This window comes from Curtobacterium sp. MCBD17_035 (assembly GCF_003234815.2).
Lineage (GTDB): Bacteria > Actinomycetota > Actinomycetes > Actinomycetales > Microbacteriaceae > Curtobacterium.
On the sequence record NZ_CP126279.1, the window covers coordinates 3362610 to 3404808 of the forward strand.

47 protein-coding genes and 1 pseudogene (1 of these 48 running past the window's edge) are annotated in these 42199 nt (G+C 67.2%); 17 read left to right on the forward strand and 31 right to left on the reverse strand.

Features of this window, described 5'->3' with window-relative positions; genetic code table 11:
- Nucleotides 1-549: the 5' portion of an SDR family oxidoreductase gene (locus DEI93_RS15925; RefSeq protein ID WP_284158485.1), read on the reverse strand. It extends 285 nt beyond the left edge of the window; 549 of the gene's 834 nt are visible here — the first part of the coding sequence; the start codon lies at nt 547-549; its stop codon lies beyond the left edge, outside the window.
- Between the two features lie 60 nt (nt 550-609).
- Between DEI93_RS15925 and DEI93_RS15930 the strand changes: the two genes are divergently transcribed.
- Nucleotides 610-1083, forward strand: a complete 474-nt coding sequence (locus tag DEI93_RS15930) for a MarR family winged helix-turn-helix transcriptional regulator (protein WP_220037872.1) — start codon at nt 610-612, stop codon at nt 1081-1083.
- A gap of 444 nt (nt 1084-1527) precedes the next feature.
- Here DEI93_RS15930 and DEI93_RS15935 read toward each other — a convergent pair whose 3' ends face one another.
- The gene (locus DEI93_RS15935) at nt 1528-2319 is read right to left on the reverse strand and encodes an SDR family NAD(P)-dependent oxidoreductase (protein ID WP_111011910.1); all 792 of its coding nucleotides are present in this window, start codon (nt 2317-2319) and stop codon (nt 1528-1530) included.
- A 107-nt stretch (nt 2320-2426) separates the two neighbouring features.
- Here DEI93_RS15935 and DEI93_RS15940 point away from each other — a divergent pair, with 107 nt between their 5' ends.
- Complete coding sequence (locus DEI93_RS15940) at nt 2427-2915, forward strand: MarR family winged helix-turn-helix transcriptional regulator (RefSeq protein ID WP_111027276.1); 489 nt, start codon at nt 2427-2429, stop codon at nt 2913-2915.
- Between the two features lie 414 nt (nt 2916-3329).
- On the opposite strand, the gene DEI93_RS15945 is transcribed toward DEI93_RS15940, so the two are convergent.
- Nucleotides 3330-3587, reverse strand: a complete 258-nt coding sequence (locus DEI93_RS15945) for a hypothetical protein (RefSeq protein WP_111119629.1) — start codon at nt 3585-3587, stop codon at nt 3330-3332.
- Between the two features lie 463 nt (nt 3588-4050).
- Between DEI93_RS15945 and DEI93_RS15950 the strand changes: the two genes are divergently transcribed.
- From DEI93_RS15950 to DEI93_RS15970, 5 genes are all read left to right on the forward strand, one after another.
- Complete coding sequence (locus DEI93_RS15950; protein WP_181436023.1) at nt 4051-4191, forward strand: hypothetical protein; 141 nt, start codon at nt 4051-4053, stop codon at nt 4189-4191.
- Between the two features lie 28 nt (nt 4192-4219).
- A complete protein-coding gene (locus DEI93_RS15955; protein WP_146244390.1) occupies nt 4220-5494 on the forward strand; it encodes a hypothetical protein in 1275 nt (424 codons plus the stop codon).
- A gap of 40 nt (nt 5495-5534) precedes the next feature.
- Complete coding sequence (locus tag DEI93_RS15960; RefSeq protein WP_146244389.1) at nt 5535-6389, forward strand: hypothetical protein; 855 nt, start codon at nt 5535-5537, stop codon at nt 6387-6389.
- Nucleotides 6386-6631: a hypothetical protein gene (locus DEI93_RS15965; RefSeq protein WP_146244388.1), complete on the forward strand. Its 246-nt coding sequence runs from the start codon at nt 6386-6388 to the stop codon at nt 6629-6631. Before DEI93_RS15960 ends, DEI93_RS15965 begins: the two co-directional genes overlap by 4 nt.
- A 427-nt stretch (nt 6632-7058) precedes the next feature.
- A complete protein-coding gene (locus DEI93_RS15970; protein ID WP_146244387.1) occupies nt 7059-8675 on the forward strand; it encodes an ORC-CDC6 family AAA ATPase in 1617 nt (538 codons plus the stop codon).
- A 334-nt stretch (nt 8676-9009) separates the two neighbouring features.
- Here the strand turns inward: DEI93_RS15970 and DEI93_RS16545 are convergent, their stop codons facing one another.
- Both DEI93_RS16545 and DEI93_RS16550 read right to left on the reverse strand, forming a co-directional pair.
- Nucleotides 9010-9138 carry an Lsr2 family DNA-binding protein gene (locus DEI93_RS16545; RefSeq protein WP_502868532.1) on the reverse strand — a complete coding sequence of 43 codons (129 nt, stop codon included), beginning with the start codon at nt 9136-9138 and terminating at the stop codon, nt 9010-9012.
- Between the two features lie 42 nt (nt 9139-9180).
- Nucleotides 9181-9351 (reverse strand): annotated as a pseudogene (locus DEI93_RS16550) (Lsr2 dimerization domain-containing protein); the annotation flags it as partial.
- On the opposite strand from DEI93_RS16550, the gene DEI93_RS15980 reads away from it, so the two are divergent.
- A complete protein-coding gene (locus tag DEI93_RS15980; RefSeq protein ID WP_111119622.1) occupies nt 9288-10004 on the forward strand; it encodes an acyl-CoA-like ligand-binding transcription factor in 717 nt (238 codons plus the stop codon). The pseudogene DEI93_RS16550 and the gene DEI93_RS15980 overlap by 64 nt on opposite strands.
- Before the next feature lie 209 nt (nt 10005-10213).
- Here the strand turns inward: DEI93_RS15980 and DEI93_RS15985 are convergent, their stop codons facing one another.
- Nucleotides 10214-10372 carry a hypothetical protein gene (locus tag DEI93_RS15985; RefSeq protein ID WP_181436022.1) on the reverse strand — a complete coding sequence of 53 codons (159 nt, stop codon included), beginning with the start codon at nt 10370-10372 and terminating at the stop codon, nt 10214-10216.
- Between the two features lie 807 nt (nt 10373-11179).
- Here DEI93_RS15985 and DEI93_RS15990 point away from each other — a divergent pair.
- Nucleotides 11180-12091: a hypothetical protein gene (locus DEI93_RS15990; protein WP_111119621.1), complete on the forward strand. Its 912-nt coding sequence runs from the start codon at nt 11180-11182 to the stop codon at nt 12089-12091.
- Nucleotides 12092-12169: 78 nt separating this feature from the next.
- Here DEI93_RS15990 and DEI93_RS15995 read toward each other — a convergent pair whose 3' ends face one another.
- A complete protein-coding gene (locus DEI93_RS15995) occupies nt 12170-12712 on the reverse strand; it encodes a hypothetical protein (protein WP_111119620.1) in 543 nt (180 codons plus the stop codon).
- A 451-nt stretch (nt 12713-13163) separates the two neighbouring features.
- Here DEI93_RS15995 and DEI93_RS16505 point away from each other — a divergent pair, with 451 nt between their 5' ends.
- A complete protein-coding gene (locus tag DEI93_RS16505) occupies nt 13164-13574 on the forward strand; it encodes a 6-pyruvoyl trahydropterin synthase family protein (RefSeq protein ID WP_111119619.1) in 411 nt (136 codons plus the stop codon).
- Nucleotides 13571-14281: a 7-carboxy-7-deazaguanine synthase QueE gene (locus DEI93_RS16000; RefSeq protein ID WP_111119652.1), complete on the forward strand. Its 711-nt coding sequence runs from the start codon at nt 13571-13573 to the stop codon at nt 14279-14281. The genes DEI93_RS16505 and DEI93_RS16000 overlap by 4 nt, the downstream gene beginning before the upstream one ends.
- An 11-nt stretch (nt 14282-14292) precedes the next feature.
- Here the strand turns inward: DEI93_RS16000 and DEI93_RS16005 are convergent, their stop codons facing one another.
- From DEI93_RS16005 to DEI93_RS16510, 8 genes are all read right to left on the reverse strand, one after another.
- Nucleotides 14293-14691: a hypothetical protein gene (locus DEI93_RS16005; RefSeq protein WP_111119618.1), complete on the reverse strand. Its 399-nt coding sequence runs from the start codon at nt 14689-14691 to the stop codon at nt 14293-14295.
- On the reverse strand, nt 14688-15173 hold the full coding sequence (locus DEI93_RS16010) for a hypothetical protein (protein ID WP_146244386.1): 486 nt from the start codon (nt 15171-15173) through the stop codon (nt 14688-14690). The genes DEI93_RS16005 and DEI93_RS16010 overlap by 4 nt, the downstream gene beginning before the upstream one ends.
- Nucleotides 15160-15483, reverse strand: coding sequence for a hypothetical protein (locus tag DEI93_RS16015; RefSeq protein ID WP_111119616.1), 324 nt, complete (start codon nt 15481-15483; stop codon nt 15160-15162). Before DEI93_RS16015 ends, DEI93_RS16010 begins: the two co-directional genes overlap by 14 nt.
- A 440-nt stretch (nt 15484-15923) precedes the next feature.
- A complete protein-coding gene (locus tag DEI93_RS16020) occupies nt 15924-16553 on the reverse strand; it encodes a 7-cyano-7-deazaguanine synthase (RefSeq protein WP_111119615.1) in 630 nt (209 codons plus the stop codon).
- Nucleotides 16550-17788 carry a PfkB family carbohydrate kinase gene (locus DEI93_RS16025; protein ID WP_181436021.1) on the reverse strand — a complete coding sequence of 413 codons (1239 nt, stop codon included), beginning with the start codon at nt 17786-17788 and terminating at the stop codon, nt 16550-16552. The genes DEI93_RS16020 and DEI93_RS16025 overlap by 4 nt, the downstream gene beginning before the upstream one ends.
- Nucleotides 17785-18108 carry a hypothetical protein gene (locus DEI93_RS16030; protein WP_146244385.1) on the reverse strand — a complete coding sequence of 108 codons (324 nt, stop codon included), beginning with the start codon at nt 18106-18108 and terminating at the stop codon, nt 17785-17787. Before DEI93_RS16030 ends, DEI93_RS16025 begins: the two co-directional genes overlap by 4 nt.
- Nucleotides 18109-18166: 58 nt before the next feature.
- The gene (locus DEI93_RS16035; protein WP_146244384.1) at nt 18167-18985 is read right to left on the reverse strand and encodes an 8-oxoguanine DNA glycosylase; all 819 of its coding nucleotides are present in this window, start codon (nt 18983-18985) and stop codon (nt 18167-18169) included.
- Nucleotides 18982-19266, reverse strand: a complete 285-nt coding sequence (locus DEI93_RS16510) for a helix-turn-helix domain-containing protein (protein ID WP_111119613.1) — start codon at nt 19264-19266, stop codon at nt 18982-18984. The genes DEI93_RS16035 and DEI93_RS16510 overlap by 4 nt, the downstream gene beginning before the upstream one ends.
- A 73-nt stretch (nt 19267-19339) precedes the next feature.
- On the opposite strand from DEI93_RS16510, the gene DEI93_RS16040 reads away from it, so the two are divergent.
- Nucleotides 19340-19555 carry a carboxymuconolactone decarboxylase family protein gene (locus tag DEI93_RS16040; protein ID WP_111119612.1) on the forward strand — a complete coding sequence of 72 codons (216 nt, stop codon included), beginning with the start codon at nt 19340-19342 and terminating at the stop codon, nt 19553-19555.
- Nucleotides 19556-20243: 688 nt separating this feature from the next.
- Here the strand turns inward: DEI93_RS16040 and DEI93_RS16045 are convergent.
- The 8 genes from DEI93_RS16045 to DEI93_RS16080 all read right to left on the reverse strand — a co-directional run bounded on the left by DEI93_RS16045 (nt 20244) and on the right by DEI93_RS16080 (nt 26798).
- Complete coding sequence (locus tag DEI93_RS16045; RefSeq protein WP_349815069.1) at nt 20244-20522, reverse strand: helix-turn-helix domain-containing protein; 279 nt, start codon at nt 20520-20522, stop codon at nt 20244-20246.
- A 40-nt stretch (nt 20523-20562) separates the two neighbouring features.
- Nucleotides 20563-20865, reverse strand: coding sequence for a hypothetical protein (locus DEI93_RS16050; RefSeq protein WP_146244383.1), 303 nt, complete (start codon nt 20863-20865; stop codon nt 20563-20565).
- Between the two features lie 399 nt (nt 20866-21264).
- Complete coding sequence (gene dnaB, locus DEI93_RS16055) at nt 21265-22626, reverse strand: replicative DNA helicase (protein ID WP_375334608.1); 1362 nt, start codon at nt 22624-22626, stop codon at nt 21265-21267.
- A gap of 862 nt (nt 22627-23488) precedes the next feature.
- Complete coding sequence (gene rplI, locus DEI93_RS16060; protein ID WP_111010767.1) at nt 23489-23941, reverse strand: 50S ribosomal protein L9; 453 nt, start codon at nt 23939-23941, stop codon at nt 23489-23491.
- 14 nt (nt 23942-23955) lie between these two features.
- Nucleotides 23956-24216, reverse strand: coding sequence for a 30S ribosomal protein S18 (rpsR, locus tag DEI93_RS16065; RefSeq protein ID WP_066517360.1), 261 nt, complete (start codon nt 24214-24216; stop codon nt 23956-23958).
- A gap of 50 nt (nt 24217-24266) precedes the next feature.
- Nucleotides 24267-24815: a single-stranded DNA-binding protein gene (locus DEI93_RS16070; protein ID WP_111010768.1), complete on the reverse strand. Its 549-nt coding sequence runs from the start codon at nt 24813-24815 to the stop codon at nt 24267-24269.
- Nucleotides 24816-24818: 3 nt separating this feature from the next.
- The gene (gene rpsF, locus DEI93_RS16075) at nt 24819-25190 is read right to left on the reverse strand and encodes a 30S ribosomal protein S6 (protein ID WP_111010769.1); all 372 of its coding nucleotides are present in this window, start codon (nt 25188-25190) and stop codon (nt 24819-24821) included.
- Nucleotides 25191-25370: 180 nt separating this feature from the next.
- Nucleotides 25371-26798: a CCA tRNA nucleotidyltransferase gene (locus DEI93_RS16080; protein ID WP_111026520.1), complete on the reverse strand. Its 1428-nt coding sequence runs from the start codon at nt 26796-26798 to the stop codon at nt 25371-25373.
- Between the two features lie 108 nt (nt 26799-26906).
- On the opposite strand from DEI93_RS16080, the gene murJ reads away from it, so the two are divergent.
- From murJ to DEI93_RS16105, 5 genes are all read left to right on the forward strand, one after another.
- Entirely contained in the window at nt 26907-31343 is a 4437-nt protein-coding gene (gene murJ / locus DEI93_RS16085) for a murein biosynthesis integral membrane protein MurJ (protein ID WP_220037870.1), read from the forward strand.
- Between the two features lie 108 nt (nt 31344-31451).
- Nucleotides 31452-32459: a thioredoxin-disulfide reductase gene (gene trxB, locus DEI93_RS16090; protein ID WP_111011922.1), complete on the forward strand. Its 1008-nt coding sequence runs from the start codon at nt 31452-31454 to the stop codon at nt 32457-32459.
- A gap of 96 nt (nt 32460-32555) precedes the next feature.
- Nucleotides 32556-32882, forward strand: coding sequence for a thioredoxin (gene trxA / locus DEI93_RS16095; RefSeq protein WP_111010772.1), 327 nt, complete (start codon nt 32556-32558; stop codon nt 32880-32882).
- A 203-nt stretch (nt 32883-33085) separates the two neighbouring features.
- A complete protein-coding gene (locus tag DEI93_RS16100) occupies nt 33086-34393 on the forward strand; it encodes an aminotransferase-like domain-containing protein (RefSeq protein ID WP_111119610.1) in 1308 nt (435 codons plus the stop codon).
- A gap of 82 nt (nt 34394-34475) precedes the next feature.
- Entirely contained in the window at nt 34476-35438 is a 963-nt protein-coding gene (locus DEI93_RS16105; protein ID WP_111119609.1) for a D-alanine--D-alanine ligase family protein, read from the forward strand.
- Between the two features lie 1142 nt (nt 35439-36580).
- On the opposite strand, the gene DEI93_RS16110 is transcribed toward DEI93_RS16105, so the two are convergent.
- From DEI93_RS16110 to rpmH, 8 genes are all read right to left on the reverse strand, one after another.
- Nucleotides 36581-37630, reverse strand: a complete 1050-nt coding sequence (locus tag DEI93_RS16110; RefSeq protein WP_111119608.1) for a ParB/RepB/Spo0J family partition protein — start codon at nt 37628-37630, stop codon at nt 36581-36583.
- Entirely contained in the window at nt 37630-38523 is an 894-nt protein-coding gene (locus DEI93_RS16115; protein WP_111119607.1) for a ParA family protein, read from the reverse strand. Before DEI93_RS16115 ends, DEI93_RS16110 begins: the two co-directional genes overlap by 1 nt.
- A gap of 96 nt (nt 38524-38619) precedes the next feature.
- Nucleotides 38620-39258: a 16S rRNA (guanine(527)-N(7))-methyltransferase RsmG gene (gene rsmG, locus DEI93_RS16120; RefSeq protein ID WP_111119650.1), complete on the reverse strand. Its 639-nt coding sequence runs from the start codon at nt 39256-39258 to the stop codon at nt 38620-38622.
- Nucleotides 39259-39316: 58 nt separating this feature from the next.
- Nucleotides 39317-39856 carry a Jag family protein gene (locus DEI93_RS16125; RefSeq protein WP_375334607.1) on the reverse strand — a complete coding sequence of 180 codons (540 nt, stop codon included), beginning with the start codon at nt 39854-39856 and terminating at the stop codon, nt 39317-39319.
- Nucleotides 39853-40827 (reverse strand): membrane protein insertase YidC, encoded by a 975-nt coding sequence (gene yidC, locus DEI93_RS16130; RefSeq protein WP_111010778.1) that lies wholly within the window; start codon nt 40825-40827, stop codon nt 39853-39855. Before yidC ends, DEI93_RS16125 begins: the two co-directional genes overlap by 4 nt.
- Nucleotides 40828-40836: 9 nt before the next feature.
- Nucleotides 40837-41280: a membrane protein insertion efficiency factor YidD gene (gene yidD / locus DEI93_RS16515; RefSeq protein ID WP_111119606.1), complete on the reverse strand. Its 444-nt coding sequence runs from the start codon at nt 41278-41280 to the stop codon at nt 40837-40839.
- Nucleotides 41277-41636: a ribonuclease P protein component gene (rnpA, locus tag DEI93_RS16140; protein WP_111011926.1), complete on the reverse strand. Its 360-nt coding sequence runs from the start codon at nt 41634-41636 to the stop codon at nt 41277-41279. Before rnpA ends, yidD begins: the two co-directional genes overlap by 4 nt.
- 9 nt (nt 41637-41645) lie before the next feature.
- A complete protein-coding gene (gene rpmH, locus DEI93_RS16145; protein WP_053546712.1) occupies nt 41646-41783 on the reverse strand; it encodes a 50S ribosomal protein L34 in 138 nt (45 codons plus the stop codon).
- Nucleotides 41784-42199 lie beyond the last annotated feature (416 nt).

The following is a 42199-nucleotide window of genomic DNA, read 5'->3' on the forward strand; positions in this document are numbered from 1 at the left end:
GGCCTTGCCGCGCTGGGTGTCGTCGAGCAGGGACGCGGCCGCGACCTCGGCGATGTCTCGTTCGTGCACGGGAGAGGACACCGCGTTGGGGAACGCCGTGCGCAGCTCTCTGCGCGTGCGGATGCTCTGCCAGCGCAGCATGTTCGACGCGTAGTAGCCGGGTCGTACGAACGTCCAGTCCAAGCCCGACTCCTGCACGGCTTTCTCGACTACGCGGTGCTGCTCGGCGATGGGGTCGGATCCCGTGCTCGCGGAGATCACCGAGGCAGAGGAGAGCACCACCACGTGCTCCACCCCGGCGTCCCGAGCGGCGGCAGCGAAGTCGGCCGCGGTCTCCGGGCGGGCGTAGAGAAAGACCTTGTCGACGCCGTCGAGGGCATGCGGGAAGGTCTCCGGCGCATCGAGATCGAGGGAGACAACCTCTCCCTCGTCCGAGAACTGGCCGGGACGCGGGGAGCGGCTTGACGCCCGCACCGCCGCACCTGCGGCGATCAGGGTCGTGAGCACCGCACCTCCGACGTTTCCGCTGGCACCGGTCACGAGGATCACCAACGTTCCTGCCCCTTTCGGTACTGTTGCTGTGTCAACAGTATTCAAGGAGATGTTGAAGTGTCAACAGACAATCCGAGTGAGCTGTGGCAGCTGTGGAAGCGGAGCCACGAGGCGGTCCGATCCGCGATCGTTGCGGACGTCATCGCTCACTCCGAGCTCACCGAGCCTGAGTTCTCGGTGCTGATCCACCTCCACGACGCGGGCGGCAGCCTGCGGCAGAACGCCTTGGGGCAGGCGCTCGCGTGGGACCGGACCCGGCTGTCCCACTTGGTCTCCCGCATGGAAACCAGGGGGACTGTGGCACGCCGGAAGCTCACCAATGGCGTCGACATCGAGCTCACCCCGACAGGGCGCAGACACTACGAGGAGGCCCGCCCCCATCTCGACACTGCAGTCCAAGAGCACCTCCTCGACCGGCTCGACGAAGAAGACACTGCCGCCCTCACTCGCGTCCTGCGGCACCTCAGCGGAGCACGGAGACCGCCCCTCGGCCCGAAACGGCGCGTCCCGGACACTCGCACAGTTCCTTGACCTCGCCACCCCCGCCAACAAGGCTGTCAGTCAATGCCTGACCGCGCCGCCCCGACCTCCTGAGTACAGCGACGTACCTGTTCTCGAGGCGGCAGGGACACTGGGACGCGTTGCACACGCCCGCACGCTACCCCCATTCAGAGGCCGCTATGCGGCATCAAGTGCGAGACGCTGACACTCCATCGACGTCGACCGCGTCGACTCGCCCCCGACCGACGTGCGGCCGCCCGAACCGAGTGAACAGCTCCGCCACTGAGGTCGGTGACCTCGGGCGCTCGACGTCGGATCCCCTACGAGCCAGCCGGCTGGCCGTGAGCGACGGCGCCGCATGCGGCGCGAAGCCGGGGTCGCGGCATCGAGCCACTCGTGGGGCACGGCGGTATCGCCAGAGGGGAGACCAGTTCTGGCGAGCGACCCTTCGTCGATGCTCTTGGGGTCGGGTGGCTAGAGAAGGCTCGTGAGCACGCCACCGTCGGCCCGGACGGCGGCGCCGTTCGTCGCGGACGCCATGGGGCTCGCGAGGTACGTCACGAGCGCCGCGATCTCGGCCGGCGCGATGAACCGTTCGAGGAGGGTGGTCCGGTTCTCGCCGATGATCGCCCGTTGCACCGTCTCGACGGGGAGTGACCGGGCCGCCGCGATCGCGTCGACCGTGGACGCGACGCCGTCCGAGTACGTGGGCCCGCCGAGCACGGTGTTGACCGTGACGGCGGTGCCGCGCGTCCGCTTGGCGAGGCCGTTGCCGAGGGCGATCATCGCCGCTTTCGTCACGCCGTAGTGCACCATGTCCGCCGGCACGTTGACGCCGGACTCGCTGCCGATGAAGACGATGCGGCCCCAGCCCCGTTCCAGCATCCCGCCCAGGAGGTGTCGCGACAGTCGGACACCGCTCATCACGTTGACAGCGAAGTACCGATCCCAGTCCTCGTCGGTGACGGACTCGAAGTCGGCGAGGCCGAACAGCCCGACGTTGTTGACCAGGACGTCCACGCGGTCGAGCGCCTCGAGTAGTCGAGCGATGTCGCCGGGATCGGCGAAGTCGGCGGCGATCCCGGAGAGGTCGGAGCTGGGGCGCTCTCGCCTCAGGCGTTCGACGGCGTCGGCGACGTGGGCACGGTCTCGGCCGTTCAGGATCACCCGTGCGCCTTCGGCGGCGAGTGCGGAGGCGATCGCGTACCCGATGCCCTGCGTCGATCCACTGATGAACGCCGTCTTGTCCTGGAGTTGCAGGTCCACGATTCCTCCTCGATCCTCTCGCGCCGCACGACGCATTGACTTGCTCAGGCAAGCACCGTAGGACGGATCACTTGCCTGAGCAAGTCAATGCACGCTACGCTGGCGGCATGGCGCGGCCGAGGATCACCGGCGAGCAACTCGAGGTCTGGGCGGCCGTGGCGACGCTGCTCGAACGGCTGCCGGCTGCCCTCGACGCGCAGCTGCAGCGGGACAGCGGGCTCACCCACTTCGAGCACGGAGTGCTCACCGCACTCGACACCGCTCCAGACCAGACGCTGCGGATGAGCACGCTCGCCGGGTACGCGAGTTCGACACTCTCACGGCTGTCCCGAGCGGTCACTCGACTCGAGCGGAAGGGATGGGTTCGCCGTGTCGTCGACCCGACGGACGGTCGGTTCACGCTCGCGGTGTTGACCGGCGACGGACGCGAGAAGGTCGCGGAATCGACCCCCGCACACCAGGCCCTGGTCCGACGGTTGGTTCTCGACACGATCAGCCCCGAGCAGGCGCACCAGCTCGGCGTCATCGCGCGGAGCATCGCCGACGCGATCGACACCGCGCCGGCGTGGCGGCCTCCGCAGGCGAGCGACACATGAACCCGCATTCCCCGCTGACGCTCGAACTGCTGACCTACGCCGCGGACGGGTCGAATCGCATCATGCACCGCGTCCGCTGAGCGTCCACCGGTCGCGATCCGCGGACTCGATCCGCAGCCGTACGTGGCTGCTGTCGGGCAGCGCGCGGCCCCAACGCAAAGAGCACTCATGCAGCCACGGCGGCGAGCAGCGGAGGCCAAGACGTGAAGACCGTGACAGCTGCGAGGACGGTCACGACGAACAACGCAACGGTCACCGGTCCGAGTATCCAGCCAACCCGGAGCCGATGTGTCCGCACACTCCTTGTCCTCGCCGGAGATTCCGGCAGGGGATCGGTTAACGGACGCCGGGAGCCAGGCGGCAACGAACCCGGTCGGGTAGAAACTCACGTTCGCGTACGGGCTGCCGAGACGATTACGGGCCGGGGTAGACGAATCCAGACGAGGTTTCTCGGGAAACAACCTGACCGGTCGAGGCATCGACCACGCTGATGTTTCTCACGCCGAGCTCGCGCAGCTGCTGGATGCCCTGAGTGACCGCGGACGGGGAGTGCTCCGCCTGTTCCGCAGCCGAAGCAGCGGGCGCGGTCGTCATCGCACTGCCCGCGATGCCGGCGATCGCTGCGACGCCGCTGATCGACAGCGCGAGCATCGTTCGCTGGATGGTGGTCATGGCGGCTCCTCTCGGTCCCTGCGTGGAGGCTATGGCTTGCGCCTGACGGCCACCCGAATCCTCGGAGGTAGGCCCTGGTCATCGTCTCGGGCGAGGCGTCCGCTGCGTGCAGCTGGCCCGCTCGGACGGCCGCCGCGTGCGCGTGGTACCCCGCACTTGCCGACATCGCGGCAACGCAAGCCGAGATGACTGCAATGGTGATGATGTTCCGCTGACGCACCCTGCACAGCATGCCCTCGCATGGGATCCCCGCCAATACCCTCTCTTGGGGCTCAGCGGACGAGGCGGATGCCGCCGATGAGGCAGGCACGTCGAGACGAAGTTGTGACCGCATTGTCCGCTGCACCGCGTTCGTATGACGTGCCATCACTGCGACACACTGCGGACTACCTATGTCACGAACTCCACCGGGCCGAAGATCCTGCAACGGACGGTCAACGTCCGCACTAGCGAGGACGGGTGGGTGTTCACGCTCCTCAACGGGGCGCCGCGGACGGACCCTGCTGACCCGCTGCTGGAAGCAGCGACTCAGGTGCTCGCGGTGCTTTCCGAGCTGCGCGCCGCGGGTCGTGGTCCGGAAGCGGTGGGGCCGGCTGATGTCTGACCGGCAGTGGGTGCAGGACATTCGCCACGTGCAGTCAGTCTTGTCGTTGCCGTTCGGGCTCGGCTACACGATCGACATCACCCAGACCCTCACCGCCCTCGCTGCTGCCGGGATGCCGGCACGGGTGGAGGCGTTCGACCGGCTCCAGTTCGACGACGGCCGCACCGCGTTCCTCGCCACCCCGGACCCGACCACGACCGTCATTGACGGCGACGCGGCTGGGGGCCGCTCGGACGATGTGATCCTGCTTCCTGGCGGGTCCGAGGGTGGGGTGCTGTCCCTGGTGCGCCGATACCCGGACTTGGTGGTGGTGAACGGCAAACGGGGGCGGGTGTGGGCGGACGGTCGGCAGGTGCATGGCACGTCGATGCAGCGGGAGGCGACCTCAGGGTGGCGGACCGTGTTCGCGATTGCTCGCAGCATCGTCATGCACGGTGGCGGCACGCACGCGATCGCGGACCGCACCGGCATCCCCTTCGATGACGTGCGTGCCGCGATGCCGGCTCTCGGTTCGCACGTGTTCCACACGCCCATCGGGTGGGAAGCCACGGACCGGCCTGCCCTGGTCGACTGGGCCCTCGCGGCGTATCCGGGTTACGGCGGGGTCCGAACCTGCTGGCGGCGTGACGCCACCATCGACGTGCAAGCCGACCAGCTCATCAGTCTCGGTGCGGTCATGTCCGACCGGTGGGCGGCGCAGCAGTCCGGCGTCTTCGTCCCGCCAGACCGGTTGACCGCGTTCTTCGCCGAGCATCCCGACGTGCAGGCGCTCGGCTACGAGCCTGCGTCGGCGGATCACGCGACGGTAAAGGTCGTCATCCCGCAGGACGCCACCACCCTCACCAGCGCGGAAGGGTGCTCCACGGACGACTTCATCACCGCGCATGTCATCTACGAAGACAGTTGGGTTACAGCGAACACGGACGCAGTGAACGGGCTCCGGCAGCTGCTCCACTTCCGGTCCGACCTCGCCCATGATCTCCGCTGGCACCCCAACAAGGGCAGCGGTGAGGGGCGGGGTGGGCTGATGCTGCAGTTGCTGTCACTGACCCTGGCTTACGACGACACCCGGTTCTTCGGGTCGGTCATGTTCACCGAACCTGATCACCCCGACGATCCACCGCCGACGATCCTCATCGACCACGCCGACGAACCGCCGTGGTTCCGCCTCACCAACGTCGACGCCACTGAGCAGGACCCGTCGGTCCCGGCGATGGTCGAAGCGGACCGCATCATGCGGTTCCTGCTCCGCTACACGCCCGAACGCATCGGCCGCACCCCGGCTGACTTCCCCCAGCCCTAGCCCACTCTGCTCAGGCCCAATGCCTTGGAGGTAGTTGCTGATGATGCGTTTGGTGTCCATGCACCTGTCAAACGACCGGATCCTCTGGGGGCATGTCCTCCTCGAGGACACCGACAACCCGGACGCGCACCTGGCGCAGATCCTCGTCCGCCCCACCGATGTCGAGCCCGGGTACGAGCTCTACGACAGGACCAACACGGTGTTGTCGGATCTGAGCGTGCCGGCGGTGCGGGAGGCGAACCGGATCGTGCAGACCCTCCTCATCCCTGTTGCGAAGCGGGAGAACGCGGTCCGGGCGGTGATCCGCTCCGGCTACTTGGAAGGGTTCCCGGACGACATGCCGTGGCAGTCGCAGCTGTGGATGTACGCACGCGGGGAAGTCACCCGCGAGCAACTGTCCGCGTACGCCGATGAAGGCCGACAGATCCCCCGCCAACCCGAACACAGTGCCGTCGGTCCTGCGGACGTTCCCGAGGACTGGTGGCAGACCGCTCAAGCGCGCATCCGCCGGAACCTGCTCAACACCACTCTCACCGAACCAGAAGTCGCCGCCGCCCTCCAGGTGAGCATCGAAGAGGTCGGTGCGCTGTTCGAAGCGAACCGGCTAATCAGCTTCGACCTCGACGGCGAGGAACGCATCCCCGACTGGCAACTCGTCAAGCCCGCCCTCCCCGAGTTCGGCGACCCGGCGTCACTGCTGCCCGGCCTCGACGTCCTCTACGCGGCGGCACCGCAGCCGCTGCTCGACGCGGCGGCGATGACCGAGTTCATGAACACACCCCGCCGCTTCCTCACCATCGAGGATGAGCCGCTCACCCCGTTGACCTGGCTGCTGCAGGGCCGGCCCCTCGCGACGATCATCGCCCTGTTCCGCAGACGACGGTGGCGGCCATGACCAACCGGCCGGACCTGTTCCTCCTGAACGTCGCGTTCGACGTCACCGGCGTGCACGGGCACGTGTTCTTCCGCGACCCACCCAGCACCACGCTGCGGCAGGTCATCATCCGCAGCACCGCCAGCGGCAACATCTGCGAACCAGCACACGGTGATACCCGCGGCGGGTGGGAACCGTTCCTCGAGGAAACCCGCTGGCTCATCGCCCTCACCCGGGCCGACACCTCGGAAGAGCGCAGCTGATGGGCCCGAGGTTGAATGGGTGGCCGCCGCGTACGCCGGCAGGCCGCAGATCACGATGCCGTACGGGCTTGGCGACACCACCGACCTCACCATCACTCTCTCGGTCCTGAAGCTCGCTGGGCTTCGCGCGGTCGTGTAGGCGCACGACACGATCCGCCTCGCCGACGGCCGCCGCGCACGCTTCCCGACCGGCTACCGGACACCGACAGCAGCGATCGTGTAGCCGCCGAAGGAGACATTCGCCCCGCGGTCGGGAGCTGCTACAGCCCTGTCTCGTAACCGAACACCACGACGCAAGGGCCACCGAGTCCTTGCGAGACATGGCTGCGAGGCGGTCGCCCCTGGACCTCCTCCGGGTGAAGCGGGTCGCGCTGCGGGACGTCCTACAGCGTCAAGGAACCGAGACGCCACCCGAGACGATCGAGTTGTGAAAGACTGTATCCAGCTTGATGAGGGGAAAACTGTGTCTTTGGTCAACGACGAGCAATTCAAGTCAGCCGTTAGCAAAATTCAACCTCGTGCAGATCGAGAGACTGACGACGATATTCTCTCTCGCACATTTGTCGACACGGGGATACTCCCCCAGCTTGCCAATTCGAACAACCAGATTCTCTATGGTCGACGAGGAACTGGTAAGTCTCACGTGCTCCGGGTCCTCGGCCTTCAAATCGAGAAGACAGCCCCGGGAACTACGCTTTACATCGATCTTCGGGTCCTCGGTAGCGCCAGCCTCATGATTCAACTGGACCGGCCTCTCGCAGACCGCGCTGTAGCCGTGTTCAAGGACCTACTCTCCCTCCTGCAGGGTCAACTGATGGACCTGGCGACGGCGCCGAAAGCAAGCGGATCAGGCCTGCAAGAGGTTTCCGAGTTCGAGGACGTGATTCGAGCCAAGAGTGTGTCGATTGCAGAACGCGACATCAGCCAGCGATCAAAGGTCATCGGGGGGTCAAGCGTCAAAATCGGTTTCACCGGGAGTGGGCTACCCAACGCCGAGGTCAATGCGACTGACGGCAACGAAGACGAAAAAACGGTAAGTCACACCGAGGCGCTTCGCGACACAATCGTATTTGCAGAGGTCGCACTCCAGCTCGACACAGCCCTTGAAGCTCTAGGCATTACCAATCTATACATTCTCATTGATGAGTGGACCGCCATCCCGTCAGACCTCCAACCCTACATTGCAGAGTTTCTGCGTCGCACCTTCATTCCCGTGAAGCGGGTCACACTGAAAATCGCTGCGCTGGAGTATCGGTCACGGTTTTCAATCCCTGCTGAGGGAGGTGGGGTCGTCGGTTTCGAACTGGGCCCCGACGTCTCTGCCAATCTGGATCTCGACGACTACTACGTCTACGACAGAAATCCGGCTCACGTTGTCGACCTGTTCCTAGAAGTGCTCCTGAAGCACCTGGAGTCGGAGCTGCCCGACGGTTATCTGGATTCTACTGGCATCAAGTCCGCAGGTGCATTCAGAAGAGACCTTTTCACCGAACAGGCAACGTTCACGGAGCTAGTCCGCGCCGGGGAAGGAGTTGTCCGCGATTTCATTGGGGTTTTCACGGCCGCGTACTTCAGGGCCGTGCGGGAAGGCAAGTTAAAAATCGATCTTAACTCCGTTGAAGAGGCTGCCCGTGCTTGGTACGAAACAGACAAGTCGACTAACCTATCGCACGAGCAATCTGAGGCGCTGCACCTAATCATCAATGAGGTGATTGGGTCTCGACAGGCGAAGATGTTCATGCTGGCACGGGAGCATAACGACGACCCTATGGTCCAATCCCTCTTCGACCTGAGGCTCCTACATTTGGTCTCCCGCGGTTATAGCGACAAGGAGAATCCTGGTCTACGATACAATATCTACGCCTTGGACTATGGCACATACGTCGACTTGAAGCGGACAAAAAGTGAGCCAGAAGGTGTCGTTGATTCCGAAGTTGCGATTGACGCAACTCCGGATCGGATAGTTCCCTTTGCTGACAAACGAAGCATTCGGCGTATCATTTTGAACCCGGCGGTTTTCGATAAGATCCAGCCTGGCCCGTGATGCAAGCTGCAGTCACCGATCCAACCATCTCATATGAAGCCCGAAATACCGGACCTGGACTCTGACCTGGTGGCTACGCGCTGTTGGCCGCTGCACCCGATCTGAATTGCCGAGCTCTTCGATGTTGCCCGCTTGGCCGTTCACCGCAAGATCGAGCGCGACGCCGTGCCGGAGTACGTAACGAACGCCTGCGGCGAGCTGCTTGGGCCGGTTTCTCATCCGACGCAACTGGGCGGTGCGGCTGGTGCGAGCTGACAAAGAGCGGCTTACTGTCGGAGAGGGTTACGGTCGGCACCGCAGGGGAGGTGCCGGCCGTAACCGCGGTTGGACAGGGTCAGTGCGCGGCGTCGTACGCGTCGCGCACGGCCTGGCTGATGCGTCCTCGGCTCGAGACCTCGTGCCCATTGGCGTGCGCCCACTCGCGAATTGCCGCGAGCTCGTCCGAGTTCCCGCGCTTCGTCACACTGCCGCCAGCGCGGCGTCCCTGGCCACTGATCTTGCGGGCAGCGGCGACGTAGTCGGAGAACGCTGCGCGGAACGCGTCGGCGTTGTCGTCGGAGAGGTCGATCTTGTAGTGGTTCCCGTCGAACGAGAACTGGAGCGTCTTTCCTGGTGATCGGCAAGTACGACCTGTTCGGCGACCGGATGGCGGACGCCCTCGATGCGCGCCCCACAGACGAGTCCGTGTGGACGTCCCTCCGGCGGGTGTTCGATATCACCCTCGACCACGTCCGCGACGACCACCAGCGGGCCCGGAACGATGCAATGGATCGCATTGTGCAGACCACCCCGCAGCTCACCGCCCGTTACCTCGAGAAGATGCAGCGACTCCAGGCCCTGCTCATTGGGCGCGTGGCCGCGCGTCTCGGGCTCGCCGACGCACCGGACGACCCGCGTCCGGCGGCGATCGTCGGCGCCGCGTTCGCGTGCATGCAAGCTGCCCGACTCGCATGGCTCGACTCAAACCAGACCGAACCGTACGAGGCGTACCTCGACCGGGCGATGGGCGCACTCCGGATCACGGTGGTGTTGCAACGACCGGCTGAACCCAAGATCGCCCATCGAGACAGGTCAGTAGCCGATGAGGGCGGCCCTGATGCGGTTGACCCACCATCCGATCGTGACCCAGTAGACGCCTCGTGCAACGAACGTCACGGCGACCCAGAGGGCGGCGGCGGCCTTGGTCGCTACAAGAGCGGTGAACGCGACGGCCACCGCGGCGGCGAGGGCACCGAGCCCGGTATGCACGAGTTCCATGGCCGGACGGTATCGGTGACTCCCGACATTTCGATGGAGAGCGGCGCACCTGCCGGGTTGCGGCGGTGGTGATCCAAGCACTGTGGACCCAATCGTGTCTGCGTCACGTCGACTGCGTTCTGCGAAGAAGTCGGCGTAGCGGGGCTCCGCGGGCAAGGACTGGAGCCGAGTTGTGATCATCGCTTCAAGCTCGTGCGGTGGGGTAAGCCCGTGGCGGCGCCACTGCTGGGGGTCTCGGCGGGCGAGGGCAGGGTGGGGCGTTGCATGGTCTGTGCGCTCGTCTAGGTGTCGGTGGGGTCGCAGCGGCACCCGCGTTCCTGGGGGTGGTGCTGGATGACGAGGTGCTCCGCGAGCACGGTGTACTCGTGCGGAGGCGTCTGGCCGGCATGCCGCCAGGTCGACGGCGGCCGGCTGAGGTGTCGGACCTCCTGACAGGTCATGGTCACCGTCCTCGTCATGCGCTCGGTCCCTTTCCGATCTGCCACGGCGTCAGCAGATGGGTGATGTCGATCGGTTGCGTTGGAGGCAGGCACAGGTCTGGAGGGTCGATCCCGGCGGCGGTCGGAAGCGGGGCGTTCATTGCAGCGTCCTTTTCGTCGTGGCGGTCAAGCGGTGAGGTATGGAACATGCGGATGCGCGTTTGGAGGTGGCGGTCTCGGCGCTGCGCCCGGGCGGCGTCGGAGACTCTGGCCGTTACCACTGCGGCCGTCGCCGACCGCCCCTTCGTCGCGGGCGACGGGTCAGAGCTCCTTGCGGTAGACGCTGCTGCGGGCGCGATCACCGGCAGCGCGGTAGCGACGGCCATGGTGCCAATGCGGCCCCGGCCCGCCAGGACCCGACTACGAGATGTCGCCACGCCAGCCACCTCCACGCATCCGTTGCGAGCAAAGTTCCATGCTGCTGCTGACGGCGTTGACATCAACTGGATAGCAGTACGCGAGTCGGCGGCGGCGCTAACGGGACTCTGACGCATCGACAGCCGTCAATGCACGTCTGAGAGCCGACCCACGACTGACGTGGTGCCCTGCCGGTGGCGGCCGCAGAGAGAAGCAGTTCAACCATCCGTATGACCTGCTTGAGGGCGGAATCGTTTCGGGTGTCAGCTTCATGCTGGATCGCGAACGGACGTAGCCTTGCCCTGTGGCGAACCAACGGGACGGCCGAGCTAAGCGAGTGCAGGGCGCGGTGCCACGCGTCACCCTGGTCGCGGCTGACGCATTCTTCTCACGAGTTTGCAGCGGCTAACGATGGAGTCTGTCAGCTCTTCCCCCGGCTTGCTCCTCGATGCGTGGACGCCGAGCTTCCCCGCGTCGACCGCGTTCCACTACACCGGCGCAACTGGCCTTCTTGGCATGCTTCAGTCCCACCAGATCTGGGCGGGCTCACCTGCTGCGCTCAACGACACCGCTGAAGTTGCCTACGGCAGGCGCCGGGTCTGGAACCGATGGCACGAAATCAAAGAGCACCACTCAGATGCAGATCGCTCCCATGTTGAGACTGCCCTTCATGGGTACCTCGCTCAGTTTGGCGATGGCGGGGTGTACATGTTTTCGGCGTCGCAGACGGCTGACCTGGCGAATCAGTGGCTGAACTATACGACCGGCGACTCCTACTGCGTGTCGTTCGACATGTCACAGCTCCTGGTGGCAGAGCCGACCGGTAATCTTAGTGAGCGACGCACTCCGATGGATCGACTGGCACCGGCGATCCCTGGTTGGTTCGAGGTTCACTACGGCCGGGAAAAACAGAACGAACTCATCGATGAACTCATAGCGCTCATAGTGGCGTCTGAGGGAGGACTCTCCTTCATCACAGAGATGCGACAGCTGTACACCCTGGTCTGCACGCTGAAGGACGAGCGTTTTGCGGCGGAGAATGAGGTGCGGTATCTCTGGTCGCGCGGGAGCGACGAGATCGAGCGGTTCCGCGTGAGTGGTGGAAAGATCGTTGCATACGCAGCCCTCACCGCGGGAGCCGTCCGGCGTGCACCGAGTGGTTCGGGCGTGTTTTCATCGACGGGTGGCCGACTGCCGATCACCTCAGTGATGGTCGGGCCAAGGGCCTCTCCGAGCGCCATAGTGGTGACCCGTCGGGCTCTCGACACTTATGGCTACGGAGATGTCGAGCTCACACAGTCGGATATCGCACTGCGTGGCTGAGTGCGGCGTTGGATTGCTGTACCCTCTGCCGCCGAGAGTCGAGTGGTGAGAAAACGCCGCGTGAGCGACCGGTGCGCACTAGCTCAAGCGTTGGTCGGCCAGTACGAAGGGCTTGATCGTCTTGTTGATCAGTACCCAGATCTTTTGACGCTCTTTCGTGTTGGGTTCGCTGCGACTGTTGAACCAGTCGAGGAGGAATTGGTAGTCGCGCTCACCGTTGCCGCGGTTGTAGTCGTTGTCGGGGAAGGCGCCGTGCTCCCACAAGTCCGCTAGGAGCGCACGAGAGAAGTAGTCGGTCGTGAGTGTCACGGTCCTTCGATCGATGAACGCGGCGCGCAGATCGAACAGCCTCCGAAGGGCGGACACACTCTCCGTCAACTCAACGACCTCGAAGTACTCAACGCACACGCTTCCAATCGGGGACAGCTCCTGACCTGTCATGGAGTTCCGGATTGTGTAGAGGTAGCGCAGTCCGGTGTTGCCGCATACGCACATGCCCGTCGCGGTTGGGTCTTCCTCTAGGCCGATCACTTCCCACTCCTCGACCGCTGCTGCCCAGGTGTTCGCGCGCGACTCAGCGATGACCGAACCCCGCAGGGTCTGAAAGTTGTGACTTGTCATCTCGCCCTCCCTCGAGGAGGTTACTGCTGATGATCGCTCAAACACGAGGGGTAATCACGACACCGGACAACCCATCGGGTGGCCAGTAGCCGCACGGAGTCCCTGTCGGTTGGCTGCTCCGTGCACATCCCACTTCACCTCGGGCCCGATCGATTCCGAGCCCGAGAGCTTCGTGGCCTATCCGGCCGGCCACTCGGCCTGAACCTCGGCGCTCTGCGCTTCGCACTCAGCCCGGCTCAGTCGCTTGCCTGACGGAAGATCGGGGCTGCTGCAATCGACGCGGCGTTTCGACAAGCGGCCGCCTCTGTCTAGCCCGCTGGCGTCGGCTAGTCACTCAATGGCAGCGTCGGGAGTGCCGCTCAACGCGCGCTGGTCTCGAAAGCTGACCGGCCGACGCAAGAGTCGGGCGACAGGCTCCCTGACCCTTCGTTCCCTGTGTCAAGATTTGCCCATGGAAACACCGGCTCGGACCGACGGCTGGACGCACAGGATCTCCACGTCCTACTCATTCTCCGCTTCGCACCGTCTCGAGCGACTACCGCAAGACCACAAGTGTTCTCGTCTTCACGGTCATACCTACACCGCCGAGATCACAATCGAGGGTTCCCTAGACGGAGTTGGCTTCGTCCTTGATTTTGGCGACCTGGCGTGGGTCGGCGAACTGATTCAGTCGGAACTAGACCACCGTCACCTGAATGATGTACTCCCTACGAACCCAACGTCGGAAAACATCGCGTCGTGGCTTGGAAGGCGTGTGGCTGATTGGTTGAACGCTCGGTCCGATTCGGCCCGTTTCACCGGCTTCGGGGTGACAGTGTCGGAGTCGCCACGGACTCAAGCGGCATTGTGGGTCCGGCGATGACGGCGGCTGCCCTCCCGGTCGTAGAAACCTTCGGACCCACTATCCAAGGTGAGGGTCCGTACGCGGGCCGACTCGCGGACTTCATTCGATTTGGCGGATGCAATCTTTCCTGTAGTTGGTGCGACACCCCGTATTCCTGGGACGCTTCGCGGTTCGACCTTAGCGAGGAGATTCGCCCGCAGACCGTCGATGTGCTTCTCTCGACCTTGAGCCCGGCACCAGGTATTGTGGTTTTGACCGGCGGAGAGCCGTTGCTCCAGGTGCGGAAGCCAGCATTCATTGAGCTGCTTGAAGGCCTGCGCACGCGCGGTCGTAGCGTGCATGTCGAAACAAATGGCACGATCGTTCCCCCTGACCGTGCCGCAGCGCTTATCGATGTGTTCGTCGTGTCGCCGAAACTGCCGAACGCGAGATTGCGCGCCGAAGCGAACGGCAGCAACTTCCCCGCCGGATGGAGCCGGGTCGCGTCGTGTGCGGAGGTTCATTTGAAGTACGTGTGCAACAGCGCGGAGGATGTTGAGGAAGCTGCACTGCGCGCGAAAACTGCGAGCGTGCCTTCCCATCGCACCTGGGTGATGCCGGAAGCGACCGACGTCGAGACCTTCTTGCGGCGTTGGCCGCGCATCGCTGACGCAGCGGTCCGCGCCGGTGTGAACGCCTCCCCGCGTCTGCATCTCCTCGCGTGGGGCGACGAACGCGGCCGCTGAGCGGGAGGGGCTCAAGTCGTGCGATGCGGCCTCAGTAGCACTTGTTCCTTCCGTGCATCGACCTGGACGACGAACTGATCGAAAAAGCCCCGAAAACCCAGTAACTGAAAGCTGTGCCCCCAGCCGTGCACGAAAGACACCTCTGCGTCCCAGCTGTAGCCGCGGGTGCCGATCCGGAGTGGGACATTGGCAAGGCGTTCGACGTAGTGCTGACCGCCCGCACTGAAGGAGTGCTGCTCGAGTTGAGACAAATCCACTCCGAGCGGTTCCGCAAACTGCGCATCCAGCCGAACCCCTAGCGACCCGCTGTCGACCAGTCCGAGCAGCGTGACTCGGGGGAGGTCAGCGAATGAGAACGGGACGATCGGCCGGTTCGGTCCAGAGACTGGGCGCACGAAGGGGAACTTCATTGGTCGCCTGGTAGCGCGTCAGTGACTCCATTGGCTGGCACGTACAGCACGGTAGCGACCTCCGACCCTGTTACGCGGAGAACTCCAGCGAGGTCTACGTCGTCGGCGATGACCCGGCCGCTTTGAATCGCGACCCAGCGGCCTCGCAGTCGGTGCAGCTCGCGCCCGAAAACCTGCCGAAGGTCAGCGATAGTTTCATCCTCACTAGTCGCCGGGTGCGAGTCGCTTCCTGCCTCTTCGGTCGGGAGATCAAGCTCCTGCAGAGCCGCGAGCGCTTGCGTTGGACGAAGTTCCTCCACTTCGACCCCTAACGCTTCCGCTACAAGGCGCAGCGCCTCGACACGACCCTCATCGTTGGTCGTGAACGTGAAGTTCCTGCCGCGGTCGGACATCTGCTCCAAAGCGCGCTTCAGCGCTTCCCGGGTCAGCGAAACGTCCCGGTCGTCACGGAGTCGAACGTTCACCGTTTCAGTCTTGACCATGGCCATTCCCTCCGCTCGCGAGCACGACGGCACCGACGGCATATGCCGGGATACGGCGGCCGGCGTCGCCGAGCTCGGCCGTGATGCCAAGGATGCGCGACTGCATCCCATACCCGAGAGCGAGAAACTGCGTCGTCGCTAGGAACGCGCCAGCATCGCGCCAGAGCAAGCTTTCCCCGTTCGGGTATCGAGCAGCGATGACGTCTGGTTCGGCAACTGCAAAGACGCAGGCGGCGATGGCGTCCTGTCGGAGCGCGGCCTCGACGTTGTCGATCAGTGGCTTGCTTGCCGCAACCTGGATCTGTTGCACGCTCTGACCGTCGCTTCGCCACCAGGAAGGTGCACCGTCCGACCCAGCGAGCATTAGCAGCGGCTGAATGGAATGGGTGCCGCCCGCCGAGGGCGTCACACGAGACGTCCAACGCCGGCCCGCGTCGTCGACGCCTCGGGCCCGGTCTGTTCGCAGATCGGCGAGAACGGCGAGACAAGACACGTCATCCGCGGCTTCGGAGACCATCGAGGTGCGGGCTGCTATCTGCACCGGCGCAGCTGTCACGGATGGACGTCTACGACGGGGCCCGAGCGGCAGCAGCTGATCCACCCAATGCTCCCGTGGTTCACCGGCGTCGTCCGCTGCAGTCGGCGCGAGGTCTGCGGCGTCGACGGGACGCACCGCAGTGGCTCGGCGCAGCGCATCCGAGAACGCCTGGGCAGCTGTCTCCGGCTCGCCCGCGGATCGCACCGCTGCCATCAGCCGAGCCGTCCCGCTTCCTGAAGAACTGCTTCTCGCTTGTAGCAGCCGGGGCATTCGAGGCAGGGCAGGTTCGCGCGATGGCAGGAGTGGGTCCAACCGAGCACCGCGTCCTCGATACCACTGTCAGCAAGAAGGGTTGTCGTCTCCATCTCAATGGCCGGTGCTGCGGCGCCGAACCCACCCTCTTGAGCACGTAGAAGCGTGTCCAACGCCTCGTAGAACGCACGAGTGCCATCGAGGTGACGCTCTCCGTCGCCGCGGACTGTGCCGGTGAGAACGTCGACGTGGTCAAGGCCTTGCAGCGCTGAGGGTCGTTTCGAGACGGCCCAGGCTGCCGCGAACGTCACTAGTAGCTGATTCCGGAACGGCCACCACTCGGGGCTGGGCGCGCCCGCGACGGGGTCAGCGCCGGCGAGGATGCCGGATCCCAGGAGTTGGATATCGATTGTGATCGCTTCGAACGGGAGCCGTAGCTCGCGTGCGACCGCTCGTGCTGCTGCCCGCTCGGCCTCCGCGGGAGCTTGGCCGTAGTCGATGAACAGGGTCTGCGCGGGTCGCAGTGAAGCGGCGAGGCAGGCACTGTCGATACCTCCGGACAGCAGAAGGAGGCCGCCCGAGGCTCTCACGACACCCACCCTCGTTGTGGCCGCATGCCCATGCTGGCCCACGCCGCTCGATAGCAGGCGGTCGACAGGTCCCGATGCATCTCAACGGCAGTACCGGTCATCATCTTCGCCCCCTCACGGTCGAAGGCAGTGCCGAACCCGATGACCGGGATCCCACGCCGCACCGCCCACCCCACTTCAAACACGGTGCCGGGGTCGGAGTGATCGAGTATGGCCAACACTGCGTCGCTGATACCGAGTCCGTCGAGGTCCGCCTGAGCAACCTCGTCTCCTCCAGGTCCGACTTCGTGCACGGGTGACCAAACGTCGACCCCGAGGCTGATGAGCTGGTCGCGGACCGTGTCAATCAACCACCTCTCCGCGACGGTGAAGAACGGACCAGCGAGGTACACGCGACCACCTGGACCACCGATTGTGGGCGGCGCATCCGACAGGTCCCCATTGAGCAGCTGACGGGGCAGCGCCGGGTCGCGAGTTGAGCACCAATGGGCAGCCGCGGCGGAACCGACCCGTGCGGCTTGCACGATGTCTGCACCCAAGTCCAACGCATGTGCAAGGCCGGCGGAGAACGTATCGCCGCTTCCAATGGGCCAGACACTCCTCGTGAGATGAGCGCCGACGAGATCCTGAACGATGTCGCCGCCGGCACGACGAGTGACTACCGATCCGACAGCGCCGCGCTTCGTCACGACGGCCGTGACCTTTGGGTTCCGCTCGAGCAGTCGACCTGCAGCCACAGCAGAATCGACGTTCCCGCCCAGCTTCCGAATCTCGGTGTCGTTTGCGACCACGATCAGGTCCCGACTCCGGATGTGTTCTGTTGCCAGCGGACCGGTGTCCCGCGGCTTTTGCGGGTCGAGAACAAGCGTCTCGGCTGCAACGTTGAACGCTCCGTCTGGCGCTTCGACCAGCCCGAACATGAGGACCGTGGTGTCCTCGAGGTCTCCACGCCCTCGCACGAAAGCATTCGGACCGTTCACTGCCGGAGCGCTCACCGGCGTTGCGTAGCGGAATCCGACTCGTTCACTCCGTCGAACGACAGCTCCAAGTTCGACACCCAGCGCTCCGGCAACCAGTTCGGCTTCGTCCGCAACTTCCTCATCCAGTGCTGTTGCAAGTTGTGGTCGGACGTCACGTGAGCGAAGAGCAGCCGCTGCCCGCATGCCGGATCCCATCAGGTCCCGAGAGTCAGGCGTGACGACGGTCTCGTCGTAGGTGCCACCCGCGATGATCACCGGACGCGCACCTCGACAGTGACGGAGCCTCCGACGAGGCGCTGCACTTCCGCTTCGTACTCGATCCCACCATCGATGCATTTGCGCAGCAGTGCGATGTCCCGGGTGAGAGCGCCGCAGGTCTCACCTGTGTACCTGACGGCAATGACTCCGCGAATCGGGTCGTCAATCTTCTCGATGTCGAGGATTTCCCCTTCATCGAGGTCCTCGACTACGTCCGGATTTGGAGAGCCCAGCACGGTGGTGAATCGGATTGCGCACTCATCGGGCCCTCCCGATGGCTGCGCGCTTCGTCGAACTGATGGGTCGCTTCCGCTCATCGCGTTGCCCCTTCCGGCGCTGGGTGTGGTGACATTCTGACAGTACGAGGCCCGTCGCTCATGAGTCAATTGGCCACACCGGCGCTGGAGTCCTCGAAACCTGGTCGGTGCCGAGGATGTCGCGGGCGGCGGGACCGGCATGCGCGAGCACGCCCCAGACACAGGCGTCTAGTAGCGACGCGGGAAGACCGGCATGGCCGGCCCAGCTCAGGAACGCATGTTCGAAGAGTGCGTAGTCGCGGTTCGCTTGCCACCGAGCGTCGAAAATCCCGGCTGCGTTGCCTGCTCGGATGATGTGGATGTCGATGATCGCAACGGCGTCTGAGGAAGTCTGATTGCGCACGATCCAGCTTGCGGTCTTCGGTCCAACTCCGGGCAGTCGAAGCAACCAATCGCGGAGCGCAACCGGATGATCTGGCGGTGACCCTGATGCGGCTGCGCCCAGCGCCGCGTGGAGACGTGCTGCGCGCTGACGAGGGAATCGGTAGCGACGCGGTCGGGCGAAGTCGGAGAACGGCTCACTGAGCATTGCTTCCAGGTCAGCAGCGCTCCAGTTGGTCGAACCCTCGAAGACCCCGTTGGCGCGGATTCGCTCGAACGCTGCCGCTGCCATGTCTGATGAGATGCCGTAGCCACCGAGAAGACAGGCGCCCAGCTCTTCAAGAAGGTCATCGCCTAGCCGGTAGGAGACGGGTCGTTCTGCTTCGGACGCGATTTGCTCCCAATACGCCGCGCTTCCCATCTGCCAGGGGCGCCCCGACCAGTATCGCCGAGTACCGCTCCAGCGACCTTGATGCAGATCGAAGGAGCGTAGCTCCCCTCGATCGAACATCAGCGCCGAGTCTGCGGCGACGTTGGCCGCAGTCGCAACAGTCATCGGGTGTCCCTACCTGCTTCATCCATCGCGTCGCGGCTCAACGTGTCCAGAGAAAGCGACAGGGCCGTCGCGAGCCGAGACGCCACCCAAAGGCCGGGGCTTCCGACTCTGCCGGACTCGATGCTTCGGATCGCGTCGAGGCTGACGTTGCTTGCGACGGCGAGGTCTCCACCACTGATACCCAAGCTTCTGCGCCGCTCACGGAGCGCCGCGCCGACGCGCGCTCCGAAATCAACCTCTGCAGGCGTAAGTGGACGACGGGGCACACGGTAACAATACATGTATTTCTAACTTGCTGGTGGGCGTGCCGGCCATCTTCGAGGCGAGGACGAGCGGCCGACGGAACGCCCGGAGCTGTCCAAACGTGACCGAAGCCTTGTGGTCGTGACGAGCCTCATCACTTCGAGCAGCTTCGAGCAGCTCCCGAACCATCTCCGTCTTGCGCGGCAGAATGGGTTGACCGAAGCCGAGCTGAAGGAGGCGATCATTCACCTCGCCTTCTACGCCGGTTGGCCGAGGGCGATGTCCGCGATTCAGATCGCGATGTCTGTCTTCGCCGAGGAACGGTAACGACCAGGGCGACCGAAGCGAGAGCATCCACGGCTGGGTAGCGACTCGACGTACGCCTTTCATCGACCACTCGCTGGAAGGGCGGAGCAGCCTCGTGCTCGGTCCCAGAGCGTCGTTGGATGCCTCGATGCGACGCACTGCGAAGAGTCGTCGCTGGTCGCTGCGGTATCGGACAGGACCGGTCCTCAAGCGACCGCGGGGCCGTCCCCGTCGTCGAGGCCGCAGTCGTTTGCGAGGAGAGGTGAGCGAACGGTCGTCAGCGCCGAAAGGCTGAGCGTAGGAGGAGCGCCAGGTCTCGGCAGCGTCGCCGAGGACCCGGCCGACTGGGCGGCAGCCACAGGGCGCCGAGCGCCTCTGCGACTTCCCGGTCACTCGTAGCCGCAGCGACAGGCGACTCAGCGGCTTCAGTGTCTGCCTCCCGGCTGGCAAGCACGTCGAGGGCTCGCATCGCTAATCGCAACGTTGCCCACCGCGAAACGCTGACGTGCAGCAGCCGGTCATGTGAGGTGCGTGATTCAGTCGCGGTGACGACCTTCGCTCCCGCCTCCACGACGACGTTGACGTGCGACGGGGAGGAGCCAACGCGGACCGTGATGGGCGCTGGCTTCCACCGCTTCAACAACCAGATCCTCCGCACCCGCACGGTCAATACTCTAACCAGTGCTCGCGTGCGGCGGGGGTGAGACGCTCAGTCGGGACGGCCGGGCCAGAGGTCGACCTCGAGCGCGAGCTCGAGCTTTGCGATCGTCGTGAGATCTGGCCAGGCGCGTCCACTCAGGACATTGATGAGGGTGACGTGGCTCACCCCCGCGGCCTGCGCAACAGCTCGGATGCTCCGACCTTCGAGTGCGGCTCGGGTTCGGAGCGCCATTTGACGGGCTACTTCGGCGATCGGGTCCTCCGCGCGGTGCTCCGGCCAAGGCGCGGGAGCGAGTTCCATGGGAACTGATCGTGCGGATCGCGGCATGCCTCAAGGGTAGAGCGTCCTCGAGGGTTCAGCCGTTCAGCTATTCAGGGATGGTCGCAAGGTCGCGGGCGTTCGACGGGATGACAGTTCGCATCGGAGCGGATTGTCCGCTTGAACGCGGCCACGTCTCGAGCGCCAACGCGGTGTGCTCAACAGGGCGTTTCACCGCTTGTGCAATCTGCTCGATGGTGTTCCCGTGCGCCGCCAAGTGATAGGCGCGTTCGAGGTCGATGTCATGCAGTTCCCGTCCGGCCGCGGGATCACGCTGCTGGGGACGCGCTGGTGACCACACCACAGACTCCAGAATCGGCTGCGCGAAACACATCGAGAGGATGTTTTCCAAGTAAAAGTCGACCGCTTGTTGTAGCTCTGCGGTGATCTTCAGTATGAAGCTGGAGTAGTCCGGAGTACGGACGGGGCGGCGGGATGCTGATGCAAACGAAACGGGGGCGCTGCCGGTGAAACGAGCGTAAGCGTAGCGTCGTCCGAGTTCGTGTCGTCTACTGCGGCCTGGTTCGAATCCTGCTGAGCGGCAGACGGCGATCCAGTCGGCATGGACGAGGAAGTGCTCATAGGGGAGCCCTCGCCGGCGGCCGTAGTTGATCGGGGGAGCCTCGCGGTCGAGTTGTCGACCAAGAGTGGCGCTCGGCCGCGCTCGCAATCAATCTCGTCGCTGGCGGCCTGCGCGACAAGATTGGTTGCGAGCGCGACAAGATTGATTGCGGACGACAACAACGTTCCCCTACTGCGGCATGTCCACGAACCGCGAGAACATCCCGTGGAACGCCACCGTGATGGTGTCCGTCGGCCCGTTGCGGTGCTTCGCCACGATGAAGTCCGCCTCGCCCTGCCGCGGGTTGTCCTTCTCGTAGGCGGACTCGCGGTGCAGCAGGATGACCATGTCGGCGTCCTGCTCGATCGATCCCGACTCGCGCAGGTCGGAGATCTGGGGCTTCTTGTCCGCGCGCTGCTCGGGGCCACGGTTGAGCTGCGAGAGCGCGATGACCGGGACCTGGAGTTCCTTGGCCATGAGCTTGAGCGCACGTGAGAACTCCGAGACCTCTTGCTGGCGACTCTCGACGCGCTTGCCGCTCGTCATGAGCTGCAGGTAGTCGATGACGACGAGCTTGAGGTCGTGCTGCTGCTTGAGCCGCCGGCACTTGGCTCGGATCTCGACGAGCGTCATGTTGGGGGAGTCGTCGATGAAGAACGGGGCGTCGTTGATCCGACCGCGGGTCTGGGCGATGGTCGTCCAGTCGCGGGCGTCGACGGTGCCCTTGCGCATGTTCTGCAGCGGCACGCTCGACTCGGCGGACAGCAGGCGCATGGCGATCTCGGAGCGGCCCATCTCGAGCGAGAAGAACGCCGCGGTCTGGTTGTGCTTGACGGCGGCGGCGCGAGCGAGGTCGAGGGCGAGCGTCGACTTGCCGAGCGCCGGGCGCGCCGCGACGATGATGAGCTGGCCGGGGTGGAACCCGTTCGTCAGGGCGTCGAGCCCGGCGAACCCGGTCGGCACGCCGGTCATCTGCCCGTCGCGGCCCTTGGCGGCCTCGATCTCGTCGATGGCGGAGCCGATGGCCTCGGTCAGCGGCACGTAGTCCTCGGTCTGCACGCCACCCGCGACGTTGTAGACCTCGGCCTGGGCGTTGTTGACGAGGTCGGTGACCTCACCCTCGGACGCGTAGCCCATCTGCACGATGCGCGTGCCGGCCTCGACCAGGCGACGGAGCACGGCCTTCTCGGCGACGATCGCGGCGTAGTAGCCCGCGTTGGCCGCCGTCGGCACGAGCGAGGTCAGGGAGTGCAGGTACTCGGCGCCACCGGCCCGGGACAGCATGGCCGTCTTGGTGAGCTCGTCGGTCACCGCGATGACGTCGGTCGGCTCACCGTGCGAGTACAGCGACAGGATCGCGTCGAAGATGACCTCGTGCTTGGGAATGTAGAAGTCCACGCCCCGCGCGGTCTCGATCACGTCGGCGACGGCGTCCTTCGACAGCAGCATGCCGCCGATGGTCGACTGCTCGGCCAGCAGATCGTGGGGCGGCGTCCGCTCCATGCCCCGTTCGGCCATGTCCGGTGGTGCACCGAGATGCGCGATCGACACGCAGACTCCTCACTGTCCTGGTCGGCCCGTCCGGGCCGTTCGAGCATGATCCGGGAGGCCCGTCCCACCATTGGTACCGCCACCCCCCGACACCACCCTCGCGGCTCGAGCGCGACGGTCGTTCCGGTCCCGTGACGACCCGTTCCATGCCCCCTGCCCGAGTCGCTCCCGCAGGCTAGGGGAGCGAAGTTATCCCCAGCAAGAGGTCCTGTGGATAACTTTGTGGATGACACGGGGAACACGCCGGAAAGCGGTGGGGACAACTGTGGAAACTCCTGTGGAGAAGCGGGGACCGGGGCGAAATAAACCGCTTCTGACCAGGCGTTTCCGGTTGCACACCATGTGTGCACAACGTTGTTTAGAGTGCCGGTTGAAGGTTCCCGACTTGACGTCCTGCCTGTGCATAGAACCTGGACAGGGCGGCCTGATGTGGAGTACCACGTCCCACGCTCCCAGCCCCACCACATGCGCGCTTGTCCCCCGGAACGGTCCCCGGGTCAACAGCGCGACGGGTGTCGCTGGGCGCGCGCCGGAACCACGCGGAGTTGCTGTCCGCAACCAGGAGGACACGCGTACCCCACCGGCCTCGCCCCGCTCGCGGCCAGCGGGACGCACCGCCACCGCGCCTCCCGGCAGGGGGCCCGAATCGACAGGACCGTTGTCGTCCGACAGCAGTCGGGTCGTCGCATGCAACCGCATCTCGTGCGTGTGCATCCGACGACCGCCGATCCGATGTCGGACGACCGCCGGACTGTCGAAGAGCAGCGAAGCCGGAGGAGGCTGCGGGGACGACGAAGGGCGGGCCTCCCGACTGGGAGACCCGCCCTCGGCGGTCGGACCGGCAGCGCCGGCCCGGACGGAACTACTTGGCGGCGACGACCTTCAGCGCGATGGTCGCGACGATGTCCTCGCGGAGCCGGACCGTGGCCTCGTGCTCGCCGACGGACTTGATCGACCCGGGGACCTCGATCTTGCGCTTGTCGAGCGAGCCGATGCCCTGCGCCTGCACGGCGTCGGCGACGTCGCCCGGGCGGACCGAGCCGAACAGGCGGCCGTCCTTGCCGGCCTTGACGGTCAGCGTGACGACGGCGTTCTGCAGCTTGAGCTTGAGGTCCTGGGCCTCTTCGATCGTGGCGAGCTCGCGCGCGGCGCGGGCGGCCTGGATCGACTCGACCTGCTTCTGACCACCACGCGACCACGCGACGGCGAAGCCCTGCGGGATCAGGTAGTTGCGGGCGTAGCCGTTCTTGACGTCGACGACGTCACCGGCGGAACCGAGGCCGGAGACCTCGTGGGTGAGGATGAGCTTCGACATGGGTGATCCTCCGATCAGCGGCCGGAGCCGGCGTAGGGGAGGAGCGCCATCTCGCGGGCGTTCTTCACGGCACGGGCGATGAGGCGCTGCTCCTGGACAGAGACGCCGGTGATACGGCGGGCACGGATCTTGCCGCGCTCGGAGATGAACTTGCGCAGGGTCGCGACGTCCTTGTAGTCGATGACGCCGACCTTGATCGACTTCGCGGGGGCGGCGTTCTTGCCGCCCTTGCCTCCGCGAGGCTTGCGGCGGTCGCCGCTGCTCTTTCCAGCCATTGGGGGATTCCTTCTAGTTCTGTTTCCGGATCAGCGGGGGAGCCGACTGATCAGAACGGGGTTTCGTCGTCGTAGGTGCCGCCCGGGGTGTTCCACACGTCCGACGAGGACGTGTTGCCACCCTGGTTGCCCTGCGGGGACCACGGTTCGTCGGACTGCGCGCCACCGTTGTAGCCGCCGCCACCGCCACCGTTGCCGCCACCGACCTGGCCGCGGCCACCGCCGCCACCACCACCGGAGGCGCGGGTGACCTGGGCGGTCGCGTAGCGGAGCGAGGGGCCGATCTCGTCGACCTCGAGCTCGATGCTCGTGCGCTGCTGGCCTTCGCGGTCCTGGTAGGAGCGCTGACGCAGACGACCCTGCGCGATGACGCGCGAGCCCTTGGTCAGCGATCCCGCGACGTGCTCGGCGAACTCACGCCAGACACTCGCACGGAGGAACAGCGCGTCGCCGTCCTTCCACTCGTTCGCCTGACGGTCGAACGTGCGCGGTGTCGACGCGATGGTGAAGTTCGCCACCGCGAGGCCGTTCTGCGTGTACCGCAGCTCGGGATCGCTGGTGAGGTTGCCCACCACCGTGATGACGGTCTCGCCGGCCACGGGCTACTCGGCGCTCTTCGTGGCGGCCGCGGCCTTGCGGGCGGCGCGCTCGTCGGAGAGCTTCTTGGCGGCGGCGACCTGGGCGATCGCTTCCTCGGCGCGGAGGACCTTGGTGCGGAGCACGGCCTCGGAGAGACCGAGCTGGCGGTCGAGTTCCTTGGCGGCGTCGGCGTTCGCCGTCATGTTGACGACGGCGTAGATGCCCTCGGACTTCTTGTTGATCTCGTACGCGAGACGACGACGGCCCCAGACGTCCACGTTGTCGACGGTGCCACCGTCGTTGCGGATGACTGCGAGGAACCGGTCGAGCGACGGAGCGACCGTGCGCTCGTCGATCTCGGGGTCGAGGATGACCATCAGTTCGTACTGGTGCATGCGGAACCCACCTCCCTTGGTCTAGAACGGCTCCGGTCTTTCCGGAGCAGGAGGGTTGATGCATGTGTGCGACCACCACGAAGGCGGTGGGCACAACCTGACAAGACTAGCCGACGGCCGGGAGGCCCGGCAAGCGTTCTCCCCAGCCCGAACGCCCGCACCGTGGTCGGGTGGTGCGGATCAGCCCCGCTCGGCCCACCAGGCGCGCAGGCGACGCTCCGCCTCGTCGGGTCCGAGGGGCCCCTCGTCCATGCGGGCCTCGAGCAGGAACCGGTAGGCCTCGCCGACCTCGCGCCCGGGGCGGATGCCGAGGATCCGCATGATGTCGTCGCCCGTCAGGTCGGGACGCATGGCGTCGAGTTCCTCCCGGTCGCGCAGGGCGGCGATCCGGTCCTCCAGGTCGTCGTACGCGAACCCGAGCCGGTCGGCCTTGCGGCGGTTGCGCGTCGTGACGTCCGAGCGGGTGAGCTCGTGGAGCCGCTCGAGCTGGTCGCCGGCGTCGCGGACGTAGCGGCGCACGGCCGAGTCCGTCCACGCGCCGTCCGTGTAGCCGAAGAACCGCAGGTGCAGCTCGATGAGCTTCGTGACGGCGGCGACGGTCTCGTTGTCGAACCGCAGCGCGCGGAGCCGCTTGCGGGCGAGCTTGGCACCGACGAGGTCGTGGTGGTGGAAGCTCACGACGCCGCCGGGCTCCAGGCGGCGGGTGGCCGGCTTGCCGATGTCGTGGAGCAATGCGGCGACGCGGAGGACGATGTCGGGCGCGTCGCCGGCGTGCCGTTCGTGCTCGTAGCCGATCGCCTGCGTGAGCACGGTGAGCGAGTGCTCGTAGACGTCCTTGTGGTGGTGGTGCTCGTCGATCTCGAGCTGCATCGCCGGGAGTTCCGGCAGCACCCGCTCGGCGATGCCCGTGTCGACGAGGAGGCGCAACCCGGGCACGGGGTCGTCCGTGGCGAGCAGCTTGACGAACTCGTCGCGCACGCGCTCGGCGGAGACGATCGCGATCGAGCCGGCGAGCTCGGTCATCGCGGCGCGGACGTCGTCGCTCACGGTGAACCCGAGCTGGCCCGTGAACCGTGCCGCACGCATCATGCGGAGCGGGTCGTCGCGGAAGGACACGACGGCGCTCTGCGGGGTGCGCAATCGACCGGCGAGCAGGTCCTCGACGCCGTCGGCCACGTCGACGAGCTCGCGCTGGGGGAGTCGCAGGGCCATCGCGTTGACGGTGAAGTCCCGGCGGACCAGGTCCTCGGTGATGGCCGATCCGAACTCGACCTCGGGCTTCCGGGTCTCGCCGTCGTACACGTCGCTGCGGTACGTCGTGATCTCGACCTGCTCGCCACGCACGCGGGCCGCGATGGTGCCGAACTGTCGCCCGACGTCCCAGGTCGCGCTCGCGATCGGTTCCACGATCCGGAGGATCTCGTCGGGCCGGGCGTCCGTCGTGAAGTCGAGGTCGGTCACAGGCCGGCCGAGGAAGGCGTCGCGGACGGGACCGCCGACGAGCGCGAGTTCGTGGCCGGCCTCGGCGAAGGCGGCGGCCAGGGTGGCGACGGGTGCGGACTCGGCGAGGTGACCGAGGCGTTCCACGGCGTGTGCGACGGAGGGCATGACCCGTCGATCATCCCAGAACCCGGCCGTGCCGTGCCTCCTCGGCTGCGTCTCCGGCTGGGCCTCCTACACTCGTCCGAGGCCCGGACGGTCCCGGGCGCCTCTTCCATGCACATCCTCCGAACGCCACTCGCCGCCGCGGTGACCGCGCTGGTCGCCCTCGGCGTCGTCGGCGCGCCCGGAGTCGCGGAGGCGGCGAGCAGCAGCCATGCAGCGGTCAGCAGCAGCCACGCCGCGTCGGCCACGAGCAATGCGCGCGCGGTCGCGACCCCCGGTCCCACCGGCACGAACGCCAGCACCGCGACCCCCGCGCCCACCCACCCCGCGCAGAAGAACGCAGCGGCGCCCACCACGGCGACCACGGCCTCCCTGTCGGTGGCGGCGACGGACCAGGGTGTGCTCAAGCAGGACCAGGACCTCACCCTGACGGTCACCGTGACGAACGGCACCGACACGGATCTCGCCGCGACCACCGCGGACGTCTCCCTGTCGCGGAGCGTGACCGGGGACCGGTCCGACCTCGAGGACTGGCTCGAGGACACCAGCTCAGACGGTTACCTCGGCTCCTACCTGACGAGTTTCGACGTCCCGGTGGTCCCCGCGCACCACACGGTCACGATGACCGACATCACCATCCCGTCGGCCACGGTCGGCCTCGACGGCTACTCGTTCGGCGCGCGCCGCCTCGCGGTCTCGTACGCGTCGGGCTCGGTCGACGTCGTCGGCCGTTCGGCCATCACCTGGTACCCGTCGCTGACGCAGCAGCCCACGGACGTCTCCGTCGTGATGCCGATCACCGTGCCCGCGACGACGTCGACCACGCTGTCGGCGTCCGAGCTCGCCGCGGACACCGCCGTCGACGGCACGCTCACGGCGCAGCTCGACGCCGCCATCGACCACAACGTCGCGATCGGCATCGACCCGCGGATTATCGTCTCGATCCGGCTCCTGGGCCAGGACGCTCCCGAGTCCGCGGTGGCCTGGCTCGACCGTCTGACCGCCGCCCGGAACGAGACGTTCGCGCTCCCCTACGCCGACGCCGACCTGACGGGCCTCCGGCAGGCGGGGGCGCCGGGCGTCTTCACGCCGATCTCGTTCGACCAGGACGTCGACCCACGGCACTTCCCCGGAGCGGTCACCCCGACACCGACGGCCACCGCGACCGGGACGACGGACGGTGCGAGCGGCGCCGGCGCGGCCGCCGCGAGCGCGACGCCGACCGCCGGTGCGGGCCCGTCCACGTCGGCCGGTGGAGGCACGGGGACGAGCGCCGGCGCCGGAACCAGCACCGGGGGCGAGACCGGAACGGCGGCCGGAACCGGAACGACCGCCGGCACCGACACAACCCCGGCGCCCGGCACGGGCCAGCCGGAAGGCGAGCCCACGCCCGCCGCGCCCACGCTGCCGACGATGCAGACCCTGCTCGACTTCCCGTACACGCTGCCCTCGATCGCCTGGCCGGACGAGGACACCGTCACCTCGGACGACCTCCCGGTACTCGCCAAGGGGGGTTACCAGCACACCATCGTCGCGAACGGGAACACCACGGCCGGCGCGGACACCACGGTCGCCGCCTCCGCCAAGGCCGGGACCGCCGACCTCCTCGTGTCCGACGAACGGCTGAGCGCGCTCCTCGACGACGCCGCGGACGCACCCGATCAGGCGTCGTGGCAGAGCGCGATGGCGGCGCTCACCGCCACCCTCGCGACGACGACGCGCCAGGCGAGCACCTCCGCTCCGATCCTCCTGACGTTCGACCGTTCATGGCCGACCGACCCGACCCGCATGTCCGACACGCTCGACGCGCTCGAGTCGATGCCGTGGGTCTCGCCCACGGACCTCTCGACGACCATCGGCACCGCGCCGACGAGCGTCTCGGTGAGCAACCACGCCGAGCCCGACGACCGCCTCGCGCAACTCCGCCAGCTCGTCCAGTCCGAGAGTGCCGTCACCGCGTTCTCGACCGCGCTGACCACCCCCACCGACCTCACGGCGCCGACCCGGCTCCACACGCTCGCCCTCGCCTCGACCGCGTGGACGACCGACCTCGCGGGACTGCAGCGTGCCGTGGCCGTCCGGGTGAAACGGGCGAACGCCGTCGTCGACTCGGTCGGGATCGTCGACTCGAGCTCCATCACCCTGCTCGGCGACCGGTCGTCCCTGCCGATCTCCGTCCGCAACAAGTCCGAGTTCCCCGTGACCGTCTACCTGACGGTCACGCCGTCGAACTCGTTCCTCCGGGTCGAGAAGAACGCGCTCCAGGTCACCGTCCAGCCCGAGTCGCAGTCGCGCATCACGTTCCCCGTGCAGTCCGTCGCGAACGGCAAGGTGCAGCTCCAGCTCAGCCTGACGAGCTCCACCGGGACGCGCGTCGCGCAGCCGAGCGCGGTCGAGATCAACGTGCAGGCCCAGTGGGAGACCATCATCACCGGCCTCGCCGGAGCCGCGGTCGTGGTGATCTTCGGCCTCGGGATCCTGCGCAACATCCGCCGACGCCTCCGTCGCCGGTCCGGTGGCGCGCCTCCTGAGGACGACGACGACCCCAACCGTCCGCTCGACGACCAGCCGGTGGCCGCGTCGGCCGCCGCCCCGGCGGCCACCGCATCCACGGCCGTCGCCGCCCCCGCAGCCGTCGCCGCACCCGCCGCCGTCGCCGCTGCACGCCCGACGGGAGCACGAGAACGGAACGACGTGACCGACGACCTCCAGACCGCTCGGCCGGGAGGCACGGCTCCACTCGCCGGGACCCCCATCGGTGCCGCGGCACCCACCGCCGGCACCCCGGGCACGACGGACGCGGCCGTCGGGGCGGGCGCGGTCGCGGCAGCGGGCGCGATCGCGGCAGCGGGCGCGATCGGCGGCGCGGCTCCGACCGGCGGCGCGACCCCGACCGGCGGCGCGACCCCGACCGCCCCGGCGGAACGCGGCCTCGGCCGGGCCAGCGCCCTGCTCGCGATCGGCACGATGGTGTCGCGCGTCCTCGGGTTCGCCAAGACGTTCGTCCTCGCGGCCGCGATCGGCCAGTCCGGTAGCGCCGCCGCCAACGCCTTCGCCGTCTCGAACCAGCTGCCGAACAACATCTACGCGCTCATCGCGGGCGGCCTGCTCAGCGCGGTCCTCATCCCGCAGATCGTCCGCTCGATGAAGCAGCACGCCGACGGCGGTCAGGCGTACATTAACCGGATCGTCACGCTCGGCGGCATCGTGTTCCTCGGCGTCACCGTCGTCGCCACCGCGATCGCGCCCCTGCTCGTCCACCTGTACAGCCAGTCCGCGGGCAGCGGCGGCAAGGGCTTCGCGGACGACACCACCGCACTGGCGGTCGCGTTCGCGTTCTGGTGCCTGCCGCAGATCCTCTTCTACGCGCTGTACTCGCTGCTCGGCGAGGTCCTCAACGCCCGCCAGGTGTTCGGGCCCTTCACGTGGGCGCCGCTCCTCAACAACGTCATCGCGATCGCCGGGCTCGTCGTGTTCATCGCCCTCTTCGGCACGCGCGGGTTCAACAGCGACGCAGGCGACTGGACGCCGACGAAGATCGCCGTGCTCGCGGGGAGCGCCACTCTGGGCGTCGCGGTGCAGGCGGCGTTCCTGCTGCTCTTCTGGCGTCGGGCCGGCCTCGGGTTCCGTCCCGACTTCCGGTGGCGCGGGGTGGGGCTCAAGGCGACGGGCACCGCGGCCGGCTGGCTGTTCCTCATGATCCTGGTGACGCAGCTCGCGGGCATCGTGCAGTCGCGGGTGGCGTCCCTCGGCACGGGCGCGGGCAACGCGACGCTGCAGAACTCGTGGCTGCTGTTCATGCTGCCGCACTCGATCATCACCGTGTCGATCGCCACCGCCTACTTCACGCGGATGAGCCACGACGCGGAACGGGGTGACATCGCCGCGGTCCGCCGGAACCTGTCGCAGTCGCTCCGGATCGTCGGTCTGTTCACCGTGTTCGCGTCGGTCGCCCTCATCGTCCTGGCGTTCCCGTTCGCCCGGATCTACGAGCACGCCTTCACGGACGTCCGGTCGATGGCCTTCGTGCTCGTCGCCTACATGCCCGGCCTGGTGCTGTTCAGCATGTTGTTCATCATCCAGCGGGTGTTCTGGGCCCTCCACGACCACCGCACGCCGTTCTTCATGCAGCTCGTGCAGTCCGGGCTGTTCGTCATCGGCGCCTACGCCGTCGCGGCCCTGCCCGGCTCGGCCATCGGCGTCGGCGTCGCGATCACGACCACCCTCGCCGGCAGCGCCCAGACCGTCGTCGCGCTCGTCATCGTCCGCCGACGCCTCGCCGGCATCGAGGGCGGCGCCGTGACGCGCTCGCACGTGCAGTTCCTCGTCGCCGCGATCGTCGCCGGGGCCGCCGGGGTCGCCGTCGCCGCGTTCTTCGGGGCGTTCCGAGCCGGCGGGTTCGCGATGACGGACGTCACGAGTGCGCTCATCACCCTCGCACTCACCGCGGCCGCCATGGTGGTCGTGTACGTGGCCGTGCTCGTCCTCACGCGCAACGGCGAGATCCGCAGCGCGGTGGGCCTCCTCCGGGCCCGTCTCGGACGCTGAACGCGGGCCGAACGGCGGAATGCGCCGCCGGTACCATGTGTTGATCCGATCGGACCGGGAGGCACCGGTCCGGTCCTCCAGGACGTCCACGACGAAAGGGCACCAGGCATGCGCCAGCTCATCATCATCGGCTCCGGTCCCGCCGCGCTGACGGCCGCGATCTACAGCGCGCGCGCCGAGCTGAAGCCCCTCGTGGTCGCGTCCAGCGTCGAGACCGGCGGCGAGCTCACCAAGACCACCGAGGTCGAGAACTTCCCCGGCTTCCCGGAGGGCATCCAAGGCCCCGACCTCATGATGAAGATGCAGGAGCAGGCCGAGAAGTTCGGCGCGGAGATCCTGTACGACGACGCCGTGTCCGTCGACCTCACCGGCGACGTCAAGAAGGTCACCGTCGGTGGCGGCCAGACCTACGAGTCGCTCGCCGTGATCTACGCGACCGGCTCCGCCTACCGCAACCTGGGCCTCCCGGACGAGCAGCGCCTGTCGGGCCACGGCGTGTCGTGGTGCGCGACCTGCGACGGCTTCTTCTTCCGCCAGAAGAACATCGCCGTCGTCGGCGGTGGTGACTCCGCGATGGAGGAAGCCACGTTCCTCACCCGCTTCGCCGACACGGTGACGGTGATCCACCGCAAGGACGTCCTGCGCGCGTCGAAGATCATGCAGGACCGCGCGTTCAACGACCCGAAGATCGCGTTCGCGTGGAACAAGGAGGTCGTCGCCATCCACGGTGAGACCTCGGTCGAGGGCGTCACGCTCCGCGACACCACCACCGGCGAGGAGTCGCAGCTGCCCCTCGACGGTCTGTTCATCGCGATCGGCAACGACCCGCGTACGCACCTCATCCACGGCCAGGTCGACCTCGCCCCCGAGGGCACCATCGCCGTCGACGGACGCTCGTCGCGCACGAACCTGTCCGGCGTCTTCGCGGCCGGTGACGTCATCGACCCGACCTACCGGCAGGCGATCACCGCGGCCGGTTCCGGCACGGTGGCGGCCCTCGACGCCGAGAAGTTCCTCGCCGACCTCGAGCCCGAGCTCGCCGCCCTGGCGGACGGTCCGGTCCCGGTCGAGCCCGTCACGATCTCGCCGGTCGAGCCGGCCACGGTCGGGAGCTGAGCGGTCGCGCCCGGCCGCGCCGTGCCTCCCGTCCAACGGAATAGCGACACGGACGTCGATGTTGTCCACAACGACCAACCCAAGGAAGCAGGAACCATGTCCAACGCCAAGGCAGTGACCGACGCGTCGTTCTCGAGCGACGTGCTGCAGTCCGACAAGACGATCCTCGTCGACTTCTGGGCCGAGTGGTGCGGGCCGTGTCGTGCGGTCTCCCCGATCCTCGACCAGATCGCGTCGGAGCACAGCGACAAGATCGAGATCGTCAAGCTCAACGTGGACGAGAACCCCCAGTCCGCCATGCAGTACCAGATCACCTCGATCCCCGCGATGAAGGTCTTCCGTGGCGGTGAGGTCGTCAAGACCGTGATCGGTGCGAAGCCGAAGCCGGCGCTCGAGGCCGACCTGGCCGAGTTCCTGGTCTGACACCAGCCCCGACGGCTCCCGAAGCCCCGTCTCCCGATCCGGGAGGCGGGGCTTCCGTCGTCCACGCGGAGCCACGCGTCCGGAACTGGCCTGCGCGGGGACCGACGGGCGTCCACGGGCATGCCGTATCGTGGCCGGAACGCCGTCCGTCGGCGTCGGCGTCGGCGTCCGCGATCGGCGCCCGAGTGATCGGAGACCATGCGATGACCGACCGGGGAACCAGCCTCGACCCGTGGTACGACTCCTACGCCCAGCGCACCGCAGGGCTGAGCGCATCCGAGGTCCGAGCACTGTTCGCCGTCGCATCCCGCCCCGAGGTCGTCTCCCTGGCCGGCGGCATGCCGTTCGTGTCCGCGCTCCCCCGCGAGCTCGTCACCGGGTCCATCGACCGGGTCATGGAGCACGACGCCGCCATGGCGCTGCAGTACGGCGGCGGCCAGGGTCTCCGGACCCTCCGTGAGCACATCGTCGACATCATGGCGCTCGAGGGCGTCCGTGCGAGCGCTGAGGACGTCGTCGTCACCACGGGTTCGCAGCACGCCCTCGACCTCGTCACGCGGCTGTTCATCGATCCGGGCGACGTCGTCCTGGCGGAGTCGCCGTCGTACGTCGGTGCGATCGGTGTGTTCCGCTCGTACCAGGCCGAGACCGTGCACGTGGCCATGGACGACCAGGGCCTGGTCCCCGAGGCCCTGCGCGAGACCATCGCCCGCCTCAGGGCCGCCGGCAAGCGCATGAAGTTCCTGTACACCATCCCGAACTTCCACAACCCCGCGGGCGTCACGATGAGCCGCGAACGCCGCATCGAGATCCTCGACATCTGCCGGTCGAACCAGATCCTCGTGCTCGAGGACAACCCCTACGGTCTCCTCTGGTTCGACGAGCCGGCGCCGCAGGCCATCCGCTCGATCGACGAGGACGGCATCGTGTACCTCGGCTCCTTCTCGAAGACCCTCGCCCCGGGATTCCGTGTCGGGTGGGCCCTCGCGCCGCACGCCATCCGCGAGAAGCTCGTGCTCGCGAACGAATCCGCCGTGCTCGCGCCGAACTCATTCGGACAGTACGTCGTGAACGCGTACCTCGATGCCGCGGACTGGAAGGCCCAGATCACCACCTTCCGCGGCCTCTACGCGGAGCGCCGCGACGCCATGCTCGCCGCCCTCGCCGAGTTCCTGCCCGACCTGCGGTGGACCACGCCGAACGGCGGGTTCTTCGTGTGGCTCACGCTGCCGGACCAGCTCGACTCCAAGGCGATGCTGCCCCGCGCGGTCAAGGAACTCGTCGCCTACACGCCGGGTACCGCGTTCTTCGCGGACGGCCGCGGGGGCGGACAAATGCGTCTGTCCTTCTGCTACCCCACGCCGGAGCAGATCCGCACCGGCGTGAAGCGGCTCGCGACCGTCGTGAACGACGAACTCGAGCTCATCGAGACCTTCGGCACCGCCGCCCGGCCGGCGCCGGTCCCCGACGCCGCCCAGACGGTCTCGGCACCGCCGCCGAACATGTCCTGACTCGCGTCGCCGTTTCGCCGACCGCTCCTGACCAGGGATTCATCACGCCACGCGCCGCGCGGCCGCACTCGAGGAACGCATCATGGTGGAGTTCGCCCGTCGTCACGTCGTCGTCGTCGCGGGGGGCATCTCGCACGAGCGGGACATCTCGCTCCGTTCCGGACGACGCGTGGCTGACTCGCTCATCGGCTACGGCTGGCAGGTCGATCTCCGGGACGCCGACGCGACGCTGCTCCCCGCGCTGCGCGAGCTCCAGCCCGACGTCGTCTGGCCCGCGCTCCACGGCGCCAGTGGTGAGGACGGCGCGCTCCGCGGCATCCTCGAGGCGCTCGACGTGCCGTTCGTCGGCTCACACGCCACCTCGGCTCGCCTCGCCTGGGACAAACCGACCGCGTCGGCACTCGCCGCGCGGGCGGGCGTCCGCACGCCGCGATCGGTCACCCTGTCGCACGACGTCTTCCGCGAACTCGGCGCCGTCAGCGTGCTCGCGGCCATCGCGGACGAGCACCCGATCCCCCTCGTGGTCAAGCCCGCCCGCGGTGGCAGCGCGCAGGGCGTCACCCTGGTCCACGACACGGCCGATCTGCCGCGAGCGATGGTCACGGCGTACACCTACTGCGACGACGTCATCGTCGAGCAGCTCATCACCGGGACCGAGATCGCCGTCGGGGTGGTCGACACCGGTGATGGCCCGGTGCCCCTCGCTCCCGTCGAGATCGTCCCGCGATCCGGCGTGTACGGGTACGAGGCGCGGTACAACGCTGGTGAGACGACCTTCTACACCCCGGCGCGCTTGTCGGCCGCAGCCGCAACGGCGGCGGCCGACGCAGCAGTCGCCGCACACGTCGCGCTCGGCCTCCGGCACATCTCGCGCGTCGACATGATCGTCGACGCGGTTGAGACACCGTGGTTCCTCGAGGTGAACGTCCTTCCCGGACTCACCGAAACGTCGCTCGTGCCGCAGGCCCTCCTGGCCTCCGGTCATGATCTCGGGTGGGTCTACGCCGAACTCGCCGAGCAGGCCATCCGCGACCATCGCCGGTAGCGGCCGTCGGTCTCACAGGGGACCAGCCCCGTCCCGGGCAGCGCGGTGCACGCGCGTTCCACGTGAAACATTCGGCTGCTCCAGCCGCGGCTGGAGACGACCCGGCTCTGTGGCGTGGCGAGGGTGAGCGGGACGGCTGGAGTTAGCCACCCGTCGCCCTGATCGGTGTGCAGCCGGGCGCCACAGTCGTCCGCCGAGGAGCAAGCTGATCGGCGCATTCGGTGCCCAGCGGCAGGGCCTTCTGCGTGGCGGCCGATCAACAGCAGACCGAGAACGCCGGGACACGACTGTGCGATCGTGCGCTGCGGCAGCTCGGCTCCGCTTCCACCGAGCGCAGCCTGGTCGCCGCCCGGCTGCCGAGGACCGCCCACTCCGGCGACGAGGCGCGCTGATCACGATCCGCGCACCCGGCCTCGCGACGGCCGCTTACACCCCCGGTGGCGGCGAGGATCACCCATCGTGGTCGCCTCACGCGCCGCCCGGATGGCAGCCCGGATCGCCGACCATCCGGCGCCTCGCGCTCCGCCTCACGCGTCACCCGACTCGCCGCCCACCTGACGGCCCAACCGCCGCCCGTCTCGCTGCCATCCTGGCGGACCCGATCAACGTCCCGGCGCGATCCCCCGCGCTCATCCGAGCGTGAGCCACCAGCGCCGCGGTCAACCTCCTGCAGCGATCTCCGGCCTGCCGTCCGTCGTGGTCGAGACACTGCAAGCCAAGCCGCTCGTCGTACCGTGGCGTTGTCATCTGCGGGGGGCCCGATCCCCAGTGCTCGCAGTTCCATCCTCGCGACGGCCGTCAAGTCATCCTCCGCCTGCATCGCTTCGCGCTTTGTTCGCGGTCCGCGCGCAACGCCGCTTCGTCACGCGCACCGGCTGCGGCGCGACCAGCAGGAGGGCGGCCGTGGTTTCACGTGGAACATGACCGCCACGCCGGTCTCTCGACCCCGGCCGCCGCACCACCATCAGCGCACGCGACGCCACACCGGATCGGTCGCACCAGCGGCTCGACTGGTTCAAGGACGGCGTGCGCAGGATTCACGATCAGGGCACGAGCCACGCATCGTGCTGATCGTGGTCAGCGCCGCAGACGCCCTTCGGACGCCACCTGCGGACGCGCCCCACGATGTTCCACGTGAAACGTCAGGACGCCCCGTCGGCGACTGCCTCGTTCCGCAGGTCCTCGAGGATCCGATTGAGATCCTCGATCGTAGCGAAGTCGATGCTCAGCGTGCCCTTGCGCGACCCCAACTGGATCTTCACGCGCGTGTTGAGGCGGTCACCGAGGCGTCCCGCGAGGTCATTGAGATGGGCTTGCCGCTTGGACGGCTCCGTCCGCGGCCGCACCGAGGGCGTCTTGGCCGAGAGTGCTGCTGCGGCTGCCTCAGCGGCCCGGACAGAGAGGTCCTCGTTCACGATCTTCTCGGCGAGGTACTCCATCGCCTCTGCATCGGGTGCCGAGAGGATCGCGCGAGCATGGCCAGCGCTCAGGACACCGGCTGCGACGCGCCGCTGCACCGGTGACGGCAGCCGGAGCAGGCGGATGGTGTTCGTGATCTGTGGCCGCGAACGCCCGATACGTGCGGCGAGCTGCTCCTGCGTGATCCCGAAGTCCGCCAGGAGCTGCTGGTAGGCCGATGCCTCCTCGAGCGGGTTGAGGTTCGCACGGTGCAGGTTCTCGAGGAGCGCGTCGCGCAGCATCGCGTCATCAGGCGTCTCCTTGATGATTGCCGGGATGGTGCCGAGGCCGAGCTCCTTCGTGGCCCGCAGCCGTCGCTCACCCATGATGAGCTCGTACCGCGGCTCGGTTCCGGTCGCGCCCGCGATGGGACGAACGACGATCGGTTGCAGGACGCCGATCTCGCGGATCGAGTGGACCAACTCCTGGAGCTCTTCCTCGCGGAACTCCGAGCGCGGCTGCTGGGCGTTCGGCACGATGTCCAGGGGGTTGAGATTGGCCAGGCGAGCGCCGGGCACGGCAACCAGGTCATCGGCGGTCTGGCCGACGCTGTTCGGCGACGCTCCGTCGGCAAGGATCGCAGCGACGGCATCCGTCGGGGTCCTCGCGGGGTCCCTGGTCGCAGGACTCGTGTTCGTGGGGAAGAAGACGTCGACCGGACGCTCCTGTTGCTCGGGGCTCGTCGGGATGAGCGCGCCAATGCCCTTGCCGAGTCCCGTCCGCTTCGGTGCCATCAGTGCTGCGCTCCTCGTGCTGCGATCTCTGCGGCCGCCTCGAAGTACGAGAGCGACCCTGGTGAATTCGTGTCATAGCTGACGACGCTCTGCCCGTAGCTCGGAGCTTCACTGATGCGCACGGAGCGGGGGATCAGCGTGGCGAGGACCTGGTCGCCGAAGTGCTCGCGGACCTCCGTCGCGACCTGGTTCGCCAGATTGGTCCGGCCGTCGTACATGGTCAGCAGGATCGTTGACACCCGCAGCGCCGGGTTGAGATGCCGCTCGATCAGCTCGATGTTCCGGAGCAGCTGGCTCAGCCCCTCGAGCGCGTAGTACTCACACTGGATCGGGATGAGCACCTCACGGGCCGCCACGAACGCGTTGATCGTCAGCAGACCCAGCGACGGCGGACAGTCGACGAACACGTAGTGGAACGGCTCGTCGACGCCGTCGAGGAACTGCTGCAGCGCGGTCCGGAGGCGCTGTTCACGCGCCACGAGGGACACCAGCTCGATCTCTGCGCCCGCCAGGTGGATGGTCGCCGGCACGCAGAACAGGTTCTCCGACTCAGGGCTCTGCTGCATGGTGCCGGCGAGTGGCGCTTCATCCACGATCACGTCGTAGATGCTGGCGACCTCCGCGCGGTGGTCCACGCCAAGCGCCGTCGACGCATTCCCCTGCGGGTCGAGGTCGATGACGAGCACGCGAGCGCCGCCACGGGCCAGCGCGGCCGCGAGATTGACGGTCGTTGTCGTCTTGCCGACGCCGCCCTTCTGGTTCGACACGGTGAACACGCGCGTCTGCTCGGGCAAGGGGAACTGCTGCGTCGCGAGCGCGCGTCGCCGCCGATTGAGGTCGGCGATCTCGCGCGCGAGTGGCGTGGTCGCGTCGAAGTCAGTAGATGAACTCACGAATGCACTTCCCCGCCTCGATGTTCCACGTGAAACGTTGGTGCGGCTGCGGCGAGCAGTCGTCCGATGCTCAACCAGACACTCCGCACGGGAACGTCAGTCAACTGTAGCCCGGAAGACCCGGGTCGTTTCCTCCACCACGCCCGCACCGAGCTCGATGACCTCGACGTCCGTCAGGCGCTTCCGGAGAATCACCTTCCGTGCCGCATCGACTTCGGCATCGACCCGGGCCCCCTTCATGAGCAGCAACTGGCCGCCCGAGCGGACGAGTGGAACGGTGATCGGGATGAGCTTGCTCAGGGCGCTGACAGCGCGGGCCGTCACCTGATCGAGCACGATGTCATCCGCGACGTCCTCGGCTCGGGCGCGCAGCACCCGCACGTTCTGCAGCCCGAGCCGGTCCGCTTCACCACGCAACCACTCGACGCGCCGCTCCATCGGCTCGATGAGGGTCATCTCGACGTCAGGCCGCATGATGGCGAGCACGAGGCCCGGCAGTCCCGCACCCGATCCGACGTCACCGACCTTCGCTCCATCGAGGAGCAGCGGTCCGACCACACCCGAGTTGAGGATATGTCGCGTCCAGAGCCGTGGGAGTTCCAGGGGTCCGATCAACCCGAGCTCCTCGCCACGTCGCGCGAGTTCCTGCGTGAAGGACCGGACCTGCTCGAGGTGGTCGCCGAACACCGCCGCAGCAGCGTCGGGCTCTGGCTCGACCGGCAACCTCTCGGTCACGGCGATCTCCACGTCGCCCTCACCAGACGCGGAACGCTCGTCCGTGCTGTCAGCCACGTCAGCGCGTGACGACCGTGTGCCGGTCGCGGCCCTCGCCCTCGGACTCCGAGTGGAAGCCGCGCTCGGCCACGAGATCGTGCACGAGCTTGCGCTCGTACGACGACATCGGCGGGAGCGCCGCGCTCGGGGACCCGGCCTCGATCCGCTCGATGGCCGTGTCCACGAGGCGACCGAGCTCCGACGCCCGAGCATCCCGCGAACCACCGACGTCGAGGATCAGACGGCTGAATTCGCCGGTCTCGGCCTGTACGGCGATCCTGGTGAGTTCCTGCAGCGCCGACACCGTGTCGGGCTTCGAGAGCACCCGGAGCGCGCCACCCTGATCGGTCACCGAGAGGTAGACGCGGCCGCCGCGCTCCTCGATCTCGATGTCACCGTCGAGATCGCAGATGTCGAGCAGTTCCTCGATGTAGTCGGCAGCGATGTCGCCCTCATCACGGACCTCGTCGTCGACGCCCTCCACGTCGTCGACCGGTGCCTCGGTGGTCGGCTCGTCGGACACGGGCGCGTCCTCGGTCAGCAGCTCGTCGTCGGTCACGACTTCTTCCCGTTCTTCTTGGCGCGGTTCTTGCCCACCGGCTGCTGCCGCTGGGTCGTCGGGCGAGGACGCTCGATCTCGGTCACGCGGATGTCGTTCACGGCGGCGAGAGCGCCACCGGCGGTCGCGCCACGTCGCTGCGCTTTCCGGGCGAGCCGGGCTTCACGGGCGAGCGCCGCCTCGGACCCCGGCGTCGGCATGCGCCGGATCACGACGTACTGCTGCCCCATCGTCCAGACGTTCGAGGCGAGCCAGTAGAACATGACGCCGAGCGGGAAGCTCAGACCCGAGAACACGAACACGAGCGGGAGGACGTAGAGCATCATCCGCTGCTGCCGGTACATCGGGCTCGCCTTGGTCTCCGGCGACATGTTCTTGGCCACGATCTGCAGCTGCGTGACGAACTGCGAGACGGTCATGATGATGACCATCGCGGCGGCGATGAGGCGGACCTCCCAGCCCGTGGCGCTGAGGAACGTCTCGTGCAGGGGAGCGCCGAACAGCTTCGCGACACCGAACGAATGGGCTAGTGGCGTGGTCAGCAGGCCGATACCGGTCTTGTCGATCTGAGCGGTGTGGAGCGTCGAGTACAGGCTCAGGAACACCGGCATCTGGATGATGAGCGGCAGGCAGGAGCTCAGCGGGTTCGTCCCGGTCTCCTTGTACAGCGCCATCGTCTCGCGGGACATGGCCTCACGCGAGAACTGGTCCTTCTTGCCCTTGTACTTGTCCTGGATCTTCTTGAGCTGCGGCGCGACCTCGAGCATCCGCCGCTGGCTCTTGATCTGCCGGACGAAGATCGGGATCAGCGCCGCCCGCACCACGAGGGTCAGACCGATGATCGAGATCACCCAGGTGATCCCGGCGTTCGGGTCCATGCCGATGGCCGCGAACAACGAATGGAAACCGACGAGGATCGCGGAGACCACCCATTTGAGTGGCCAGAGGATCGTGTTTTCGAGGAACTCCATGAGAAGCGGTCACGCCTTTCGGGGGTGCGGTGTCAACCGGCGACGCCGGGAGGTCGGGGCGGCCTGCGGGGCCGAACGGTGGGTGCCGTCCACGGGGCGGGTCTCCAGGACGGGGGTGCCGTCGAGCCGGCGGGTGCCGAGCGCGCGGGTGTCGCCGGCTGGGCGGGGGAGCACGAACCCGAAGCGAGTCACGGGGTAGGGCGCGGTCCGAGGCCGGACGTCGTCGATGCCACCGGACGCCCACGGATTGCACCGGGCGATACGCCAGGCGCCCATGCTGGAGCCGACGACGACGCCGTACTGCTGGATGGCCTCGAGTGCGTACCGCGAGCACGACGGGTGGTACCGGCAGACCTCGCCGTACAGCGGGGAGACGACCGCGCGGTACGCGCGCAGCACCACCACGCACACGTTGCGCGGGAGCAACGCGACGGCCGACAGTGCTCGTCTCATGCCTTGTTCACACCCTTGCTCTGGCTCGTGCTCCGACTGAAGCACTGCCTGACATCTGCGATGAGGGTAGGCCAGCCGGCCTGCGCGGCGGCTGGCAGTGCGCGAACGACCACATCCAGCCCCGAAGGGTGATCGACGACGAGTTCGTGGGCGATGGCCTTGAGCCTGCGGCGGACGAGGTTCCGGGTCACCGCGTTCCCCACCGCCTTCGAGACGATGAACCCGAACCGGGTGGGATCGGCATCGGCACGGACGACCACCGATACGACGGCGTGCGCCGTGGCGCTCCTGCGACCACGACGCACGACGGTTCGGTAGTCGTCACCTCGGACGATCCGGTTGGCTCGGGCCAACAACCCCGGGGGTTAGGCCGAGAGCTCGGTGCGGCCCTTGCTGCGGCGGGCGGCCAGGATGGAACGGCCGGCGCGGGTCCGCATACGAGCGCGGAAGCCGTGCTTCTTGGCGCGGCGGCGGTTGTTCGGCTGGAAGGTGCGCTTGCTCATGATCTCGTCTCCACACGGACGCTCGCGGCGGTCCGGTCACGTTGGGTCCGTTGACGCGATGGGAACGGACGCTCTGGGCGCGACCGATTGGCCGCAGTCAACCGTTCAACGGTACGTGAGGACGGGCCGTGGGTCAAACGAACGGGACCAACCGCTCATTCTCCACATTGGGGACAACTCCGGTTGCGTCCGACGCGCCGCGAGCAATTACAGTGGGTTGATCCATGGGCGCGCGGCCCGTGATCACCTGGCGGGACCGGGCACGAGCACGATCCGCGACTCGTGGAGAACACTGTGGACAACCCTGTGTACGGCCGAGTGGTCCGCCCACGACTCGCGGGCGACGTCGGCGCTGCGGGGAGCCGGCCGGAGCGACCGTCGGTCCACGTCGACCGACCAGAGGAGACGAGCGCGCC

What these genes read in the sequence shown, in the direction of transcription:
- DEI93_RS15940 (WP_111027276.1), top strand. Translation starts at nt 2,427, where the DNA reads ATGGCGCGGCCGAGGATCACCGGCGAGCAACTCGAGGTCTGGGCGGCC.
- DEI93_RS15945 (WP_111119629.1), bottom strand. Translation starts at nt 3,587, where the DNA reads ATGACCACCATCCAGCGAACGATGCTCGCGCTGTCGATCAGCGGCGTC.
- DEI93_RS15960 (WP_146244389.1), top strand. Translation starts at nt 5,535, where the DNA reads ATGATGCGTTTGGTGTCCATGCACCTGTCAAACGACCGGATCCTCTGG.
- DEI93_RS15965 (WP_146244388.1), top strand. Translation starts at nt 6,386, where the DNA reads ATGACCAACCGGCCGGACCTGTTCCTCCTGAACGTCGCGTTCGACGTC.
- DEI93_RS15985 (WP_181436022.1), bottom strand. Translation starts at nt 10,372, where the DNA reads ATGACCTGTCAGGAGGTCCGACACCTCAGCCGGCCGCCGTCGACCTGG.
- DEI93_RS15990 (WP_111119621.1), top strand. Translation starts at nt 11,180, where the DNA reads ATGGAGTCTGTCAGCTCTTCCCCCGGCTTGCTCCTCGATGCGTGGACG.
- DEI93_RS15995 (WP_111119620.1), bottom strand. Translation starts at nt 12,712, where the DNA reads ATGACAAGTCACAACTTTCAGACCCTGCGGGGTTCGGTCATCGCTGAG.
- DEI93_RS16505 (WP_111119619.1), top strand. Translation starts at nt 13,164, where the DNA reads ATGGAAACACCGGCTCGGACCGACGGCTGGACGCACAGGATCTCCACG.
- DEI93_RS16000 (WP_111119652.1), top strand. Translation starts at nt 13,571, where the DNA reads ATGACGGCGGCTGCCCTCCCGGTCGTAGAAACCTTCGGACCCACTATC.
- DEI93_RS16005 (WP_111119618.1), bottom strand. Translation starts at nt 14,691, where the DNA reads ATGAAGTTCCCCTTCGTGCGCCCAGTCTCTGGACCGAACCGGCCGATC.
- DEI93_RS16010 (WP_146244386.1), bottom strand. Translation starts at nt 15,173, where the DNA reads ATGGTCAAGACTGAAACGGTGAACGTTCGACTCCGTGACGACCGGGAC.
- DEI93_RS16030 (WP_146244385.1), bottom strand. Translation starts at nt 18,108, where the DNA reads ATGAGCGGAAGCGACCCATCAGTTCGACGAAGCGCGCAGCCATCGGGA.
- DEI93_RS16035 (WP_146244384.1), bottom strand. Translation starts at nt 18,985, where the DNA reads ATGACTGTTGCGACTGCGGCCAACGTCGCCGCAGACTCGGCGCTGATG.
- DEI93_RS16510 (WP_111119613.1), bottom strand. Translation starts at nt 19,266, where the DNA reads ATGTATTGTTACCGTGTGCCCCGTCGTCCACTTACGCCTGCAGAGGTT.
- DEI93_RS16045 (WP_349815069.1), bottom strand. Translation starts at nt 20,522, where the DNA reads ATGCCGCGATCCGCACGATCAGTTCCCATGGAACTCGCTCCCGCGCCT.
- rplI (WP_111010767.1), bottom strand. Translation starts at nt 23,941, where the DNA reads ATGTCGAAGCTCATCCTCACCCACGAGGTCTCCGGCCTCGGTTCCGCC.
- rpsR (WP_066517360.1), bottom strand. Translation starts at nt 24,216, where the DNA reads ATGGCTGGAAAGAGCAGCGGCGACCGCCGCAAGCCTCGCGGAGGCAAG.
- rpsF (WP_111010769.1), bottom strand. Translation starts at nt 25,190, where the DNA reads ATGCACCAGTACGAACTGATGGTCATCCTCGACCCCGAGATCGACGAG.
- DEI93_RS16080 (WP_111026520.1), bottom strand. Translation starts at nt 26,798, where the DNA reads ATGCCCTCCGTCGCACACGCCGTGGAACGCCTCGGTCACCTCGCCGAG.
- murJ (WP_220037870.1), top strand. Translation starts at nt 26,907, where the DNA reads ATGCACATCCTCCGAACGCCACTCGCCGCCGCGGTGACCGCGCTGGTC.
- trxB (WP_111011922.1), top strand. Translation starts at nt 31,452, where the DNA reads ATGCGCCAGCTCATCATCATCGGCTCCGGTCCCGCCGCGCTGACGGCC.
- trxA (WP_111010772.1), top strand. Translation starts at nt 32,556, where the DNA reads ATGTCCAACGCCAAGGCAGTGACCGACGCGTCGTTCTCGAGCGACGTG.
- DEI93_RS16100 (WP_111119610.1), top strand. Translation starts at nt 33,086, where the DNA reads ATGACCGACCGGGGAACCAGCCTCGACCCGTGGTACGACTCCTACGCC.
- DEI93_RS16105 (WP_111119609.1), top strand. Translation starts at nt 34,476, where the DNA reads ATGGTGGAGTTCGCCCGTCGTCACGTCGTCGTCGTCGCGGGGGGCATC.
- DEI93_RS16110 (WP_111119608.1), bottom strand. Translation starts at nt 37,630, where the DNA reads ATGGCACCGAAGCGGACGGGACTCGGCAAGGGCATTGGCGCGCTCATC.
- yidC (WP_111010778.1), bottom strand. Translation starts at nt 40,827, where the DNA reads ATGGAGTTCCTCGAAAACACGATCCTCTGGCCACTCAAATGGGTGGTC.
- yidD (WP_111119606.1), bottom strand. Translation starts at nt 41,280, where the DNA reads ATGAGACGAGCACTGTCGGCCGTCGCGTTGCTCCCGCGCAACGTGTGC.
- rpmH (WP_053546712.1), bottom strand. Translation starts at nt 41,783, where the DNA reads ATGAGCAAGCGCACCTTCCAGCCGAACAACCGCCGCCGCGCCAAGAAG.